This window comes from Candidatus Amarolinea aalborgensis (assembly GCF_900491745.1).
In the GTDB taxonomy this organism is placed as follows: Bacteria; Chloroflexota; Anaerolineae; order SSC4; family Amarolineaceae; genus Amarolinea; species Amarolinea aalborgensis.
Window position 1 is genome coordinate 173015 of record NZ_UETR01000007.1, and the last position, 57671, is coordinate 230685.

The window sequence follows — 57671 nt, forward strand, 5'->3', positions numbered from 1 at the left end:
CTGACCCGATCGACACGAAGCCACTACCGGAGGTAAGACCCGCGAGGAAACCCGTCGGTGCATTCTGGACATTGACGCCGGCCAACGCGGACGAAGTCACACGCAGGCCATAGCCGCCTGCCGAGTTCACAACCACGCCGTCATTGTCAGCCCGGCCAACGTACAGGCCGTCACCCTGGGCGCCGGCGACCTCGAAGCCATTCGCAGCCGTGGAGGCCGTGGCGGATGACGGGGTGCCCGCGGCGCCCACGTAGACGCCGTCTTGACCCGCGGCGTTCACAACCATCCCGTAGTAGCCCGCCGAGCCCACGTAGATGCCGTCAATGCTTGCATTGGGAATGGAAAGTCCGTGGCCCTGGCTGTTGTTGAGCACAAGCGGCGCATAGTCCGGGGAGCCGAAGGCGCCCTGGATCTTGAGCGGGTTGAAATACCCGGTCCAGGTCTGGCCGAGGTGGTTGTGGTTGTTGTCGCTGACATAGGCGCCGTCTTGGTTCCAGTGCCCGGCGGTCAGCTGGACGTCGGCAATGGTGATGTGTCCATCCTGGTTGGCGTCGCAGGCGGGGTCATAAGCGGCGCCGGGCGTGCAGGGGCCGGCCAGGGGCGCGGCGATGGTGCGATGGGGTGCGGCTGCCGTGGCTGCGGCCGTCGTGAGCAGGCCCAACAGCAGGGCCAACGTGAACAGTCTGCGCATGGTCATGAGAATCCTCCGTGGTCCACAGTCGAACAAATGAGGCGCAAATCGGCCAGGAGGGTTGTAGCACAGGATCACGCGCACGTCAACACCCATCTGCCGCTCGCTATTTGGCATTGCGCCGCAAACGGCTTATGATAAGCGGGCGCTGAACGGTCAGGTGGGGCGCGGCGATCTATTCTCAAAGAGGCTGGCTGGCAACTTGGTGATGACACATTCCGAACCCAGGGCGGGTCGTCATGGCATCCTGCGCGATTGGGCCGCAAGGATCGCAGCGATGAGAACAATATGAAAGGCCGTGGCCTGTTGACCTGGGTCATGGCCGTGTGCGTGACGGCGGCGTTTGCCGGCGCGATGGGCGTCATTCTGACCCTGTTCGATCACAACGAGCACATGTACATCACGGCGGGCGTGGAGGCGGCCCACGGCAAGGCCATCTACCATGATTTCGCCTATCTACAAATGCCGTATCTGCCCCTGTGGTATGGCAAGCTTTTTCAGCTGCTGCACCTCCAGGCTTACTATTTGCTCGCTGGTAAGTTGGTCAGTTGCTTCTTCTTGAGCTTGTCGGCGGCCGCTCTCTTCCTGATCGCGCGCCGCGTCGCCGGACAAGTCAGCCTGGCGCTCGGCATCGTCGCCCTGTTTCTGCTCAACATGACCATCGTCGGGCCGGCCGCGGAGGTGTCTAACTACATCGCGCCGCTGGCCCTGTCGCTGCTCAGTTTCTACGCCTTCTTGGCCTCAACCGAACGGCCGCGGGTCAAACCCTTCGGCCCGGCGCTCTCCGGCTTCTGCCTGGCCTTGGCCATCGGCGCTAAGCTGACCTATGCGCCGGTCGCAGCGCCGTTCCTCGTCGCCATCGGCTGGCTGCCGACTGAAAGCGCCACGCGGGTCGCGGCGTCCAGATACCGGCTCACGCGCGGACTCGCGCCGTTCGCGGGTGGTCTCCTGCTCGGCCTGCTGCCGCTGCTGGGTTATCTCTTCGAGTGGGATCGGTTTCTGTTCAACAACGTGGGCTATCACGATCTCAACACACGGTGGCGCCAGTTGACCGGTTTCGCGGGTGCGATGTCGGTCGCGGCCAAGCTGGACTTCGCCCGCCAGGTCTTCGTGCGCACCGACAATCTCATCTTGCTCGTGGGCATTCTGTTGGGATGTGGACTTGCGCTCTGGGCCGGACGCAAGCAGCGGCTAACGGTCCGATCTCTGCCGCCGGGCGCGCGCCTGGCTGTACTCTTCTGCCTGACCGCCGCGCCGACCGCGCTGGCGCCGACGCCCTCGTTTTTCCAATACTTTGCGTTGCCCCTGAGCGGCCTCTTCCTGCTTCTGATCTATGCCTGGGCGCCTGTTGCGCAGAACCTGGCCTGGCGATCAAGTCTGTGGCTGCTGCTGCTGATCCTGGCCTGCGGCGCCGCGAACGGCCCAGGTTTGCAGCGTTCACTGTCGCGCCTGGCCGATCCTCAGACCTGGAGCGGCGTTCAGATTCACCAGGCAGCCCTCAGCGTCCGTCAGAGACTGGAAGCAGCAGGCGCTGATAGGACTGGCAAAGTGGCTACCTTGTCGCCGTTGTACGCCCTCGAAGCCGGCCTGCCGATCTATCCGCAGTTGGCGACCGGGCCGTTCCTGTTTCGCGTAGGCGACCTGCTGAGCGCAGAACAACGCCAGCGCTTCATTGCCAGCTCGCCGCAGACGATCCATGAGCTCCTGAATGCGGAGCCGCCGGCTGCCATCCTGGTCGGTTTCGAGGGAGACCTGGACGCTGCGCTGCGCGACTACGCGACGCAGCGCCAATACGAAAAACAAGCCGGCATGGCGGGCGGCGTCGAACTGTACGTCCGCCCGCCATGAGTTGCGGCTTACGCGCCGCCCAACAAACGCCAGACCTGCGCCACCAGGAAAGTCACGCTGAAGCCCAGAGCCAGCGGCATCAGCGTCGCGATGACCGTCCATTTCAGGCTACCCGACTCCTTGTAGATCGTGTAGATGGTAGTGCTGCATGGATTGTGCATCAGGCTGAACAGCATCAGGTTGACCGCGGTGAGCAGGGTCCAGCCGCCGGCGCGGAAAAGCGCCGCCGTGGACTCCACTGTGTCGGTTTGGAACATGACGCCCGCTCCCCGGCCCGCGCCGGTCATGCCCGTGACCAAGACCGTGAGCATCAGAATGGTAGGCACGACGATCTCATTGGCGGGAATGGCGACGACGTAAGCCAGCAGGATCACGCCGTTGAGGCCCAGGAGTACGCCAAAGGGATTGAACAGGGCCACCAGATGCTCGGCCAGGCTGGGCGCGCCGATGTGAATGTTCGACACCAACCAGATGACCGCGCCGGCCGGCATGGCGAAGATCACTGCGCGCCACAGCACCGCGATCGTACGGTCAATGATGGATGTGTAGAGCGTCTGCAGCACACGCGGCGGGCGATAAGGGGCCAGTTCCAGGCTGAAGGTAGAGACCTGGCCCTTGAGCGCAGTGCGCGAGAGGGCCCAAGAAGCCACAAATGTGATCAGCACACCGAGCGTGGCGACCGCCATCACCGCGAGCGCGGAGATGATGCCGCCGAGATAGGCCGGCACCAGCGCGCCGATGAAGACGGTGGCAATAAGGATTTGCGTGGGCCAGCGCCCGTTGCACAAGGCAAAGTTGTTGGTCAGCATGGCGATCAAACGCTCGCGCGGGCTGTCAATAATGCGCGTCGCGACGATGCCCGCCGCGTTGCAGCCAAAGCCCATCATCATGCTCAAGGCCTGCTTGCCATGCGCGCCCGATTTCTTGAAGACATTATCCAGGTTGAACGCCACGCGCGGCAGATAGCCGAAATCTTCCAGCAGGGTGAAGAGCGGGAAGAAAATCGCCATGGGCGGCAGCATGACGCTGATGACCCAGGCCGTCGCCAGGTACATGCCGTCCAGCAGCAGGCCGCTGATCCACCACGGCACGTGAATGACGTCGGCCACCTGGTGCAGCCAGGGGTAGACGCGGCCGATGAGGAGCGAATCCAGCATCTTGGACGGGATGTTGGCGCCGGTGATCGTGATCCAGAAAACCAGCGCGAAGAGCAAGAACATGATGGGCAGACCCCAGCGGCGGCTGGTCACAAGCCGATCAATCGTCTTGTCCAGGGTCGGCCGCGCCTGGTGATCTGGTCGCGTCACCACGCTGTCGGCCAGGTTGGCGGCCTCAGTGAAGGTGGCCTCCACCACTTTTTCGTGAAAATCACCGCCGATTTGCCAGCGCAGCCGATTGGCATTGGCAATGATATCTTCGGCTGTTAGTTGCATGGTGTTGTTCATGCGGCCTCCAGGCGTAGTTGAATGTTGCCGGTCATGGCCTCGGGCGCAGTGCGGGTCAGATCGCCCAACTCACCGCGGCGCAGGGCCTGAATGATGCGTTCATCGCCATCGAGCAGGCGCCGCGCTACCCAGCGTGCGTTAGGCAGGGCCGGGTAGACGCTGTGAATCTGCGCCACCAGGGCGTCCACTGCGACCTTGAGCTCCACTGGCTCGGTCTCGATGCGATGGGGCTTGCAGACGGTGCGTCCCGTGGCGACCTCGCTCATGGCCTGCAGCAGGTCTTGCAGACCTTCGCCATAGCGGGCCGTGGTGGGCACCACCGGCACGCCGAGCCGGCGCGCCAGGTGGCGGGCATCCACGCTGACGCCATGCCGCCGCGCCTCATCTATCAGGTTGAGGCAGACCACCACGCGATCGGTGATCTCCAGCACCTGCAAGACCAGGTTCAAGTTGCGCTCCAGGCGGCTGGCATCCGCGACCACCAGGGTTACGTCGGGCTGCCCGAAGAGGATGAAGTCGCGCGCGACTTCTTCATCCAGGCTGGTGGCCAGCAGCGAATAGGCGCCCGGCAAATCTACCAGCTTGAAGCGTTGCCCGCCGTATTCGAAGCCGCCCTCGGCGCGCGTGACGGTCTTGCCCGGCCAGTTGCCGGTGTGTTGGCGTAAGCCGGTCAACGCGTTGAAAACGGTGCTCTTACCCACATTGGGATTGCCGGCCAGGGCGACGACGAAATCCCAGTTAGTCATGTCTACGCCCAGTTTAAGCAGATTGGCCGCGTTGTGCACCGGGCAGGTTTCGCAGCTGGCGTGGGCGGCCGGCATCGCCGGAATGGGCGTAGCGCGGTAGTTGCTTGGTTCACTCATGTCATACCTCCGCGGCCGGGCTGATGGCGATCAGCGCGGCTTGTTCTCGACGCAGCGCAATCAGCGCCTCACGAATTCGATACGCCGTGGGATCGCCGCTCAGGCTGCGCAGCTCCGCCCCAATCAAGGTGCCGGGCAAGATACCCAGGTCAAGAAAACGGCGGCGCTCAGCCCCGCGGCAGCGCGCAGAGATGCGCACGACGCGGCCCTTCTCGCCCAGGTTCAGATCGGCCAGGGTCGTTTCAGGCGCGGTTCTCAGCGCGACCTCCAGCGGTCGCACGTTGATATTGGCGGCTACGATGGGCGCCAGGATGTGCTCATTGCCATCGGCCCAGAGCCGCACGCGCTGGGGCGTCATTTCGATGATCTGCGCCTCCATACCGGGGTAGAAGCCTTCGGCTACGAGCTGCGCATACACCACAGCCGGCTCGTCCTCCAAGTGCACGATGCGCACAGACTGCTGCGGCTGCATGGCGGTCAATGGTTGGCTGCTGCTGATCAGCACGTCGCCTTCGGCGCTGGGAATCGGGTCGCCATGCGGGTCGTACGTTGGATTGCCGAGGGTGGCGGCCAGGGTGTTCGCCGCCGCGGGCGTCAGGTGATGTTCCATCTGGTCGGCCAGTTCGTGCCAGGCCAACGCCTGGTAGCCGGTCTCATCAGCCAAATAGCGCTCCCACAAGCGATGGGCGCGCACCATGTGCAGCGCATACTCCAGGCCTGCGGTCGTCAACTGCAGGCCGTCGGGCCGGACTTCAACCAGATTGCGGTTCTGCATGGCGGTCAGCAGATCAGCGGCCCGGTTTTCAGAGATTTGCAAGGCGCCCGCCAGGCTGTGAATCGTGGCCTGCTGCTGGTTAACCGTGCATCCGTGCAGGTGTTTCAACGCATCTTCGATCAAGATGCGCATGGTCGCGCGGCGCGCCTGCCGCCAGCGGCTGATCAAACCGACCTGCGGCCATAACAGCGCGAGAGCTGCCGCCATCAAAACGCAGGCCAGCAACAAGGCTTTGGCTGGTTCGGACATAGGTTCCTCCAGTATTTCTGTCAAGATAAAACTAATTTTAGCTAAGACTAAATCTAGTGTACCAGACATTGCAGCCGTTGTCAAATGATCGTTTCGAATCAGAACGATAAGCGCAGTGGTTTGATAGGCCGCTCGTGTGGTATACTCTGGGCGCGCTGATTTATCCCACAGGCCAACCTGGCATGGGCCAAAGAAAGACCACCCTGGACCGCAACCATGACGATCACCCTGGACGACATTGCACGGCTCGATTGGGAGAGAACAACACTATGACCGTTGAAAATGCTGAAACTGCCCTGCCCCGTGCTATCAAAGAAACGAGCGAATCTTATCGGGCAACCATTGGCATAAGTTCTCGTCGAACTTGCTTATGCCCTCCAAATAACCTAAATTGCTTGACGGCAAAGGAATGGCTCAAGAGTCAAATCGGGGTATGGCAATTTACCTACGAAAGTCGCGATATTCGGGACAAGAACTTACATCCGGCAACGTTTCCAATTTCACTAGCCAAGAAAGTGATTGGCCTATTCACCCATGAAGGCGAATTAGTACTTGACCCATTTGTCGGAAGCGGCACGTCTCTTGTCAGCGCCCAAGATTTGAATCGAAACGCGGTGGGATTCGACCTTCAGGAAAAGTATATTGAACTATGCGTGAAGCGACTGGCAAGCAATAATCTATTTAATCAGGCTCAACAAGTGGCTATTCAAGATGATGCTTTGCATATTCCAAGCTATTTGGAGCCTGCTTCGGTCAGCCTGATATGGACTTCTCCGCCTTATGCCAATTTGCTGAATCGTAAGCGCAAGAATAAATCCAGGCGAGATAGAAACAATGAACAACTTCACAAAATAGAACAGTACTCACAAGACCCAAGAGACCTGGGAACAATGGCTTTGGAGGACTACGCCGAAGCGATGGGCGACATTTTTGAAGGGCTATTGCCTCTTCTTCATCCAAAAGGTCATTGTGTCATCAATGTACCGGACATGTGGTGGGAAAACGAGAGAATTACCATTCATGTATCTCTTATCAATGAATTGCGCCGGCGCGGCTACGAACTTCGCAATACGATCATTTGGGACAGAACAAATATCGTCAACAATATCGGCATTTTTGGGTATCCAAGCAACTATATCACGATGGGCACGACCTTCGAGTATTTGCTTGACTTTTGGAGACCCCCGGAGTCATGAAAACATATACCAAGCAGGACCTCATCAACGCGTTGAAAGAAATAAGGAATCGCGGCTGGGTACCCAACGCCCGCCCCGGAAATGTGGGCGGTGTTGGAAACACATTGGAAGACCTGCTTGGCATCCAAGAAAACAACCTGCCGATACCAAATGCTGCTGAATGGGAATTGAAATGTCAAAGGTCTGCCACGTCCGCGTTGACGACTCTGTTTCACATGGAGCCATCGCCACGGGCGTTGAAGTTCGTCACGAATGTCTTTTTATCGAAATACGGCTGGAAACACGAACTGGCGGGCATAAAGTACCCAGTTGCTGAAATGAGTTTCCGCCAAACAATTCACGGACTCAATACAAGTGACCGGGGTTTCAAGATAGAAGTTGATAAGGTTAATCGGAAAGTTCTTGTTTCATTCAACGCTAGTAAAGTAGCTCCTCGACATGCACAATGGCTAGAGACGGTCAAGAATCGTGTAGGAATCGGCGAACTTAATCCACAGCCGTATTGGGGCTTTGATGATCTATATCACAAAGCAGGCACAAAACTCTTCAATACTTTCTACGTTGAAGCGGACGTGATGAAGAACGGCGACCAGGAATTCTTTCATTACAACCGCATTCTGATTCTACAGGGCCTCAGCGTTGATAAATTTATCGCGGCGCTTGCTCAAGGCTATGTGCTTGTGGATTTTGACGCGCGAACAGGTCATAATCACGGCACGAAGTTCAGGTTGCGTCAGAATGCTCGACCAAGCCTATACTCCGATATTCAGGAAGTTGCATAACCTGAGTGGGAAAGCCAGGCGCGAACGCTACGGGTCTCACCAGCACCTCAACACGTCATGCCAAAGTGACCAGACACCGCCATGATGTCCATGACATCAATCACCCCGTTAGGTTCGGTCACGTCGTAGGTCGGGTCGTATAGAGCCGCATTGCGCCAACGGCTGGCAACCGCCGTGATATCGAGCATGTCTACCGCACCGTCGTGATTGAAGTCATAGCAGACGCCAGGCGTTGCTGTGGGCGTCGGCGTCATCGTCGGGGTGTTGGTAGGCAGCGGGGTTGGTGTTGGGGTGTTGGTGGGAACTGGGGTCGCTGTCGGCGTCGGAGTTGGCGTGGAGACCGGTAGATGATAGCTATCCTGCAGCGTGCCGCCGTTGTTCACCGACAGGAACGCGAAATCCACGGTCGTGTCGGTGGCGACGATGCGCATGGCGCCCCAGTTGGCGTTGTAGCGGAATGCGCTGCCTGCCACGGGCGTCCCAAAGCCGTATCTGGAGGCGCCGCCAAGCCCATTCACGAAATAGACAATCCCATCCCTTACGATACGTTCATACGTGTGATCGTGCCCGTTCAGCACCACGTCGGCTCCCCAGGCGGCAAAGGGCCACTGCATGTACGGAGTTGATCCGTGGGTAGAACCTGACGAGTACGGCGGATGGTGAAAGACGACCACATTCCAGGCTGAGGTTGAAGCGGCCAATTGGGTTTGCAGCCAGGTCGCTTGAACCGACGTGCTGCTGGTTCCGTCTGGTTCCTGGGTGTTGCTGTTGATCACAAAAAGGTGCACCGGCCCCTGCACGAAGTCGTAGTAGCGCTCGTTGTTCGACGTGTTGGTCAAACCCGCGCCCGGCAGCGTGAAGTAGGTCAGATAGGTTGTCGGTGACGGTGTGGCATCGCTGTAGTCGTGGTTTCCCATGGATGGGAAAAAGCGGTTGACGGCGGCCAGGCCGGTCGGGCAGCGAGCGCCCGTGGTGGAGATATCCTTGAGAAAATTGCAGTAGTAAGCGCCCGTGGATTCATCATACTTTCCCGTCCCGGCGCCGCCTGCTGTGCTGTAATAGTCATCTCCCGTCGTTACCACGAAATCAGGATTCCACCCCGAGACCATGGTGGCTACCGCCTGCTCATTGGCATCATCCACACCATAATCGCCGATGACGGCAAACGTCACGGTCGTGTTGACATTCTTCATCGCATTGTGGGCTGCACTGGCTCTCGCCAACGACGCAGGGGGCAGAACGACGCCGGTGATCAGCAGCCAGATGATCGCTGCCGCCATCCGGCGCAGGCGTGGCCGATGGGTTTGAAACAAGTGGGTTGTCACGATTTTACTCCTTCCACGAAAGACTCGTGCGCTCACAGACAAGACGTTGGTCGCCAGTACGCTGCTTACCGCACCGCAGCAAACAGGCATTTGAGATATGCGCCTTCGGCGAAAGCAATCGGGTGATCCAGGGCGTGGCCGCTGCGTGCGAAAATGTGGAGAGGGCGATCTACCTCAGCAGCGGCCTGCTCGACAGCGGCGAAAAAGTCCGCGGCGCTCACCCGGCTCGAACACGAAGCCATGACCAGGGTACCAGCAGGCGCCAATACATCCACGGACAGACGGGTCAAACGCTGATAGGCGCGCACAGCGCCCTCGATTTCACGCTCTTGTTTCGCCAGGGCCGGTGGGTCCACGATCACCAGGTCAAATCGCTGCCTGCGTTCCCGCAGCGCAGCCAGGGCGTCAAACGCGTCAGCCGCCAGCACGGTGTGCGTCGCCGCAGCCACGGCCGGCAGATGCTGGTTCAGCTCGAAGTTGCGCACGGCCGCGGCCAGCGCGGGCGCGCTGATATCCAGGCTCAGGACCTCGGGCGCGCCGCCGGACGCGGCATAGAGCGAAAAACCACCCGTGTAGGCAAAGACGTTCAACGTGCGACGGCCGGCTGCTAATCCAGCCACAGCCGCTCGATTCTCGCGCTGATCGAAGAAGAAGCCGGTCTTCTGGCCGCGCAGCACGTCAGCCTCGAAGCACAGCCCATTTTCGGTAAAACGCACGGCCGGATTGGGCAGGTCGCCGGCCAGGGTCATGGCGTCCTCCAGGCCGTACAGCAGGGCTGGCTGGCGCCGCATCTCGCGGCTGAGGCGCAGAACCACGCCCTGCGCGGTCATCACCTCGGCCAACGCGGCCAACAGCGTGGGCAGATGCGGGATCCAGGCCGCGGTGTAGACCTTCAAGACGAGAATGGCATCGTAGCGATCAATCACAAGCCCCGGCAGCCCGTCGTTCTCGCCGTGCACCAGGCGATAGCCGGTGGTGCCCTGAGTAGGCAAATCGGCGCGGCGGGCTGCGGCCGCAGTCAACTGGGCAGCAAACCAGGCCTGATTGATGGCGGCGGGCGCGCCATGGTGCAGGATGCGCACGCGGATGACCGAGGTAGGATCGTAGAGGCCGATGGCGAGAAAGCGGCGCTGATCGTCGAAAATGACGGCCAGGTCGCCTGGGCGCCCTGGTTCGCGTTGATCGGTTATCGCTTGTTCGAATAGCCAGGGATGCCCCTGGCGCAGGGCGCGCTGCGCCGCTGGCGTGACGCGCAGGGCCAGTCGTCGGCCGGATGGCGGTGGAATGTGCGCCAGTAACTCAGCCGGTGCGATCGTCATGTCCGATGACGCCTCATCGTACGTCTGCGCTTGCCCTGCCTCGATTCGTTGCGCTTGATGATGAGGCATGGCAACCCTATAGTCTGATTCAGAAAAGCATCAATCATCTCGATCTCACCATCGCCGCACGCCAGCAAAATCTTGATCTCTGCATCACGTTTCCACACGTCAGCCGTGCAGGCAATGGCCGTGACGCGGCGTTCGGCGTCTCGGCCCAGCCAGACATCAATGCCCTGCCCATCGCCGGCCGTGGTTCCCGCGAGATAGCCATAATCCAGCGGATAGATCACGTCCGGCCGCCGCGGGTGGGGTGCGCCTCGCGGCCGATCAATCACCAGGGAGTTTTCCTCGACAAGTTTCTCCAGCGCACGCCAGAATTCAGGACTTGGATCGTTCGTCACCGCTTGCCGCCTCGTCAGCGCCGGCCACGCCAATGTAAAATCGTGCTGCCATCGGTGAAACCCAAGGGCAAGAGCGCGCCGGGCCCCAGGATGACCAGGTTATCCAGCGTGACAAACAGAGCCAGCCACCAGGTCAGTCCGGCGGCGGGCCGCAGCAGGATGGTCAGCACCGCGGCCGCCAGCCCCAGGAGGGTGCTGGCAATCGGTCCGCCCATCGCCCGCCGAATGTGCACCCGGCCCGGCAAGGCAGGCTCGGCCGCGGGATAGAGCGATCTTCCGAGCAGTCCCCACAACTGCACGCCGGTCATCGGATAACCGGTGCGTTGGGCAGCGATGGCATGCCCCAGGTGATGCGTCAGAATCGAACCCCAGTGGAGCGCCACCAGCAGCAAGCCTCCCAGCAACAAGGCGCCCCACGGCAGGCGAATCACCCACAGTCCCAGGCCGAAGACAAAGATCCAGAGGAGCACTGAGCCGATGAACGCCGATGAGCGGGCGCTCAACTGCAGCCCGCCGATCGTACCGAGCTTGGTTTCAGTTGCCATGATGCCTCCCGCACCAGTGCAAAGTACAAAGGGGAAAGTGCAAAGTGCAGAGGGTCGGGACATTCTTCTGCTTTGCGCACCTGGCTGATTGTATTCTATCATCGTAGGGGCGGTTTCGGCCAAATGACGATGTAGAGTATAATCCAGGCGCGGCTGCGGCCGAGCAGTGGACACGATGCACGTAATCCAGAATCTGATCGCCTGATCCGTTGGAGATGCCATGACTTTACGATTGATGCGGCGCGGCCTGCCTGTGCTGCTATTGCTGCTGCTGAGCGCCTGCCAGGTGCGCAATCCGGGCGAAAGCGGCCCGCTCACGCCTACCGTGACCCCCAGCGAGCGCGTGATCAGCGTTACCAACACGCCGACGCGGCGCCCGGCCGTCACACCGACGCCCACCCCTCTGCGCCTGCCCAACTATCCTGAACAACCGCTCAACCTGCCGCGTGCCACAGTGCTAAGTGTGATAGACGGCGATACGATTGATGTGCGCGTCGGGGGCCAGGTGGTCAGCGTGCGCCTGTTGGGCATCAACACGCCGGAAGTGCCGGGGCCGTACCGCACGGCGCAGTGTTTCGGCAATGAGGCTTCAGCCAACGCCAAGCGCCTTCTCGCCGGCGCAACTGTCTACCTGCAAGATGATCCGCAGCAAGACGACAAAGATCAATATGGTCGCTGGCTGCGTTACGTCTGGCTAAGCGATGGCCGCCTGTTCAACCTGGAGGCGATTGCGCAGGGGTTTGCGCTGGAGTACACTTATTACAAAGAGCGGCCCTATTCGCTCAATCGCGTTTTCCGTGATGCGCAGCGGCTGGCGCAGGAGCAGCAGCTTGGCCTCTGGTCGCCGCAAACCTGCGATGGCGACATCAAGCGGCCGCCGCTGTCAGCCACGACCGTGGCGCACACGCCTGCTGTGCGGCCGACGCTTGCCGCCACAGCGGTGATGCGTACACCCACCGCGGCGCCAGCAGCGACGCGCAGCGCCAACAGCTCGATCGCCATCACCGGCATGAAATATGCCGGCGGCGATGAAGTGGTTACGCTGACGAATCAGGGGACGGCGCTGCAATCCCTCGACGGCTGGCGTCTGCAGAGCTACGGCGGCAGTCCCTGCCGGCCGGTGTCAACGCAGGTCTTCGTTTTTCCGACCGATTTCACCCTGGAGCCAGGCGCCAGCGTGCGCGTCCACAGCGGCCCGCAGGCGGTGAACAAACCGCCGACTGATCTCGCATGGACGGCCGACACGGTTTGGAGCAACAGCGGCGATCGCGCCGACCTGCTCAGCGCGGACGGACAACTCGTGACCTCGTTGGCCTACGGCGCTTGCCAGTGAGGATCGCTCAGTCGAAGCGGCGCACCGCAGGATGTAAGAGGCCAAGCGCGGTAATCAGCGCCGTGAGCAGGCCGCCGATGATGAAGACGAGGGCTGGCCCGATCCTTTCGGTAGCCCAACCGGTCAGCCCGTAGCCAAGCGGCAGCAGCATGAAGGAGCCGAGCATATCGAAGCTCGCCACGCGGCCCAGCTTGTCGCCCGGCACTGCGGTTTGCAGGATGTTCGTCCAGATCAAGCCAAAGACCTCCAGGGCCGCGCCGTTGGCGACGGCCGCCAGCAAGACGACAGCCAGCGGCACGTTGGCGCCCAGCACGGCCAATCCCAGGCCAGCGACGATGGCGCCGCTGTAAGACACCAAACCACGCCACCGCAAGCGCGGGTAACGCCCCATCCATAGCCCGCCGAGGATATAGCCGATCGGAAACATGGCGTAGAGCAGGCCCAGGGTTTGCACACCGCCGCGCAGGTGATCTTTGACCAGGAAGGGCAGCGCCACAGAAAATGGCCCGGCCAGCGTGATGTTGGTCAAGGAAAACAGCAGGATTGTCACCCAAAGAATGGGACTGCTGACGACCACCGCCAGCCCCTCACGCAGGTCGCGCCCGATCCCACCCAGTCCCTGGGTTGCCGGTAGCGCAGGCGCTGTGGATATGCGCATGAGCGGCAGCACCAACAGCGCCGCGGCAAAAAACGAGAACGCATTGCCGGCAAAGGCCAGCCCGGCGCCGCCCAGGCCGACCAGGGCCGCGCCCAGGGCCGGCCCCACGATGCGGCCAGCCTGGGAACTGAGGCTGGTCAATGAATTGGCGCTGGTCAGCGCGCTGACCGGGGTTAACTCCGGCACGAGCGCCAGGTACGCCGGTTGAAAGAAGGCGTCTGCCAGGCCAAAGAGCAGGCTGGCGCCGTAGATGTGCCAGATTTCCAGGCGCCCGCTCAGCGCCAGCCATGCCACGGCCGCCGCGGCGACGCCTCGGCCCAGGTCGGAGACCAGCAGCAGGCGCACGCGCGGCAGGCGATCCACGGCGACGCCGCCGATGAGGACGAAGAGCAGCATCGGCGCCATCGAGAAGGTCAAGACGGCGCCCATCGCCAGCGCGGAGCCGGTCTTCTCCAATACCCACCACGCCAGCGCCACCTGGTAGAGATGATCGCCGACGCGTGAGATCGTCTGCCCAATCCAGAGGAGGGCAAACGACCGATGCGTCAGGGCACGAAAAAGCGCCATCGGCAGCCTCCATGCAGCAGCTAGTTCAGGGAGGTCGGCTCGGTTAACGCGGCGGCAGCCTGCGGCAGGACATGTCGCAAGAACTGGCCGGTGTAGGAAGCCGGTACGTGCGCGATGTCCTCAGGTCGGCCTTCGGCGATGATGCGGCCGCCGCCATTCCCGCCTTCCGGCCCCATGTCAATCACCCAGTCGGCTGACTTGATGACGTCCAGGTTGTGTTCGATAACCACCAGGGTGTTGCCGCGATCGGCCAGGTCGTGCAGCACGTGCAGCAGCCGCCGCGTGTCCTCGAAGTGCAAACCGGTGGTGGGTTCGTCCAGGATGTAGAGCGTGTCTCCGGTGTCGCGTCGGCTCAGCTCCTTGCTCAGCTTAATGCGCTGCGCCTCGCCGCCGCTCAACGTCGTGGCCGCCTGCCCCAGGCGGATGTAGCCCAGGCCCACGGCTTCCAGGGTCTTGAGCTTGTTGCGAATGGCTGGGATGTTGTTGAAGAACTCGTGCGCTTCTTCCACGGTCATGTCGAGCGTGTCCGCGATAGATTTGCCCTTGTACAGAATCTGCAGCGTGTCGCGATTGTAGCGCTTGCCATGACAGACCTCGCACGGCACCCAGACATCGGGCAGGAACTGCATCTCGATGCGAATCGTGCCATCGCCCTGGCAGGCTTCGCAGCGGCCGCCCTTGACATTGAACGAGAAGCGCCCTGGCCCGTAGCCGCGCAGCTTGGCGTCCGGCAGGCGCGCGAACAGATCACGCAGCGGGCCGAAGAGGCCGGTGTACGTGGCCGGGTTGGAACGCGGGGTGCGCCCGATCGGACTTTGGTCAATATCAATGACTTTGTCCAACTGTTCGATGCCCAGGATCGTCTCGTGCGCGCCCGGTTTGTCTTTGGCCCGGTAAAGCACCTGCGCCAGCCGCTTGTAGAGCACCTCGATCACCAGGCTCGATTTGCCGGAGCCGGAGACGCCGGTCACGCAGATAAACTTGCCCAGGGGGATGCGCACATCCAGGCCTTGCAGGTTATTCTCGGTGGCGTGTTTGATGAGCAGGGTTTTGCCGTTGCCCTCGCGGCGCTTGGCCGGGACCTCAATTTGCTTTTCGCCGCGTAGATAGCGCGCCGTCAACGAATCGGGGCACTCGATGAAGCGGTCGCGCGGCGCGGAACAGACCACCTGCCCGCCGTGCTCACCTGCGCCCGGCCCCAGGTCCACGATCCAATCGGCCGCACGCATGGTCTCTTCATCATGTTCTACCACGAGCACGGTGTTCCCCAGGTCACGCATGGCAATCAGCGTGCGAATCAGGCGCGCGTTGTCGCGTTGATGCAGGCCGATGGAAGGCTCGTCCAGGATGTAGAGCACGCCCATCAACTGTGAACCGATCTGCGTCGCCAGGCGAATGCGCTGCGCTTCGCCGCCGGACAGGGTGGCCGTGGCGCGATTGAGCGACAGGTAGTTCAAGCCTACATCGGCCATGAAGCCGAGCCGGGCGCGAATCTCCTTCAGAATCTGGCGCGCGATCGTCCATTGGCGCTGCGTCAGCGGCGAGGCCGCCGGCACCTCGATCGCTTCGCCGTACTTCGCTACGCGTTGACTTTCTTCCGCGCCGTCGCTGCCATTGGCCGCAACCGTGACGACCGGCGCGGTCTCCCCTTGCAGCAGCCGCACCCATTCCAGGGCCTCGATCACTGAGAACTGCGTCACCACGTCTATGTTCTGATCCACGATCGTCACGGCCAGGGCTTCGGGGCGCAGGCGCTTGCCGCCGCAGGCCGGGCACGGGCGCGACGTCATCAGTTCTTCCATCTCGGATCGGATGTAATCGGAGGTTGATTCGCGGTAGCGCCGCTGCAAGTGCGGGATGACCGCCTCGTAGGTCGTTTCGTAGGTGCGCAGTTGGCCGGCCGTGTTGTGGTAGGTGATGGCAACCGACTCGGCATGCCCGGGCCCAAACAGGATGATCTCGCGCTGGCGGTTGCTCAGCTCCTTCCACGGCACGGTGAACGGAATATGGTGCTTGGCGCAAAGCGCGCGCAGGAGCTGCCGATAGTGATTCTCCTCATCCTTCTGTCCTTGCTTGCCCCAGCCGCTGACGTTCAACGCGCCCTCTGCCAGCGACAGATCAGGATTCGACACGATCATCTCAGGGTCGAACTCCATCTGCACGCCCAGGCCGCTGCACGTCTGGCAGGCGCCGTGGGGGGAGTTGAACGAAAAGGTGCGCGGTTCGATCTCTGACAGGCTGATGCCGCAGTGAACGCAGGCAAAATGCTCGGAGTAGAGCCGATCGGTCGGCGCGGCGTCGCGCCGGCTCACGTCGCTGACGAGCATGGCGCCGCCGCCCAGGCGCAGGGCTGTCTCCACTGAGTCGGTGAGGCGGCCCAGATCGAGCGCGCCCTCGCCATCTTTTGTCACCACCAGGCGATCCACAACGGCTTCGATGGTGTGATTCTTGTAGCGATCGAGCTCGATCTCCTCGTCCACATCGTGCACCTCGCCGTTGACGCGCACGCGCACGAAACCGGCTTTGCGCACGTCCTCGAAGATGCCTTTGTGTTCGCCTTTGCGGTCCTGGATCAACGGCGCCAGGATCAAAATGCGGCTGTCGGCTGGCATCTCCATGATCGAATCTACAATCTGCTGCGCGCTCTGTTGGGCGATTTCGCGGCCGCAATTGGGACAGTGGGGCGTGCCCACGCGGGCAAAGAGCAGGCGCAGATAGTCGTAGATCTCAGTGGTGGTGCCCACGGTGGAACGCGGATTGCGGCTGGCGCCTTTCTGGTCAATCGAGATGGCGGGGCTAAGCCCTTCGATCTGGTCCACGTCGGGCTTTTCCATCAGGCCCAGGAACTGGCGTGCATAGGCCGACAAGGACTCAACGTAGCGGCGTTGACCTTCAGCATAAATCGTGTCGAAGGCCAGGGACGATTTGCCCGACCCGGAGAGGCCTGTGATGACCACCAAGCGGTCACGCGGCAGCTCTACGGTGATGTTCTTCAGGTTATGTTCTCGTGCACCACGAACGATCAATTTGTCATGAGCCATGATCCAGTTCTCCTGGCGTGGCGCGTCACGCGATGTCGAACGACTAAGAAACCGGGTTTCTGTGGTGAAACCCGGTTTCGGCAAAAATAATGTCGGCCAAAACAGGCCGCAGAATCGGTTACTTCTTCTTCGTTTCCTCGGGCACTTCTTCGCCCTTGGCTGCCTTACCCTTGACAACCACTTCCGGCTCAGCGGATGTGGTGGCAGGCGCGGCTTCACCGGTCTCCTCAGAAACGGCGGCGCGCGTGCGGCTGAGCATCACCACAGCCTCGTCGGGATCAATGGCTAACTTCACATTGGCTGGCACCACCAGATCTCTGGCATGGAGGATGTAATGTTCGGGTGTGAGTTGGCTGATGTCAATCGCCAGCGAATCAGGAATGTTGCCAGGCAAACAGGAAACCGTGATGGTCTCCAGGTTGTGCACCAGGATGTAGTCACTGCCCACGCTGGCGGGCAGCGCGCCGAGCAGCTTGACGCGTACATCAATCTCAACCAATTCTGTCATGGAGACCTGGTAGAAGTCCACATGCAGTGGATTGCGCTTGACAGGATGACGCTGCAGTTCCTTGATGAGCACGGCCACCTGGCGGGCGCCAAAATCGAGCGTGGTCAGGTGGGTCAGAGCGCCCTGCTTGACCGCCTTGTCAAGGCTGATCCGCTCAATTTGCACGGATTCGGCTGGGACATTGTGTCCGTACATGACGGCGGGCACCCAGCCCTGCTGGCGCAGTTGATTGGCATGAACAGATGGGTCGCGCGGCTGCGCCACTAATGAAATTTGAGCCACGATTCTACGATCTCCTTTTTACGACGAACGTCTGGTCCGTTTTTTTCTATGATTACTATTCAGCCCAGCTTCTGCACGACCACTTGCGCTGCTGTACAACGCCTGGGATCGCGGCAGCAAGCGCGCAGATCGCCAGCGGATGCTTTCTGTCATCGGCGCAGGCCGACGGCTCGCCGAAGTCTTGGCAATGGCTGCAGCGGTTTCAACCGCCGGTGCGCAAATCAAGGTGCAAACGCAAACAAAGGCGCCTGTGAGCAGGCGCGGGGGCTATTGTACCTGAGGCCGGACGTTTCGTCAAAGTCTCGCTAATGAATGAATAGGTAGGCGCCGTTTAGATCACACCGCGGGCGCGCAGCGCCTGTATGTCATCATCGTGATAGCCCAGCTCATGCAGAACCTCGACCGTGTGCTGACCGAGCGTTGGCGCCGGCAAGCGGTAGCTCAGTTGATCCCCTGAAAAGTGAACCGGGTATGCGAGCGATTTGACTTTGCCCGCGGTGGGATGATCCAATTCGACAATATCGCCGCGCGCCAGGATGTGCGGGTCGTTGAGTGCTTGCGGCACGCTGTAGATTGGCCCGCAGGGAATGCCCGCGGCGTCGAATTCAGCCAGCCACTCCGCAGCATCCCGCGTCAAGAAAATCGGCTCGAGCTGTGCGATCAACGCGGGGCGGTTGACGTTGCGCAGCGGGTTGGTGGCAAACCGCGGGTCAATCATCAGAGACTCCTCAGCGCCGATAATTTTGCACATCTTCTGCCAGAGCCGCTCGCTGCCTACGGCGATGATGAACCAGGTGTCGTGCGCCTTGAACGGCTGATAGGGTGTGATCGTCGCATGTTGATTGCCCAGGCGCGGGGCTTCTTGCCCGGTAGCAAAGTACGCGCCCGCCACATGACTGAGCCAGGTCAACTGCGAGTCGAGCAGAGAGACATCGAGCGCCTGGCCTTTTCCCGTCTGGAAACGGCTGATGATCGCGGCCAGGATTCCCGTGAACGCATAGATGCCGCCGGTCAGGTCAGCGATGGGGACGCCGTAGCGCACCGGCGCGCCCTCTGGCTCGCCCGTAATGGACATAATTCCGCACATCCCCTGCACGATGATATCGTAGCCAGTGCGCTCCGCATAGGGGCCGGTGCGGCCAAAGCCTGTCAGTGACACATGGATGAGCCGTGGGTTGACCTGAAGGCAGCTCTCTGGGTCGAGCCGGCGTTTGGTCAAAGAGTCAAGGCGTGGAAAGTTGTTGAGGAAGATGTCAGCGCCGTACACCAGTTTGCGCAGGATTTCGCTACCTTCTTCAGTGTCGAGTTTGAGCGCCATGCCGCGCTTGTTGCGGTTCGTACTCAGAAAATAGGCGCTCTCATCCCCGACATAGGGCGGCGCCCAACCGCGGGTCATGTCGCCTTTGCCCAATTCCTCGATCTTGATTACTTCCGCGCCCATGTCCCCCAGGTACATGCTGCAGATGGGGCCGGCCAACGCCTGTGTCGCATCAATGACCTTCATGCCGGTCAAGATAGGCTGGTTGCGTGCGTTCGTCACGTCGTTGTGTTCCTTTCGTATGGGAGGTCCGCAGCCTGGCTAATCTGAGGCGCGCCGTAAGCGGCGCTGCTCGTCGCGCGCGCGCCGGCCATCGGACAGCGAGCGCGCGGGGCCGCCGCGCAACACATTGATGATCTCGGCCATGATGCAGACGGCAATTTCTGCCGGCGTGCGTGCGCCGATGTCCAGGCCAATGGGTGCATAGATGCGATCGAACTTCTCTGACGGGATGCCTTGCTCGTGGCTGAGGAGCTGGAACACCGCGTCCACCCTGCGCTGCGATCCAATCATGCCGATGTAGGCCAACGGCGCGTCCAGCACTTCGAGCAGGCAGTCAATGTCGTACTGATGGCCGCGCGTGACCAGGACGATGTAGGAATCCTTGTCCAGGCGGCCGTCAGCCACCATCGCATGCACGGTTTCCCGCAGCGGCGCGGCCAGAACCACATCGGCCTGTGCAAAACGCTGGCGGTTGGCAAACTGCGGCCGGTCGTCCAAGACGGTGACCGTGAATCCGCACAGACTGCCCAGGCTTGCCAGCGGCACCGCGATGTGCCCAGCGCCCACGATCGCCAGGTGCGGCGGCTGGCGCTGCACCTCCACGAAGACACGCAGCGTCGCGCCCATCTCCTGGCTGTAATCCAGGGTGCGGTGCTGCTTGCCGCTCAGCGTCGCGACGGCATCCGCCAGGATGCGCGCGTCAAGCTCGCCCAGGCCCAGATCGCCCAGCGCGGGCTGATCGCGCCAGACCAATGCCCGGCGGCCCTGGCTGGCCTGGAAGGGCCCGGACGCAGAAATGACCGTGACAAGGGCCACGCCGCGTTTGTCATCGAGCGATGAAAGCAGCGCGGAGAGGATGGGATCGGTCATTGGCCCCAACGCTCGACATAGACGTTCATGATGCCGCCGCAGACGCCCAGGCTTTGCATGGAAATGTCTTCGGTCAGGTCCACACGTACGTTCTGCGGCTCCCCTGTCTGGATGACATCCAGCGCTGCGCGGATGACATCCGCTTCACCGCAGCCGCCGCCAATGGTGCCGATGTGTTGGCCGAGGGGATGAATGATCATCTTGGCGCCCACCTCGCGCGGCACCGAACCCCGCACTTCGGTGATCGTGGCAAGGGCCACCGTTTCACCCTGGTCAAGCAAGTCGCTTAGTCTGTGATAAATCGTGTCCATTGCTCTCCCTTGCGCCGACCTCTCGTTGATAATCCATCGGGGTGTCCATATCGCTCAAAATAGTGGGGCTGTCCACCGTCACATGCTCGATCTGGCCCGCCAGCGATTGCCAGAGCGAACGCAGGCTCTCTTGCCAACTCAAGGCCAAGACCGCTGGCCATACTGCGCGCGGCAGGCAGATGGGATGCCCCCGGCGCATCTGGTAGCTGGGAATGATGATACGCTCCGCTGGACCTTGACGCCAGGCCGCCACAACCGCTTCAATGGTGGACGCCTGCATGCGCGGCTGATCGCCTACTGCAATCAGCGCAGCGTCCACCGCCGGCCCCAGGCCACGCAACCCAACCTGGATGGAAGAAATCATGTCGCCGGCCGCGTAATCGGGATTGAAGACGAAGCGCACGGGGTAGGCGCGCAGGGCAGCCGCCAATGCCTCATGCGCATGCCCGGTGACCACCAGCACCTCGTCCACTGACGTAGCAAGCAAGGTCGTCGCCACCTGCTCAATCACCGTGTGCTCACCCCACGGCAGCAGCGGTTTGAACCGTCCCATGCGCGTGGAACGCCCGGCCGCCAGCACTATCCCGGCAATCATGGTTGCCTCGCAGCATTACCCGGGCCCGAGGCTGAAGCCCTCCGGCTTCGACGTACAAGCCCCTTCGGGTCTGCAAACTCGGCCTGGCTCTGGTTTGCAGGGTCTTTTATCTTACATGTGCATGGTCGAACGAACCACAATACCCCAGAATGGTCTTTCATCATGGGCCAATGATAACACAACGCGCACCCTGCTGCCAAGTTCACCCCGCGTCAGCCTGCATGGGCCAGCGCACAGCCACGCGGCCAACTCGTTCCTGATCTCCAATCTCCGGTCTCTGGTCTTCATACTCCGGTCTCTGGTCTTCATACTCCGGTCTCTGGTCTCCAATCTTTGATCTCCGGTTTCCAACCTCCACTCTCCTCCTCGCGGCTTGACAAATTTTCTGCCGCGTGAGATAACACAACCAAGACAGTTCATTCCGTCGCTCGCTGATCGTTAGGTTGTCTTAGGCAGGTGAATATGACAGACTTGCAGCCGATTCGAGTTCTTATTCTGACCGCGGATGCAGGCGCAGGGCATCGCAGCGCCGCGAATGCGCTAGATGGGGCGCTGCACGCCCGTTATGGCGATCGTGTCATTACCGCGATTGTCAATCCGCTGCACGAGCCTCATGCGCCCATTGCTTTCCGCGTGGCTGAGGAAAACTATCTGAACCAGGTGCAAGCCACGCCCACCCTCTACCAGTTACAGCACGAGGCGACCGATTCGCCGCTGTCGGCTGCGCTGTTTGGCCTGTCCGCGCGTCTGCTGCTGGCGCGCACCATGACGCGGCTCCTGGTGCGTTGGCAGCCCGATGTAGTCGTCTCGGTCTACATGCTCTACAGCGAGGCTGTGGCTGCAGCCAGCGCGCGCCTGGGCCGTAAGGTTCCGCACATCACCGTCATCACCGATCTCGGTTCCACCGTGCACTCGGTGTGGTTTTCGCCGCACGATGCATTTTGCGTGGCATCGTCAGAGGTGGTGCGGCGCAAAGCGATTACGTGCGGCATGGACGAAGCGCATGTGGTGGTCGCCGGCATCCCGGTGGATCGGCGCTTTGGCCAACCTGCGGCCCCGGTCAGCGAATTGCGCGCCCAGTTGGGCTGGGAGGCTGATCGGCCCGTCATTCTGTTGATGAGCGGCGGCGCCGGCATCGGTCATGTGGCGGACCTGGCGGCCGCGATTGATGCGGCTGGCCTGCCCGCGCAGTTGGCCGTGGTGGCTGGCCGCAACGAGGAGCTAGAAGCGCACCTGCGCGCCACCCCCTGGCGTAACCCAACGTACATCTACGGCTTCACGCGTGAGGTGCCCACGTTGATGCACGCCTCGAACATCGTCTTGACCAAGGCCGGCGGCCTATCCGTCAGCGAGGCGCTGGCCGCGGGCCTGCCGATCATTCTGCACAGTGCGATTCAGGGCCAGGAAACCGGCAACGTCGAGCACGTGGTGGAGCACGGCGCTGGGGTGTGGGCGCCGACGTCAACCGAGGTTGTGCGCACGCTCAAGCGGTGGTTGGTGCAAGACCCGCAGGAGTGGCGGCGCTACACCGACGCGGCGCGTGCATTGGGTCGTGGTCAGGCGGCTGACGATGTGGCTGGCCTGGCGTATGAAGTGGGCTACCGTGCGCAAAGGGAAACACAGCCGGCCGCGCCGCGCCGCCGGCTGGCTGTTCAAATTCGCCCGCTGCGCGCGTGGGCAAAGCGCTATGCGCGGCGTATCCTACGGCCCTAGCTGCGCCGCCAATTGGCTGAGCGGTGTGCGTGAGCTCATGTCAAGGCTCAACGGCGTCACCGACACCACGTGATCCACCGCGAACGCGTAGATGTCGGAGTCTGGCTCCAGGCGCGACCGATCAATGATGATCTGATAAGGCAGGCGCACCGCGTCTTCGAAACGCAGGCGATCGCTCGGAATCGTCTGGTAATAAGGCAGGCGTGATTGCCGTGTCAGTCGCCACGGTGTCTGCGGCGTTGCGGCTGCGGGAATGTCCATCTTGAGCACATCCACATCGGGCGGGAAGGGCTGCGCCAGCGCCAGGCGCGTCAGCCAGCGCGTAAAGTGCACCGCGACGCGCCAATCCACATCGTAGCCGAGACGGGCATGATACGCGGGATCGGTCTCGAGTGAGATGGCGAGCGCGGGCACGCCCATGTCCGCGGCCTGCAAGGCGGCGCCCACGGTGCCGGAAACCATCACGCTGGTGCCCAGGTTTTCGCCATAGTTGATGCCGGAGATGACCAGGTCAGGGCGCTGCGGGCGACAGACTTCGTGCAGGCCGTAGAGGACCGCTTGCGCGGGTGAACCGGGCACCGAGTAGGCCGGCACATGATCGCCGTTCAGACGCAGTTCTTCGACAAAAATAGCGCCGCTCATACTGCCAGGCAGGCTGCGCCCCATCGCGCTCTGCTGTTCCTTCGGCGCCACCACCACCAGATCAGCCAAATCGTGCACGGCCTCAATGGCTGCCATCAGCCCGGGCGAATGAATTCCATCATCGTTAGTCAGCAAAATCAATGGCCGCGTCAACGTGATGCCTCCGAACCCAGGTTTGCGTCCGCTGACACTTCAAGGAGTTGCTCATGACCTGTGCTCGGTGTTCGGAGCCATATCTCCGCCGTCGGGAATTCTTCTACCTGCCTGATCAGGATCGGGATTCGGCCATAGGCCTCTCGAATCCTCAGATAGAGTAGTCGTCGGTCTGGATCATGATCTGCCACCCGCCGTTCGTGGATAGCAACCCATTCCTTGGGAAACTTCCGCCACAAATCAGGGTGCATTGACTCGTAGGCGCTGATTTCACGATCGAGCTTGGCTCGCTGCTGTTCGCGCAGATAGTGCGTCACGGCATCATTGACGATGTCACTCAGGCTACGACCCTCCTGCCGCGCATCGTCTTCGAGGCTGACCAGAAGCTCTGGTCGTAATCTAATCGCTTCCATATTGGTTCACTTTCACGATCAACGCCTATCCAGCGTTGCACTCAATGGATGCGTTATTTTAGCATGAGGTTAGCCGGCGGGCAAAGGAACGGAACGCGCAGACTTCCGAAGTCTGCAGGACTTCGGAAGTCTGGTTTGACGCGCGAGCCGCTTAGCGGCCGTTCTTGGCGGGGCGCCGCGTGTCAATATCGTCTGGATACATCAGCGCGTCGCGGCCGCGTTCGCCTGTCCGGATGCGCACTACATCATCCACCGGGTAGATGAAGATCAGGCCATCGCCCTCTTTACCGGTGCGGGCGGCGCCGATGATGGTTTCGATCGTCCGCTCCACGTTATGATCGCTCAACACGATGTTGACCTGCACCTTTGGCAGTAAGTCCATGTGGTAGGTGGTGCCGCGCCAGGAGAGTTCGATCCCACCCTGGCGACCGTGTCCGCGCACCTCAATCACGTTCATGCCCATGATGCCGACGGCGCGCAATGCGTCCATCACATCGTTCAATGCTTCCTCACGAATGATCGCTTCGATTTTCTTCGTCATCAGTCTGTCCTTTTCTCTCTGCCTGCATTTGTACCATCATTTGATGAAACAATCGGCGAACGGTGCGACGGCAATTACTTCGCGGCTGCGGCCCCAGGGCGAATGGCCGGCCGCGGGGTGCGGAAGTTGCCGCCAGGCATCACGACATCCACGTTGGTGTAACCGGGCACGCCCATCTCCGGCACGTCCAGGCCGTGCACCTCATGCGCCGGGTCGCTGCGCAGCAGCTTGAGCGCATTCAACACCTTGAAGAAGACGTAGGAGAGGCCGCCCACCACGACGACCACCGAGATTGCCTCCAGGAACTGCGCCGCCAGTTGACTGGAGCCGCCAAACAGGATGCCGCGCACAGGGCCAGCCACGCCGTTCCAGCCGTCAGTCACGGGGTTGCCGTTGGCGAAGATGCCAACCGCCAGCACGCCCCAGAGGCCGTTGGCAAAGTGCACCGGCACCGCGCCCACGGGGTCGTCAATCTGCAGTCGTTCCAGGGCGAAGGTCACAATGCAGACCACGACGCCTGCAATCAAGCCAATGACCACGGCCGAGAGCGAATCCACGAACGCGCAGGGCGCGGTGATGGCGACCAGGCCGGCCAGGATGCCGTTGACCGACAGACCAGGATCTGGTTTCTTGCTCGGCCCCACGAGCCACATGTAGGCCATGGCGGCGACGCCGCCCGCCGCGCCCGCCAGCAGCGTGTTGATGGCCGCGTTGACCGCCAGCACACGCCCGGCGCCCATGAAGGCCAGCGACGAGCCGGGGTTGAAGCCAAACCAACCGAAGAAGAGAATGATGGTGCCGAGGATACCCATCGGAATGTCGTGACCAGGCATGGCGTTGGCGCTGCCGTCTTTGTTGAAGCGGCCGATACGCGGGCCGATGACGATGGCGCCCACCAGAGCCAGCGTGCCGCCGATCATGTGGACAACGCCAGAGCCAGCAAAGTCCACCGCGCCGTTGCCCAACCCGGCAAAGCGCCCCAGGTTCTGCAGCCAACCGCCGCCCCACACCCAACCGCCGACCAGGGGGTAGATGAACATGCTGACCCAGAGGCCCATGAGGACGAAGCCGCTAAACTTCAGGCGTTCGGCCATCGAGCCGGTAGGGATCGTGGCCGCCGTGTCCATGAAGACCATTTGAAAGAGGAAGAAGGAGAGCACGGCTACGTTAGAGCCAACGCCCATCAGCATGAAGCCGCTGCCGCCCAGCAGACCCACCTGGCCGAAGCGCAGGAGCGGCGTGCCCAGCAGACCCGCCAGGTCGCCCAGGGTGGTGGGCGAATGGGCCCAGGCTGCGGCCGCGCCCACGGCCGGGTAGGTGAAGTTGACCGCGCCAAACTGGAAGGCAAAGCCGGTCAGCCAGTAGCCCAGGGCGCCGATGCAGAACACCATCATGTTCATCATCATCGTGTGCGCCACATTCTTGGAACGGGTGAAACCGGTTTCCACGAGGGCAAAGCCGGCCTGCATGAAGAAAACCAGGAAGCCGGCGATGAGCATCCACATCACATTGAGACCTACGCCGGGATCATTCAGCGGGTCAATCCCATCGGCGGCAAAGACGCGGGGCGCCAGCAGGCTGAAAACCGCCAGCGTGGCCACGAGCGCGGACACGCGCACACCAAAACGGAACAGTTTCTCTTTCATCACAAAAAATCCTCCCTGCGAATTGAGTACGTGTTCACGCACAACGCAGGGAGGTTATCACAACCGGCAGCCGACTTTCCACGTTCAGGCTATACAAAAGCCATTTTCGGCCATTTGTGCACTCACAACAGAACTATCCAAACCGCCGCCCCATCCTTTGTGCACTCTGCCCGAAATCTCCGGTCTCCGGTCTCTGATCTCCGGTCTCTGATCTCCGGTCTCCGGTCTCCAACCTCTCCTACAATCCCGGCACGACACGCGCCAATCGTTCCACCGCACGTTCCAGGTCGCTCATCGCCGTGGCGATGCTGAAGCGTACATGCCCTTCGCCCGCAGCGCCAAACTCGATGCCAGGGGTGCATGCAATGTCGGCCTTCTCCAGCAGCGCATCGGCCACCTGCACGCTGTTCAGGGTCGAGTGCGGGAAGCTGGGGAACAGATAGAACGCGCCTTCGATGGGCGCGCAGGCGATGCCTGGAATTTCCGCCAGCGCATCCAGCATGAAGCGCCGGCGCGCGGCATAGGAAGCCACCATCTCCTGGATGCAGTCCTGCGGTCCGTTGAGCGCGGCAATGCCTGCGGCCATGCTAAACGAGGCCGCGGAGGTGACGCTGTGCGTCTGCAATTTCATCGCCAGCTTGACGATCGGCTGCGGCGCGGCCAGCCAGCCCAGGCGCCAACCGGTCATGGCATACGCCTTGCTGAAGCCGTTGATCGTGATTGTGCGCTCGGCCATGCCTGGCTCGGCGGCCAGGGAATAGTGCACCGCGCCATCGAACAAGAGATATTCATAGATCTCATCGCTGATGACGTAGAGATCGGCTGCGTTCGCGACCTTGACGATCGCATCCACCTCGCCGCGTGTCAGCACGCGGCCGGTGGGGTTGCTCGGGCTGTTGACCATGATGGCTTTGGTCTTGGGCGACAGATGCTGGCGCAGAATCTCTTCCGTCACCAGGAAGTTCTGATCGTTGGGCAGGCTGACGTGCACGGGGACCGCGCCATTCAGGCTCACGATCGGGTCGTAGCTGACCCAGGCCGGTTCCAGGATCATGACCTCATCGCCGGGATTGACCAGCGCGGCGATGGCGAGGTAGAGCGCCCATTTGCCGCCGGGGGTGACGATGACCTGGCTGGGGCTGACCTTGACGCCGTTTTCACGTTCCAGCTTCGCGGCGACAGCCTCCAGCAGTTTGGGCTTGCCCTGCGCGGGTGGGTAGTTGGTGTCGCCGGCGTTCATAGCCTTGATCGCGGCGTCAATGATGTGCTGCGGCGTCTTGAAGTCCGGGTCGCCGCCGGCCAGGGCAATGACATCGCGGCCCTGCGCCTTGAGCGCGCGCGCTTTGTCGGAAATGGCGACCGTGGCCGAAGGGGGAATGCCGCGCAGCAGGTGAGACAGGTTATTCATGTGTTTCTCCGTTATTCATAGGCATCGCGCGTAGCTTCTGAGTGATGGGTGATAAGGGAATGGCAATAGGCCTGCTTACCACGGCGGCTATGTTGCCTCGCAAACGGTGGAGCCGCCGCCAGGCACACAGTTCATCACAGAAGCCTATTGTAGACGACGCGTGGTGAACCCGCAAAGCGCCGAGAGCCGCATCAGCGAACACAGAATTCGCCAATTAACTCATTCTTAACAAAATCACCATACGCACTTCACCAACCGCAGCTACATTGGGCGTATCATGAGTTCATGTCCTGCCAGGCCGTCCGGCGCCCCCGCAGCCAGGAACGAAAGGCAGGCATCACTCAGAACATGACGACAATGTACACTGTGGAGGTAAACCGATGCGATCTCAGACGAACCGCAAAGCGATCATCATTTCTGCCTTGCTGACAGCCTTTGTCCTCACCCTGGCTGGCGGCGGGCTGCTGCTGTCCAACCGGCTGGCCGCCGGCAACACTGGCCCGGCGCAGGAGCAGTCTCCTGTGACCACGGGAGCGGCTGCCGATGCCGCGCTCCCACCGGGAGCGGAGGCCGCGGCTCTTGCCGTGCAGCCGGCCGACACCGATACCGTGACCGCCGCCTACGAAGCGCAGCTGCAGGCGGCCAACCAGGCGCTGCAAGAGGCCTACGCGCAGATCAACGCGCTGCAAGCCAGCCAAAATCAGCTCATCTCCGGCGCCGCAGCTCGATTCGAGCACGAGGGAGGGCACGACCATGACTAATTCAACAACACCAACCAAACGGCGATCGCCAGGCGCCAGCCTGACCTGGAAGAGTGGGGTATTGGCCTTCAGCCTGGCCGCGGTCATCGGCGGCAGTGCGCTGATTGCGCGCCTGGATCCGCCAACGCAGGTGGCTCAGGCTGTGCAAGCCCAGCCCACGGCCGCGGTGGTTCAGCCTAGCACACAAACCGGGCAGACACAGCGCAGCCGCACGACGCGACTGTCGCCGCTGCCAACCAAGCCCGTGTTTCTGCAACCGATCACCCGAACCCGGCGATCGTGAGCGTCCCATGTTGAGACAGATTCAGTTTCGGGCGATGAACACCGATGTCGGAATCTGGCTGTGGCACGCGGCTCGCCAGGCTGAGGCGTGGCTGCAGGACGCGGCTCAGCGCTTCGCTGCGATCGAGGCTGAGCTGAGTCGCTTTCGGCCTGACTCTGGCTTGAGCCGCTTGAACGCGGCAGCCGGGGCCGGGCCCCAGCCAGTGTCGCCGCTGCTGTGGACGGTGCTGAGCGCGGCGCTGGATGCGGCGCGCCGCAGTCAGGGCCTGTTCGATCCCACGCTGCTGCGCCCCCTGCAGCGCGCGGGCTATGATCGCAGCTTCGAGCAGCTGCCGCCGAATTTCCCCGGCGTTCCCGCGCTTAACACGCTGGAGTGGGGCTACCAACGGATTGACATGAATCCGGCGGCCATGACGGTGAGCTTGTCCGCAGGCCTGGGCCTTGACCTGGGCGGCATTGGCAAAGGTTGGGCGGTGGATCATGTGGCGCAGGCGTTGGCAGTGCACGGCCCGGTGCTGGTTGACGCCGGCGGCGACATTCGAGTCATCGGCGTTGCGCAGGGCGAACCCTGGCCCATTGCCGTGCAGGATCCGTTCAACGAACAAAACGACCTGCTGACCCTCGCGCTGACCAGCGGCGCCGTGGCTACCAGCAGCATCGGCGGCCGCCGCTGGACGCGCAACGGTCAGGCCATGCACCATCTGCTTGACCCGCGCACTGGTCAGCCGAGCGCCAGCGATCTGCACACCGTGACCGTGCTTGCGCCCACGGCTGCCGCGGCTGACGTGGCAGCCAAGGTCACGCTGATCCTGGGCAGCCAGCGCGGCCGCGGCTACCTGACCAGCCGCGGTCTGCGCGGGCTGCTCTGCCGGCGCGATGGTCAACAACAAACAGTCGGCCGCCTGCCGCTTAGTCACCTGCTGGCCCGGCCAATCGAAATACAGGAGGAGTACGTATCATGAGCGAACCAGTGAAGCGCCAGCCGGCGCCTCCATCTGCGTCATCCCAGTTCGACCGCGCGGCCGCGCCTGCGTCGCGCCAAAAGCCGCCAAATCCTATTCCCGACGACTATGAGACCTTCTGGGGCGCAATCTTTGGAGCGCTGGTTGGCTTGGGCCTGGCGCTTGCCGGCCTGGCCATCGGCCTCGGCGTCACCGGATGGACCGGCGACACCAAGTCTTACTGGTATCTAAGTCGCGCTTCTGGCTTCGTGGCCTACCTCCTGTTGTGGGGTTCGGTGGCATGGGGTTTGCTGCTGAGTTCCAAAATCGGCAAGGGCTGGCTGCGGCCTCCCGCGCTGCTCGATGCGCATCAATTCCTGAGCAACGTCGCGGTCGGTTTCACCCTCTTCCACGGCTTGATCCTGATGGGAGATCATTATCTGAGCTTCCCACTGCAGGCGGTTCTGCTGCCTTTCGCGGGCGACTACAAGCCGGCGCTGGTCGCGGCCGGCCAACTGGGTCTGTGGCTCTCTGTGCTGTTGGTTGGCAGTTTTTACCTGCGCAAGCGACTGGGTCAGGCGCTGTGGCGGACGATACACTACAGCAGTTTCCTTGCGTATTGGGCAGTGCTCCTGCATTCGGTTCTGATCGGCAGCGATTCGAAGCTGCTCGGGGTGCAGATGCTTTACCTGGCGACAGGCAGCGTGGTGTTGTTCCTGACACTCTACCGCATACTGGCCCGCGATGGTCAGCCGCGCAAGGCGTCGGTGCTGGGATAGGAATCCAGGACATGAATGGGCGCTGGGGATCAGGCAAACAGGGGCCAGACCAGGTTGACTGGTCTGGCCCCTCTGGAAGTCGGGGCGATACTGTGTTGGCGCCCCTTCAGGCCGGCAACTCGGGCATGGGATACGCAATGACCTTGTTGATGGCGTCTGCCAAAACGGGATCTACTTCGATGGCAGCCGTCGTGGTCGCATCGGCCGGATAACCTTTTTGCTCCAGCGCGCGCACCGCGGCGACAATTTGGTCCGCGGCAAGCTCCGGGGCAAGGGAACCGGTGTTGATAATCAAGCCAAACTGAGATTCGTCATCCCAGCGCTGGCCGTAAAACATTTGCACGAACTTGCTGTGCACGGTGTCGTCTTCTCGCACCCGCTCTTCCGCCGTTTGCACATCGGGCAGACCCTCGCGGGCCATGATGCGCTGCACGCGGATCGAGAAGGGGGCTTCCAAGCGGACGTTCAACACGTCCGCATAGTCGTGCAGAACCGCGAAGCCGCCCCGGCCCAGAATCACGACGTTGCCGCGCTTGGCCACGGCCCCGATGATCTCGTTCAACATCGAAACCATCAGCAGGTTGTCGTAATTGATGAGGTCCAGGATTCCCGGCGCTGAAGTGTACAGATCGTCGAATTTGGTCAGCCCATACTGCCGGAACACCCCGTCAACCATGCGCTTGTCCACGAAATCGTAGCCGAGACGCTTTGCGACCCGTTGACCGATGTCAAGGCCGCCGCTGCCAAACTCCCTGGAAATTGTTATGACCGCCATGGTTTACGCCTCCTTGTTGTCGCCGAGATCACGCGGCCTCGGATCCCACGGCGTACTTCATGATCGCTTCTTCACTGGCTTCGGCTCGAGACAGCTCCTTCACGATGGTCCCCTGCCGCATGACCATGATGCGATCGCTCATGCCCAGGACTTCGGGCAGCTCGGATGAGATCATGATGACCCCCACGCCCTTCTTGGTCAGATCATCCATGATTTGGTAGATCTCTGATTTACTGCCCACATCAATGCCGCGGGTCGGTTCATCCATGATGAAGATGCGCGTGCCGATGCTGAGCCAACGGGCCAGCACAACTTTCTGCTGATTGCCGCCGCTCATGTTGACCACAATGAAGTTCGGTCCCGGCGTCTTGATACTCAGATCCTGGATCATCTTCTTCACCAGGTTGAGTTCGCGGGGCAGTTGGATCACGCCCCATCGGCACAGCTGCTTCAAGCCCGAGATGGTCGTGTTGAACGCGACGTTCAGTTTGAGGAAGAGGCCTTGGGCCTTGCGGTCCTCGGTCACCAGGGCCACGCCATGCCGGATGGCATCCTGCGGGGAGGATGCCCTATACGGCTGCCCGGAAATGCGCATCTCGCCGGTGTACGGATCGGCGCCAAAGATGGCGCGGGCCAGCTCGGTGCGTCCGGAGCCGGTGATGCCGGCAAAACCGACAATTTCGCCGGCGTGCAATTCGAAGGAAATGTCGTGCACCAGCTTGGTCCGGGAGACGTTTTTGACCTCCAACAAGACTTCGCCGAGGACCGGGGCGCGCTTGGGGTAGACATCCTTCAGGTCGCGCCCGATCATGAGCTTGACCAAATCGTCCATCGTTACTTCAGAGACGTTGCGGGTATCTATATAGCGCCCGTCTTTGAGCACCGTCACCTGGTCTGCCAGCTCAAAAATCTCTTTCAGGCGGTGGGAGATGTAGACGATCCCGATGCCCTGGGCCTGCAGCGAGCGCACCACCTGGAACAGCTTTTCCAGGTCTTTCTCGCCCAACACGGCCGACGGCTCATCCATGATGAGGATGCGCGTCTTGCGATTCAGAGACTTGGCGATCTCGACCAACTGCTGCTCGGCCACCGCCAGGGTCGAAACCACGGTCTCAACGGAGAGCTCGACGCCCAGGGTGTCGAGAATTTCCCGAGAGCGCTTCTTGACCTGCGCCCAATCCACTGAGAGCCCCTTCCTGGGCAGATGGCCCAGAAAGATATTCTCGGCGACGGTCAGATCGCGCGCCAGGTTGAACTCCTGATAGATCGTCGAGATGCCCAAGGCCTGGGCATCCTGCGGCCCGCGGATGTCAACCGGTTTCCCCTCGAAGAAGATCTCGCCCTCGTCCTTGGTGTAAGCGCCGGACAGGATCTTGATCAAGGTTGACTTGCCGGCCCCGTTCTCACCCAGCAGCGCATGAACCTGACCTTCCCGGATGGTGAGACTCACGCCTTCCAACGCTTTGACGCCGGGGAAGGTTTTGCCAATGCCCTTCATTTCCAGCAGGATCTTACCTGGGGATTCACTCATGGCGACCTCCTGTCTGGCTACTTGCCCCGGTGGGAGAGGTAGTCAACGGACACCGCCGCGATCACCAGGATGCCGGTGATGAGAGTTTGGTAGATCGAGGGGATGCCCATCAGTTGCAGACCGTTGCGGAACACGCCCACGATCAGGGCGCCGATCAGGGTGCCCATGATGTGGCCGCGGCCGCCCAGGAGGCTGACGCCGCCGATCACGACGGCGGTGATGCTGTTCAGGTTAGCGTCCGCGCCGGCGTTTGGGTCGCCCACGCCCGTGCGGGACATGAGGAGCAGACCGGCGATGCCGTAGGTGACGGCGGCAATCGTGTAGACGCCTAGCAGCACGCGGTTGGTATTGATGCCGGCCAGGCGGGCCGCTTCGGGGTTATCGCCGACCGCGTAGACGGAGCGGCCCACGGGTGTCGAGCGCAAGATGTACCAGGCAATAATGAACAAAATGATCATCACCACTGAGCCGTAGCTGACCTCCGTGCCGCCCACGTTGAAGGTTCGGCCGAGGAACAACAGGATGTCGGGAAGCGAGGTAACCGTGGACGTCGTGTAGATGCGGACCAGGGCGAAGACGATGTTGTAGGTGCCCAGGGTAACGATGAAGGCGGGCAGCCCGATGCCCGTGACCAGGCCGCCGTTGATCAGGCCGAACACGATACAGACGGCCATGCCGATGAGGATGGCCAGGATCGGGTTGACGCCGGATCGGACCGCGAGGCCGGTGGTGAGGATCGAGGATAGCGCCATGATCATGCCGTTGGAGAGGTCAATGCCGCCGGTCAGGATCACCAGCGTCTGCCCAATGGCGAGGGTGCCGACGACCATCACCTGCTGCATGATTAAGGAGAAGTTGGCGCCCGTTAAGAACTTATCGGACTGGGTAGTAAAGAAGATGGCGGCCAGGATGAGCGCGACAAGAGGCCCCATAATGGGCGACCCCTGCATAACGCTCAAGAAGCCAGACCGCCGCTTGGTAACTTTGCTGACGACTGCACTCATGGTGATCCTCCTCCAAAAGAGCGGCGGCAGGTTTCCCCGCCGCCGCTGATCTAGTTCAGGTTATTTCTCGCCCCAGCAGTTTGCTGCGCCGAACGCGGAGTCCTTGCTGTCAACGCCCGCCTGCGGCTGGTCGGTGATCAGCGTGACACCAGTGTCTGTGTAGCCGGTCGGCTTCTCGCCGGTCTTGGCATACTTGACCAACGCTTCCACGCCCATCGAGGCCATCTTCAGCGGGTACTGCTGCGAAGTGGCGGCAAACTTGCCATCCTTGATTCCCTGGACGCCCGGGTTGCAGCCGCCGTCAACGGAGACGATGGTGATGCTCTTTTCCTTGCCCGCGGCCTTGATGGCCTGGTATGCGCCAGCCGCAGCCGGTTCGTTGATCGTGTAGACTAGGTTGATGTCAGGGTTCTTGCTCAGGCAGTTTTCCATGGCGGTCTGGCCTTCGGCCTGGTCGCCGTGCGTGTCCTGGCTGCAGACTACTTCCTTCGCGGTGATCAGGTCGGACGCGTTCGGGTCGGCCGTGCCCAGGCCCATACCCTGAAGGAAGCCGTTGTGGCGCTGCGCACCGACGGTGATGCCGGGCTGCAGATCGAGGGTGGCGATGACGGGCGTCTTGCCAGCGAAGGCGGCCTTGGCCCACTGGCCGATCAGGAGGCCGGCGTTGAAATTGTTGGTCGCGAACAGAGCGTCAACCGCGCTTTGCGGTTCGGTCGCGGTGTCCAGCGCAATGACAACCACGCCCTTCGCACGCGCCTTCTCGATGGTCGGCACGATGGCCTTCGTGTCACTGGGGGTGATGAGGATGCCCTTGGCCCCGGCGTTGACCATGTTCTCGAGCGCCGTCACCTGGCCTTCATTGTCGCCGTCTTTCGCGCCAGCGCCGGTCATCAACTTCACGCCCAACTCGGTGGCCTTGGCCTGCGCGCCTTCCTTCATCTTGACGAAGAAGGGGTTACTCTCGGTCTTGGTGATCAGGCCGACGATGATCTCGCCAGAGGCGCCTGGCGCCTTGGTGGCGGCCGGTGTGGCTGCGCCGCCGCAGGCGGACAGCAGCATGGCAACAACAACTAACAGGGGAATGATTCTCTTGTACGACATGGTGTTTCTTCTCCTTCAAAGTGTGAGCGTAACGGACGTGACAATCGTTGTGATCTTTGCGGCCTGTTAGATTTAGTTGGGATCACCTCCCCCTGGGTTCCAGGTGTTGCATGCGCTACGATGGTGGACCGGGCTAGTCCTCAGGCGCCGCCAGCTGGCGGTGCGCTGCACGACGCTCTTCTGACTAACTCCACCGGCAACGGCGGCGGGGTTTCCACCGACTCGCCATTGATCATTTGCATGAGCAGGCGAGCGGCGGTTTGACCAAGCTCATAGGTAGGTTGACGCACGACGGTCAGGGGTGGACTGAACAGCGGCGCCCAATCGTGATCGTCGAAACTGAGAAGTGAGATATCGTCAGGGCACCGCAGCCCAGAGGTCCTCAGTGCATACAGCGCGCCCAGCGTCAGTTGGTTCGAAGCGACGAAGACCGCTGAAGGGCGCTGCGGGAGATTTAGAAGCCGCTGCAGCGCCTCATACGCGCTGGGCAGCCCCTGGCGTTGGCTGGTCGGCTTGACCAAAGAGAGTGAACCGCTGCCGCTGGCCACAACGCCATAGAACCGTGGATCGGCCTGCACAACCAGGGCGTGGTCAATGGGGAGGTCGGCCTCGCGTAAGGCTTCTTCCCAGCCTCGGAGCCGTTCGATTTGTGTGCTGATGGTATCAATGCCCATCAAGCAGGCAATGCGGCGATGGCCCAGGCCAATCAGGTAGCTGATGGCTTGACGCGCGCCAGCTTGATTGTTGACTCCGACCAGCGGCGCTGCCAAGCCCGGGCTGCTGCGGTCGAGTTGCACAATCGGAACCCCAGACTCGGCCAAGGCCAGCAGCGATGCACAGCGCACGCCGGTGGGGGTAATGATCAGGCCTTCGATTTGCTGCGTGGCTAGTAAGTGTAAGTTCTCTTCTTCGCGTGCCGGGTCTTCATCGGTATTGCAGAGGATGATATTATACCGAGAACTAAGGGTTTCATCCTCGATGCCGCGCGCGGCCGCGGTAAAAAAAGGATTCCTGATTTCTGAAATGACGAGGCCGATTTTACGAGTCGAATTGGTGGCCAGACCGCGCGCAACGGCGTTCGGTCGGTAGCTCAACGCCTCGATGGCATCCAACACCTTTTGGCGGGTCTTGTCGCTGACGAAGCGTGTCTGATTGATGACGTGGGAAACCGTCGCAATAGACACCCCTGCGTGTTTGGCCACATCCTTGCTGCTAGGTCGAGCCATCGAATTCCCTGTCCCTGAGATGCCGATGTCCAGCGCGTGCTTGATGCGCAATTGCCTGCGTAAGCGCTTGCGTAAACGCTTACGCAAGTATACCACGGCTTTTCTACGTTGTCAAGATGCCCCAGCAGGCAGTTTTTACATCAGCGCTGACGCCCCTAAACGCTGCGCGATCAGGTCTTGGTATTGAGCTGAATGAACTGGATTGGGCGCCATCTCAAGGCTGTATTCGATGGCGGCCACGGCTTGATTCACCTCCTGAACCGCGCCAACGCCGACGGCTGCTGTCAGCGCAGCGCCCCACACCGCGTTTTCGAAGTTGGTGATCTTAAGCGGACAAGCAAAGAAGTCCGCAGCCATCTGCGCCCACACGCGGCTGTCGAGCAGCCCTTTGCCCGCGCCGATCATGAATCCCGCCTTGCTGCCGAGCGTGGGGGGGCGCAGCGCGACCAAATCGAGCAGGACTCCTTCCATGACCGCCCTGGCCTGGCATCCAGGGTCGCGCAGGTCGGTGCGCCCTGAGAATCCTTCCTGGCGCTGCTGGTCAAATCGAGATCTCACCTGATACACCAGCCCATCCGCGCCCACGGCCGTTTGTGCGGCTAACGCATCCATCTGGCGATAGCCAAAATCCTGGCCCTCGTGCGCGCGCAGCGCGTCACGCAGTTGGGCGTAGTTTCGTCCCCCGCCCATGCTGGCCCCGACAAACACGTAAGCCCCATTGAAGTAGCTGCGCGTGTCAACGCCAACCGCCCGCGCATAGCGCGGCGTCACCTTCGAGATTTGGGCGCCGGTGCCGATATTGATCAAGACCGGCGAATCGCCAGAAAGGAGACCGTTTCCGAGCAGCGACATTTGGTTATCGCCGCCGCCGTAGGTGACGGGGACGCCTGGTTGCAGTCCGAGTGACCGCGCGATCGCGTCCGGCAAAGCCCCAGCAATGGCCGTTGTGCTATGTACGCGCGGTAGCAGCGCAGAGGGCAAGCCAAGTTTGGCGATGACGCTTTCGTGCCACTGATTGAGCCGGGTGTTGAAAAGCCCTGTACCGCACGCATTGGTCGGGTCCGTGGCAAAATCGCATGCGCCCAGGAGTTTTCCGCGGATGAAATCGCCCGGCAAAGCCACATGCCGAATGTGGTCAAACAGGGCCGGGTCATTCTCTTTGATATGAAACAGCGTGGCTCCCAGGTAGCCGCTGGGCAGTGTAGCGATCCCCAGGTCTTCAAATTCTGGCCCTGCAAGGAGAGCCATCATCGCTTCGACCGTGGATCGGTGGCCGTATTTCGGCAGCCGCACATCGCCGCGCTTGTCTTGCCAGTTGATGATTGGTTCGATGACCTCGCCCCGGGCGTCGTACAGAACTGTGCCATGCATTTGGCTTGAGAGGCCAACGCCGCGGATGGCTTTGGCGTCAATTCCGGCCACGGCTTTGCGGATGGTAGCTGTGGTCGCCTCCCAAAGCATCGTGGATGGCTGCAGGGCAGCATTGTCATAGCTTTGCATAGCCAGGGCAACCAACCTGAAGCGGCTTAGATCCAGTACCGCGACCTTGACGCCCGACGTACCCATGTCTATGCCTAACGTGTAGTCTGCCATGGTTCTATGCCTTTCTCATTATTTTGATCTGTCTGCGTGCGTCACAGCCGACTGACTCGAAGGTGTTTGTTCTGCCACACCGTAGATTGGGCTGTCAGCTCAATGCGGGCGCCGCCTACAGGTCATCTTCGATAGGCTCGAAGCGGCGCTGAGTCAGCCGGTGCAGCCAGAGGTAGCCGATCACCGCCACGGCCGATACGATTCCGGCTGCATACCAAACCCAGTTGGGATCGTAATTGTCCAAAATCAAGCCAGCGGCGGCCGCGCCCACGGTGGACGGGATGGCGTGCGCCAGGTCATGGAAGGCCATATACCGTCCGCGCAGTTCAGCCGGCGCAAAACGGGCCGCCAGCATGGCGCCGACCGGCATCACGATCATCTCGCCGAAGGTGATGATGAGAATCGCCGCCACGAAGAGCGCGTAGCTGGCCACAAAGCCAAACAGCGTGAACCCCACCAGGTAAAGGAACGTTCCGAACGCCATCATCAGCATGGCCGGACGGCCTTTGATGCGGCGCGTCACCCAGAATTGCAGCAGCACCACGGTCAGCGCGTCCAGGCTGAGCAGCAGCCCATAGCCGCGATCGGGTACGCCATGCACGTCGCGCAGATAGACCGCCAGAGTGTTGTACATTTGCTGGTAGACGAGCAGCATCAGCATAGAGACCACGAGATAAGCAATGAAGAGCTTGTCTCTGGCTACGATGCCATAGCCCGCCAGGGTGGCCAGGATGCTCTCGCTGTTGGCGTCGTCGTTGGCGCTGGGCGCCGGTCGCGTCTCAGGAATCAAGCGGTAGACGATGAACCCGGTGATGGTGCTGGCAACGGCATCGGCCAGGAACAGCAGCAGATAGGATCGCGTCGCCAGCAGGCCGCCGATGGTCGGCCCCACGACCCAGGCCAGGTTGGCTGCCACGCGCAGGACGCCAAAGCCTTCGCTGCGCTGCTCATCCGGCAGCATGTCGGCCACCATCGCCTGATGAGCTGGGCTGGCGATGTTGCCCAGAAAGCCGACCACCACGGCCAGCGCGTAGAAGGCGGACAGATTGTCCTGCAGCCCCATGACCACACTACCTAGCGCGCTAAACAGCAGCCCGAAGAGAATGATGCTGCGCCGGCCCATGCGATCGGTCAAGGCGCCGCCCACCACGCTGCCGACGAGACCAGATACGGCGAAAAGACCGATCAGGATGCCAGCCTCGGTCATACCGACTTGAAAACGCCGCGTGACATAGAGCGTGAAGAAGGGAAAGAGAATCGTACCACCGAGACGGTCAATGATCACAGTGATGATGAGAATGCGGAACTTGAGCGGGAATTCCTGAAACGAACGGATGAGGTTTCTCAACATGAATGGATTATACCATGATATCGGTCATTAAGATGGTTGTTGCGACAAGTTCGGCTCACAGGTTGCTGCGGCGCCGCGCCCGCGCGCGGCGCGCGTCGCGGCATCGCCGTACCAGCGCACGAAGAAATCATGCAACTGCGTCGCATTGGTCACGCCTGCCAGATCCCAATCCACACCGGGCGCGGTGATGAAGAATGGGTAATCCTGCGGCCCCCCTAAACCGCCGTGCGTCGCCACGTGCTCCTCGAATCCCACCACCGAGCCGTCCGCGTACCAGTTACCGAGGAGCACCAGGTCGCCGCTGTGTGGAAAGCGCACCAGGCGGTCAATCTGCAGCAGTTCGGCCCCTGGATCGCCCAGATGCGGCAGCGTGTCTGCTAGTCGAGGGCTATCCAGACGCTGTACGCCGCGCGCGGTGATGCACACTGCGCGGCCCTGCTCGCGCCCCAACACCAGCCCAAAGCCGCGGTGAATGCGCAGCGCGCTCAGCAGATCGGGATAGAGGATGGCAATCTCACTGACGTCCATCTGCGCAGGGGTCACATTAAAGTAAACATGCGCCAGGCTGCCGGCCACGCGCACCACCACGTCGCTGCGCCGGGCCAGGTCATAGTCAATCTGCACCTCTGGATCTTGGGGCAAGCCGCGACGCAGCGCGCGGCGCAGAAGCCGGAGCAAGCGCTGACTGTACGGCGGCGCATGCGCTTCGACAGCCTGCAGCTCGCTGTGCAGTAGTTCATCCTGCATCGAAGCCCAAGGCGCCTGTCCGCCCTGCACATCCACTACAGCCTCGCCCACATGCGTGCGCACGAAGTCGCCGAGCGTTTGCTGAAAAAGTTCCTCGAAGGGCCGGCAGCGGCTCATGCCATGATCCGAGAAAATGAAGAGATCATAGGCGCGCCGGTGTCGGAACTGACGGCGGATCTGGTCAAGTTCATGGACGCACGCATCAATGCTGCGCAGGGCGCGCAGCGCTTCGGCAGACAACACGCCATGATGGTGGGCGCGATCATCGTAGCCGTAGTAGTCCGTGTAGATGGCAGGGACGCCGCGATAGATGTCTAGCGCGACGGCAAAGGTCTGAATCTCACGGAAGAGGACATTGAGCGTCACCGGCGCCAGCGGTGAAAGCAGCGTCGCCAGCGGGGACGTCAGACCGCGCCAGATGCGGCGCAGCCGCGCCGCCGGCGGCCCAGCCTTGTGTCGGCTGCGCAGCCGGGCGCGCAGGGTGCGGGCATATTCGCTCAGCGCCAGCCACAGCGCGCGCAGCGAACGGCGCGGCGTGAGTAAAAAGATCAAGAAGAAGAACGAGCCGCGCAGATTCTGGCTCAGATGCTGACGATTGAGCGAGGACAGGGTCAGGATCGAGGTGCGCGCATGGCCGTCGAAGAGGTTGAAGTAGCTGGAGCCGCCAGTCAAGATGCCGTAACGCCCGGCGCTGAGCCGATCTTGCAGGCGCTGCAAATGCGCCGGCACTTTGCAGACAACGGTATGTCCGCTCTCTTTTTCGAACCAGCGGAAGGACGGAATGTCCCAGTTATTGCCAAACAGCAATCCCGCCTGCACCGCGGGTGTGCTGCTGGGCAGGCCGCAGCGCCAGCGCTGCAGACGAAAGCCCTCACGCGTGATTAACCGGTTGAGGTGCGGCATCGCGCCACGTGCGAGCGCATCCAGCAAATAGCGATGCGCAAGCCCGTCAATCTGGATGATGAGGAAACCTCGGCGCCCATCACCGGGCATGACGCCGCCGCCCAGGCGTGAAGCGAGCGCCCCGTATTTGCGGCTGTAGTACCACGTAGCGAGCGAGGTCAGCCAATCAATCAGGCGTTGCACGAGCCAAGCCACTTGCATGATGACATTATGGGCGGAAACGCTCATTTGAGCAAAATCAGCTCCTCTCTGGCGATTGGGCCAGGCAAGGTGACTAGAAAGTGAACAAGTTTTGGCCTTGCGCTTGAGGGTGCAAGCAAGCTATACTGCATTTAACGTGCCTGATACGTGAGATAGGGAGGAACGGATGGTAGACCCTGCATATGAAAAGGATCATTCAATGCCTGAAATCGTGACCCGATTGCTGGACGCCTGGAACAGTCATGACATTGAGCAGACGGTGGGCTTGTATGGCCCCGATCATGTCGTGATTGATATTGCGGAGGCGAGGACCTTACATGGGGTGGAAGGCATTCGCCAATCGCTGAGTCGCTATTTTCAGGCGTTTCCCGATTTGAGCTTCCGGGCCGATGAGGTCCTGGTGGATGGCACGCGTGTAACCCTGGTCTGGACTGCCCACGGTACACATGGCGGCGCCATCATGCACATCCCGCCGACAGGGCGCCGCGTCACCGTGCGCGGCGTCACGCTGTTGACGATTGACGGCGATTCGGTGCGCCGCAGCGAATCGTTGTGGGATGTGGCCGGCCTGCTGCGGGCCATCGGATTACTGCCTGAGTTGAACCAGGACGCCTAGGTCGCAGCCCGCACGGCCTGAGATTTGCCGGAGGATGAGATTGATGACCCGTATGACTGAAGCCGCGCCAGCCTCAGCTGCCAGGCGCCTGCGTTTCAATCCAGAGCGTGTGGCCTACTTCGAGGCCGCCGGCTGGCGTGCGTACTATGACCGTCAGTGGCTGAAGCTGCTGCGCCTGATTGTGGCCTTGTGCCAGGAGCAATTTCGGATTCCGTTTCCCACGTCGCTGCTGGCAGCCTATTTTGTGACCAGAGCCTCTGTGGCTTGGGCGCCGGTAAACCATGACATAGGAGTCGTACAGGCTTTCTACGAGAAATTCTATCGCCTGGCGCGACGCTACTCTGGCCTGGATTTCGACCCGGCGCAGGCTGCGGCCCTCGAAACGCAGTACAATGAGGTGCATCGGCGGCTGGTTGGGCAGCCAGACAAGCGCGAGTTCATCGAGACGATGGTTCAATTGCACAGTGTGCTGTTTGGCATCACGCCCGGGCAGGCGCGTGCGTCGGCCGAGCTGCGCGTACGGGCAAACAACACGGTAGATCTGATCACCGGCCGCCTGTCCACCGACGTCGAGGGCGACTGGGCCAAGCTGGAAGAATACCTGCGCCAATGCTATCGCTCTATCGCGCAGGCGATGTAAAAAAGCACGTTTGCCAAAACGATTTGCCAATGGTAGAATAGCCTAACTCCCCCCGCTGGAGCCTACGAACTGGTCATGGTTCGTAAGTATGAATCATTGCAGGAAGTGCATGGACGCCATTCGCCTGCCGGGCCTGGTGGACGTGCATGTCCATCTGCGCGAACCCGGCTACGAACACAAAGAGACGCTACGCACCGGGACGCAGGCTGCCCTGGCCGGGGGCATTACCACCGTTCTTGAGATGCCCAATACGTCGCCGCCCACGGCGACGCTCGATCTTCTGCGCAACAAGACCCAACGCGCGGCCACCTCGGTGGTTTGCGACGTTGGGTTTTTTCTAGGCGCAACGCGCGATACCGATCCACTCGCCACGGCGGCCGCTGCCCCCCACGCTTGCGGCCTCAAAATTTACGTGAGTGAAACATTCGGCTCTCTGCGCCTGGACGATCTGGCCCAGTTGATGGCCTTTTTTCGAGCCTGGCCCGGCCCTGGGCCGATTGCGGTTCATGCGGAAGGGCTGACGTTGGCGACTTGCCTGGCGCTGGCCCAACTCTACGGCCAACGTCTGCACGTCTGTCATGTCAGCCGGCGCAGTGAGATCGAGCTGATTCGTCGCGCCAAGCAGCACGGCGCTGCGGTCACGTGCGAAGTCACGCCGCATCACCTATGGCTGTGCGAGGACGACCTGCCGCGCCTGGCTACCCGAGGCCAGATGAAGCCTCCCCTGGCCTCGGCGGCCGATCGGGCTGCGCTCTGGGCGCACCTGGATGTGATTGACTGCTTCGCGACGGACCACGCGCCGCATTCCCTGGCCGAAAAGAACAGCCCACAGTCGCCGCCTGGCGTTCCTGGGCTGGAGACAATGCTTCCCTTGCTGCTCACCGCCGTGTACGAGGGGCGCCTGACCCTGGACGACATCATCGCCCGGCTGCACACCAATCCCACGCGCATTTTTCACCTGCCCATCAGCGCCTCCACTTGGGTTGACGTGGATCCCCATGCCGTCTACGACGTGCCCGATCGTGGTTTTCAAACCTTGTGCGACTGGAGTCCGTTCAGTGGCTTCACGGTGCATGGCGCCGTGCGCCAGGTTGCCCTCCGCAACCAGATCGTTTTCGCAGACGGCGCGGTGCGCGCCGCGCCAGGCTGTGGCCGCGTCCTGGCGAACTTATAATCTGTCCGTGAGTTGAGAGGTTCAATCGTGCCGCACTCATCCAATGGCTGGTTCGGCCAGCATGTGTTGTCAGTCAACCAGTTCAACCGCTCCAAGCTAGAGCACATCTTCGAAGTAGCGCACAGTATGCGCTCCATGGTCGAGCGTTTTGGCACCGCCGATATGCTGCACGGCCATGTCTTGGCCAACCTGTTCTACGAGCCAAGCACCCGCACCTCGTCATCCTTCAACGCCGCGATGGTGCGCCTGGGCGGCCGCGTCCTCAGCATCAACGAGGTGGTTTATTCCTCTGTCAGCAAAGGCGAGTCGTTGCCTGACACCGTGCGCACCCTGGAATGTTATGCGGATGTCATCGTTCTGCGTCACCCGGAGGTCGGCGCCGCCGCCACCGCTGCGCGCTACGCCCATGTCCCGATCATCAATGCCGGCGACGGCGTCGGCGAACACCCCACCCAGGCGCTGCTCGATCTCTTTACGATTCAAGAAGAATTGGGCCGCGTGGATGGATTGAAGGTGGCGATGGTCGGCGATCTGAAGTACGGCCGCACTGTCCATTCATTGACGCGCCTGCTGACGCAGTATCATGTGGAGTTGGTATTCGTATCGCCAGACATGCTCAAGCTGCCGCCTGAAATCGTTGCCGAAGTGCACAGCGCCGGCCTCGCCTACCGTGAAACGGACGATATTCATAACATCATTGGCGATGCTGATGTGCTCTACGTCACGCGTGTGCAGAAGGAACGTTTCAGCGACCTGGCGCTCTACGACGTGGTCAAGGAACATTATGTCGTGGATCCGACCTTGATGGCGCGGGCCAAAGAGGAGATGATCGTGATGCACCCCCTCCCGCGTGTCGGCGAGATTGCCTATGCCGTGGATGATGATCCGCGCGCAGCCTATTTCCGCCAGATGCGCAACGGCATGTACATCCGCATGGCGCTGCTGGCCGCCGTTCTGGGTAAAGCGTAGGTAACTATTCAGGCGGCGCGCCGTGGCAAGGCAGCGATTGAAATCGCGCCTGATGGGCGTTCCGCCAGGCGTCCACCTGAGTGGACGCGGCGCCGGTCGGCTCCGGCCGACCTGGCGGCGGCACGCCCTTGCGGCCCGAATTCATTCGGCGGCTGCAGTCGGCGCAGGATGCCTGAATAGTTACAAGCGTAGTGCAAATTGCTCCTTGACCAATGACCCCGTCGTAATCGTGTGCGCAGAAAGGACACCATGATGCCCAACCGACAGAAGACCATCGGTATTTTGACCGGTGGTGGCGATGTTCCAGGCCTGAATCCCGCGCTCAAAACCCTCGTCTACCGCGCGGCCGATGACAACTGCAGCGTGGTCGGTGTACGCCGCGGCTGGGGAGGCCTGTTGCATTACAATCCCAGTGAGCCATCCAGCCGGGAGAACCACATCGTCCCGCTCGATCGTCAAGCCGTGCGCACGGTGGATCGCACCGGCGGCACCTTCCTCCACACCAGCCGCACCAACCCGGCCCGGGTGAGCAACGGCGATGTGCCCGCCTTCTTGCGCGATGCCAATTATGATCCGGCCGCTGATGCCAAGTATGACTTCACGCCGCACGTCTTGTCCAACCTGGAAAAGCTGGGCATTGACGCCCTGATTCCGATTGGCGGCGACGACACCTTGAGCTATGCCGAGCGGCTGCACCGCGAAGGTTTTCCGGTTGTCGCCATTCCCAAAACGATGGACAACGATGTCTACGGCACCGACTACTGCATTGGCTTTTCGACCGCAGTCACGCGCAGCGTCAACTTCATTCACAACCTGCGCACCAGCGCCGGTTCGCACGAGCGTATTGCTGTGGTCGAACTGTTTGGCCGCAACTCCGGTGAGACATCCCTGATTTCTGCCTATTTGGCCGGCGTGGATCGCACGTTGATTTCCGAGGTGCCGTTTGAGGTCCACAAACTAGCGCAGATGGTGACGGCGGACAAGGCGTCCAATCCGAGCAACTACGCCATGGTCACCATCTCCGAGGGCGCCTCGATGCTCGGCGGCGAGGTGATTGAATACGGACAGGAAGACGCTTACGGTCATCGCAAGCTGGGCGGCATCGGCGAGAAGACGGCCGAGGCCTTGCAGGCGCTGACCGGCTCGCATATGATCTATCAGCCGCTCTCGTACCTCATGCGCTCTGGCGCACCCGATTCGCTCGACCTGATGGTCGCCTTCAACTACGCCAATATGGCTATGGACCTGGTGGCCGAAGGCATGTCTGGGCGCATGGTGGCCTTGCAGGGCGGCACTTACACCCACATCCCCATCAGCACCATCATGCAGGGCAAGAAGCGCGTGGACGTGGATGAACTGTATGACATCAGCGAATATCGTCCCAAGGTGCGCCACGTCTTGGGTAAGCCAATGTTCCTATACTAGGCTAGGCCCTTCAGTTTGGTCGCGCGTGTGCGGGTTGTTGGGCAAATTGCCGCGATCGGTGTATCATCAGGTCAATCAACGGTTCATGTGGATTGCTGAGCCATTGTGCAGGTATGACGAAGGCGCCTGCACCGACGCTGCGCAGTTACATTTTTGATCAGGATGATTGCCGATGAATGATTCGCACACGCGCGCCCCTCGTAATCGAACGCTTCACCTTTCAAGCGCGGATGTATCGCGCTTGCTACCGCGTTTACGCCGCATGAGCAACCCAGTCAATCTGCACGAGTGCCTGGACACAACCATCCTCGGCGATGCCATGCAGGTCTTGCCGTGTCTGCCGGCCAGTTCTGTTGATTTGCTGATCCTTGACCCGCCCTATAATCTCACCAAATCATTCAACGGAACTATCTTCAATCGTCTGCCAGCCGCTGATTATGAAGCCTGGATGCGTGATTGGATGCGGCTTTGTCTTAGACTCCTCCGGCCAAGGGCGACAGTCTATTTGTGCTGCGAATGGCAGACGTCTGGAATAGTTCAGAGCGTGCTTGAGGAACACCTGACCGTGCGCAACCGCATTACCTGGGAGCGCGAAAAAGGGCGCGGCGCTCAACATAACTGGAAGAACTGCTCGGAGGACATCTGGTTCTGTACAGTGTCTCAGGATTACTGGTTTGACGTTGAGGCGGTCAAAATCAAACGCCGGGTCCTGGCGCCATATCGAGCCGCAAACGGCGATCCGAAAGATTGGCGCCAGGAGCCGGATGGAGAGTACCGCATCACGCATCCATCCAATCTTTGGACTGACATTTCTGTTCCATTTTGGTCAATGCCAGAAAACACAGAACATCCAACCCAAAAACCCGAGAAACTTATCGCCAAGCTGATGCTCGCTAGTTCAAAACAAGGTGATCTCGTTCTCGACCCATTTGCCGGATCTGGCACCACTGCCGTCGTGGCCAAGAAACTCGGCCGCCACTACATTGGCATTGAAAAAGAGGAGCACTATTGCCTGCTGGCAGAGCGCCGCTTGGAGTTAGCTGAGAACGATAGAAGTATCCAGGGCTACGTGGATGGGTGTTTTTGGGAAAGAAACACCCTCAGTCAACAAGCCAGGGAGCGCGAAAACGCCCTCTTAAATTCGTTCCAGGGCCAGGCAAGCCTTTTTGGAGCAAACAATGAAAAGTAGGCTCTTTCACACCGAGGAGTATCTTGCTGTTCAAGCGCGCGTCGTTGACCTCATCAATCAAAGCCCCGATTTCCTATCCGAGAATACAGCACAAAGCCCACGCGCCGCCGGTGATGCGATTGAAAACATCGTCGCTGCATCCTTCGATACATTGCTCGGCCCCTTGTGTGCTGAGTACTCCGCTAGTTTTGCTCGACGGGCCATGGCCGATCTTGCCTTCAAGGACACGGATGGTCTCTACTACATCGTTGATGTCAAGACCCATCGCGCAGGCACTCACTTCAGCATGCCGAACCTGACCTCGGTCGAACGGTTGACACGTTTCTACGAGGATGACACCAATTTCTTCACATTGTTATTGGTGAGTTATGCCGTGCGTGGACTCAAGTCCGAGGTCTCCGATGTTAAGTTCGTGCCAATCGAGTTTCTGGGCTGGGATTGCCTGACTATCGGCGCGCTCGGTTGGGGTCAGATTCAGATTGCGAACTCGAACTTCGTTTCGATCATCACGGGCTACTCCCGACGACAATGGATGCTGGAACTGTGCGATGTCATGCTAGAGTTTTACCCCAAGGAGATCGCCAAGATTGGGGAGCGAATCGGTCGCTTTGAACGGATACGGGCATTTTGGCAAGCGAAGAAGGAAGCATGATCTGGCATGGCAATTAATTTCTTTAGCAAACTCACGGCCGCGGCCCGCAAGAACGATTCTCTGCTCTGCGTCGGCCTTGACCCCACGCCCGAAGCGACGCCGGCCGCGTTTCGCCAGGCGGCGAACCCGATCCTGGCCTGGAATCAAGCCATCATCAAGGCCACGGCTGACCTGGTGTGCGCCTACAAACCCAACATCGCCTTCTATGAGGCGTTGGATGATGGCCTGGCGACCCTCAAGGCGACGCTGCGCCTGATCCCGCCGGAGATTCCGGTCATTTTGGATGCCAAGCGCGGCGACATCGGCTCCACGGCCAGCGCCTACGCGCACACCATCTTCGACCTATTGGCGGTGGATGCGGTCACGCTCAGTCCCTATCTGGGCGCCGACAGCGTGGCGCCGTTTGCTGAGTACGCAGACCGCGGGCTGTTCATCCTCTGCCACACCTCCAATCCGGGCGCGGCCGCCATCCAGGAACTGCCGACCGGAAGCGGCGCGCCGCTCTATCTGCAGGTGGCGCAGCAGGCGCTGACCTGGTCAAAACACGAGAATATCGGGCTGGTCGTGGGCGCTACGTTTCCGGAGGCGTTGACGGCCGTGCGGCAGGTCGCGCCGCACGCGTGGTTCCTGGCGCCCGGCGTCGGCGCGCAGGGCGGCGACCTGGCCGCGGCCGTGCAGGCCGCCATCCGCCCCGATGAACTGGGAGCCATCATCGCCGTCAGTCGCGCGGTGGCCGGCGCGTCTGACCCGCGCCAGGCGGCCGATGCGCTGCGTGCGGCCATCAACGCGGCTCGCACGGCCATGCCCACGGTCGCGGCCCATCCCGCTGCTCCTGCTGCGGAAGTTGCCCGTCAATCCCTCCTGACCAAGCTCTATCAGCTTGGCGCCATCCGTTTTGGGCAGTTCACCCTGGCCAGCGGCCTGCCTTCGCCGCTCTACATTGATCTGCGTCTGCTGGTCAGCGACCCCTCGCTCCTGCGGCAGGCCGCGGCTGCCTACGCCGCGGCGCTGGCCGGCGTGCCCTATGATCGCCTGGCGGGCGTGCCGTACGCGGCGCTGCCGATCGGCGCGGCGCTGAGCTTGCATGTGGGCAAGCCGCTGCTCTACCCGCGCAAAGAGGTCAAGGCTTATGGTCTGGGCAAAGCCATCGAGGGCGCGTGGCAGCCGGGTGAGCGGGTCGTCGTGGTGGAGGACTTGGTGACCAGCGGCGGCAGCACCCTGAAGACGGTTGAACTGCTGCGCGCGGCCGGCCTGGTGGTGGAAGATGTGGTGGTGTTGATTGATCGTGAGCAAGGCGGCCGCGCCAACCTGGCGGCCGCAGGCCTGAAGCTGCACGCCGTGTTCACCCTGGGCCAGGTGCTGGACAACCTGCACCATGCAGGTCTGCTGGACGCTGCGACCGTGGCCGAGGTGCAGGCCTATCTCGCGCACCAGGCGCCCGAATGAACCGGCCCCTTTGCAGCTTACAGGCGTTGTGTGATCGCCGTCTATGCCTGCAGACCCCGCCGAAGCGACAAGAGTGAGTTTGACGCATGGATGCTCCTGACCTGACCACCGATTTTTGCGGGGTGAGACTGCCCAATCCAATGGTGCTGGCTTCTGGCATCCTGGGCACCAGCGCGGCCTTGATGGCGCGTGTGGCCGCGGGCGGCGCAGGCGCGGTGACAGCCAAATCGTGCAGCCTGGCCCCGCGGGCCGGTCACCCCAATCCCACTGTGCTTGACTGGGGCGCTGGCTTCATCAACGCCGTGGGCCTGGCCAATCCGGGCCTGGAAGAGGAAATTGTGATTCTGCAGGCGACGCGGCAGCGCCTGCAGGAGGCCGGCCAGGGCGTCAAACTGGTGGCTTCCATCTTCGGCACGGCTGTGGAGGATTATGCGGTGTTAGCCGAGCGCATCAACGAGGCGCAGCCTGACCTGCTGGAGGTCAACATTTCGTGCCCCAACGTGCACGACGAACTGGCGCGACCATTTGCCGCCAGCTGCCCGGCCGCGGCCGCCGTCACACGGGCGGTCAAACGCGCGACCGCCATTCCCATTATCGTCAAGCTCTCGCCCAACGTGGCGGATATCGCGGAGATTGCGCACGCCGTGGAGGACGCCGGCGCCGACGCCATTGCGGCGATCAACACCGTCGCGGGCATGGCGATTGACATCCGCGCGCGTCGGCCCATCCTGGCGAACCGCGAGGGCGGCCTGAGCGGCCCGGCCATCAAGCCGGTGGCGGTGCGCTGCATCTACCAGTGCTACCAGGCGGTCAAGATTCCGATCCTGGGCATTGGCGGCGTCAGCAGCGGCGAGGATGCGGCCGAGCTGCTGATGGCCGGCGCGACGCTGGTCGGCGTGGGATCAGCCGTACACAGCCGCGGTGTGGCGGCCTTGGGTCAGGTGCGCGACGAGTTGGTGCAGTTCATGGCTGCCGAGGGCTTTGGCCGCGTGGCTGACCTGGTCGGCCTGGCGCACAGGACCTAGGCGCATGATTCACCACGCCGCTCGCATCACCGAGATCGTTGAGGAAAACTATCGCGTCAAGACCTTCACGCTTGACCTGGCCCTGCCGACTGCGCGACCGGGCCAATTCGCCATGGTCTGGCTGCCCAGTGTGAACGAACGTCCGCTGAGTCTGCTCGATGGCAGCCCGCTGCGCTTTACGGTCGCGCGCGTGGGCGACTTCACCACCGCCCTGCACAACCTGCGCGTGGGCGAGCGGCTGTGGGTGCGCGGGCCGCTGGGCAACGGCTTCACGGTGCGCGGCCGTCACCTGCTCCTGGCCGGCGGCGGTTACGGCGTGGCGCCCATGCACTACGTGGCCCGCGCAGCGCTGACCGCCGGTGCGCAGGTGAGCGTGGTCATCGGGGCGCGCACGGCCGTTGATTTGCTGTTCCTGGATCGTTTTGCCGCGTTGGGTGTCCCGGTCGTCACGACCACGGACGATGGCTCGGCCGGTCTGGCCGGCCTTGTCACCGCCGGGGTTGAGCATCTGCTGGCTGCCACGGCGACGCCGATAGATCAACTCTACGGCTGCGGGCCAGGTCCTATGCTGGCGGCTCTCGAGCGCCTGGCGGCTCAGCGCCACCTGCCCAGTCAGCTCAGCTGGGAAAACAAGATGCGCTGCGGCATCGGCATCTGCGGCACGTGCGAGAAAGAGGGCTGGCTCGTGTGCAGCGAGGGGCCGGTGCGCGTCGCCGCTTAAAGACTGGCGGCTGCGCGGCGCACCGCCGCGGCTGCTTCATCCACCTGCGCATCGGTCATCTCCGGGTAGAGGGGCAGCGAGAGGATTTCCTGCGCGACCTGCTCGGTCACGGGCAGCGCGCCTGGGGCCGCCAGGCGCCGGTAGGCCGGCTGCAAATGAACGGGCGCCGGGTAGTGAATCAGCGCGCCGACGCCCGACGCTTTGAGCGCCTCCTGCAACTCATCGCGGCGGGGATGACGGATCACGTAGAGATGATAGACATGGCTGGCGCCCGGCCGCCGGTGGGGCGTGAGGATGCCGCTGCCCACCAGCAGGCGATCATAGCGGGCCGCCAGCGCCTGGCGCCGTTCGTTCCAGGCCTGCACGTGCGGCAATTTCACGCGCAGCAGCGCGGCCTGCAGTTCGTCCAGGCGGCTGTTCAGCCCATGCTCCTGGCTGATGTAGCGCGCGCCGGCGCGCCAGCCGTACTCGCGCACGCTGCGCACACGGCCGGCCAGCGACTCCTGCGCGCTGACTACCATGCCGCCGTCCCCGGCCGCGCCCAGGTTCTTCGTGGGATAGAAGCTGAAACAGGCCAGGTCGCCCCACGTCCCGACCGGACGGTTTTGATAGCGGGCGCCGGCCGCTTGGGCGCAGTCTTCGATCACCTGCAGGTTGTGCTGCCGCGCAAAGGCCAGAATAGGCGCCAGATCGGCCGCTTGACCGTAAAGGTGCACGGGAATGATGGCTTTGGTGGCTGGCGTCAGCGCCGCGGCCAGCCGGGCTGGGTCCAGCGTATACGTGTCGGCTTTGATGTCTACAAGCACCGGGCGTGCGCCGCAGGCCACGATAGCCGCCACGGTGGCGACGGCCGTGTGCGCCACGGTGATGACCTCATCGCCTGGCCCGCAGCCGCAGGCGAGCAGCGCCAGGTGCAGGGCATCCGTGCCGGAGTTGACGCCGACCGCGAGGCTTGGGCCGGGCAGTCCCAGCCAGGCCGCGAACTCGGCCTCGAACGCGGCTACCTCTGGCCCCAGAATGTACCAGCCCGAACGCAGCACTCGTAGGGCCGCGGCCTCCACATCAGCCGCCAGGGCCGCGTGCTGCGCCTTCAGGTCGTTGAACGGAATTCCCATGCTTGTCACCTCTACCAGTAATGGCTTCCGTGCTGTTCGTAGTAGTCCACCATCCGGCGCAGTCCCTCACGCAGCGGAACCGTCGGCCGCCAGCCTAACGCCGCCTCGATCTTGCTGTAACTGGAAAAGACATCGCCAATGTCAATTTTCTGCCGCTCCGCCGGCCACGGCGCCAGGCGCACCTGGCCGCGTCCGGTGATCTCGACCAGCATCTGCGCCAGGTCGCCCAAGGCCACCGGCTCCAGGCCGCCCAGGTTGAAAACCTGCCCCGCGGCCGCCGGGTTGGCGCCGGCGAGCAGAAAAGCATTCACCACATCATCCACATAGGTCAGATCGCGGCGCTGACGGCCGTCGCCGTAGACTTGAATCTCGCGCCCTTCCAACGCCAGGCGCACAAACCAGGCGACGAAACCTTGCCGATTGTGGCGCAGCAGCTGGCGCGGGCCGTAGGTGTTGGTCAGGCGCAACGAGCTGGCAGCCAGGCCGTAGACCTGGTGATAGATGATGTGATACCACTCGCCCGCCAGTTTGTTGACCCCATTGACATCCGTGGGGTGCTGCAAATGTCGTTCGTCCAGCGGCAGATAATCGGGCTTGCCGTACTGCTGGCGCGTGCCCGCGTAGACGATCTTGATCGCCGGGTTGTGCAGGCGGCAGGCTTCCAAAATACTCAACTGGCTGCGCGTGTTGATCTCTAAGTCGGTGAACGGGTCGCTCATCGAGTCGAGATGGCTGACCTGACCGGCCAGGTTGAAGAGAAAATCATGCCCCGGTACGAGCGCGTTCATAGCGTGGGCATCGCGCACATCGGCCAGGTTGACATGCACGCGTTGGCGCACCGGTTCGATATTGAACCAATTGCCGCCGTAGGCTGGAATAAGCGAATCCACCAACGTGACCGCAGCGCCCAGGTCCACCAGGCGCAGGGCCAGGTTGGAACCGATGAAGCCCAGACCGCCGGTGACGAGGACGCGCGCGCCAGCGTAGGCCTGCGTGAAATCAAGGGGAGCGGAGTGGGCCAACTGGCCGTGATCTGTCATGCTAACCTCACTTCGAGCGGCGGACGGTCATTGTTCCCACCGCCGCCTCGTCGCCGCCGCTGGCAAGCGGCAGGCGTTCGCCGGTTACAGGGTTGTAGATGCCGAGCACGAGTCTGTACTGACCCGGCGCCAGGGCCGCGGGCAGCTCCAGGTTGCGGCGGTCTGCGCCCGGCTGTCCGGGCGCCCAGGCGCTGAAAGGCCGCGGGCCGAACCACACCGGTTGGCCGTCGGCCTGCGCCGCGTTGTGGCCGGTCGCGTCGCGCAGATGCACGAACGCGCTGACATCCGCCGCGTCTGGCGCGGCCAGCTGCCAGGTCAGCGTCAACGGCAGGGTGATGGTGACGCCCTGCGCGGTGAATGTGGACGGCAGGCCGGCGATGCGCTGCAGATCGCCCCAGGCCGCGCCGGCGACCGTTTTCCAGGCAGCAATGGGGGGCGTCTGCGCGGCTGTCGGCTGGTCGTCAGCCAGGGGAGCCAGGCTGCGTCCCCGGCGGCGCACGGCCGCCAGGCGCGCCCAGGTCTCCTGTTCGAACGACGTGTCGGCGCCCTGCACGCGCCAGCGCCGCGCCACATCGCTCCATGCATCGCCCTGGAAAACGCCGACAGCCGGCGCCCAGGCGTCAGGCAGGTACCAGGGCAGGGTCTCGACCAGGATCACTTCGCCTGGCTGCCAACGAGATGGTGGATACCAGAGCGTCGCCACGGCCGGACGCTGGGCAGGGTCATCGGCCAGGCTGCCGTCTGGCGCGACGGCAAACGGCCACACGTGCAGATCGAGCGGCAGCGGGGCCTGCGCCTGCCAGACACTGCGCCAGCGCGTCAGCCCCCACTTGCCGTCGTCCACCAGGTCGTAGCCCTGCATGGTCAGGCGGTCGCCGAAGGTGAGCGGCGCGGCGCGTCCCGGCGGCGCGATCAGCAAGCCGCTGCGCGCGGCGCGGGCAAAATCAAAGAACGCGTCGGGCAGGGCGCACTGCGCAAAAGCCGCGGCGTCAGCGCCGCGCGCGCAGGCCGAACCGCGACCAGTCCTTTGCAGAAGGACATAGCCGTCCGCGGCGTCAAGCACCTGCCAGCCCTTCTCCACCAGGTTCAGCACGGCCGCTTGAATCTCGGCCGGGTGGCGGTCGGTGGCCCCGGTCACGTCTACCAGCGCCCAGGTCGCCTCGCCAATGATGGGAAACTTGAACAGCTTCTCGCGATGGCTGAAGTGCGGATAGAGGGCCGTCGTCACGCTGCCGGGCGCCGCCGCAGGAACCTGCGCGGCAAAGCGGCTGAGCAGGCGCGCGTGCGGCGTCACCTCCGGCCAGCGGAACTCGCGGCCGAGCGGCGTGTAGCCCGCCGCGAGTTGACAAGCGAATGCCCAGACCAACAGCCAGACCAGGGCTGCGCGCGCGGTCCAGGCGCGGACGGCCAGCAGGCGGCGCACGCCAATCACGGCAGCCAGCGCCACGTAGGGGATGAGCGGCGCCGAATAATGGAATTCGCCGCTGAACTGAGCCGGGTACGCGCTGAACAGGTTGGCGAGCAGGAGGGGCGCGCTGAGCAGCAGAATCTCCGGCGCCAGCAGGCTGAGGAAGCCAAACGGCGCCAGCAGTCCGGCCAGGTAAGCCAGGCGCGGGGCCTCGGTGGCGATGCGCCAGACCAGGGCTGGCTGCGTGAAGAAACTCTTGACGATGGCGAGCGGTGAATCGCCGAGCGCGCCGTAGCGTGCAAAGTAGACCGATTGCTGCACGCCGTAGACCTGCGCCGCGTAGTGCGGAATGATGACAAAGGTCGCCAGGTAGAACCAGCCCAGGCTGAGGAGCATCACCAGCAGGCCGGCCGTCGCCGCGGAGAGGCGGGGCAGGCGGAAGTGCGCAGCGAGCGCGTTTGGCGCCTGATCGTCTTGAGTGCGCCGCGCCAGCCAGACCTGGCTGAGGACAAACAGCCCCAGCATGAAGGCCAGCAGCGCAGCTTCTTCTTTGACGCTTAGCAGCAGCAGGCAGGCCACGACGAACCCCCACCAGTGCCGGCGCTGCTGGCACCAGAAGGCCAGCAGAATGGGCGTCGCGGCAAAGGGGATGGCGTGAAACTCCGCCAGGTTGGCGGCCTGCAGCGCGGGAAAGAGCAGGTACGCCAGGGCGAGCACGAACGGCAGCCAGGCCGCCAGCCCGCCGGTTGATGGCCGCAGGAGGGCGCGGGCGAGGGCAAAGAGGATCAGGGCGCCGCTGCCTAGCGCGACCGTTTGCAGAATCAACAGGGCGCGCACGTCATTCCACACATAGAACACGAGCGAAATGGGCAGGAAGATCGGTTCCACATGGTCGGTCAGGCGCGTGCTGACATAATCGTCTTTGATTTCCTGCACGAAACGTCCCTGGCTCGTGTTCCAGATCGCCAGGTCCATCTGTCCCAGGTCGGCCATGTGGGTGCCCAGCGCCTCATGCGGCCGGATGGAGAGGACCGAGAAGCCGACCACATAGAACAGGAACGCCAGGAGCACGGCTATGCGCGCAGGATCGCTCGCCAGGCGCCGGCGTGCGGCCGCCAGCGGCGCCGCCGATGGACGGGAGCTCATGTCAGGCGATAACCGCCTGGCCTGCGCCCATCGCCAGCCTGCGGCCGCCAACGCGCCGCCGATCTCACCGATGACCATCCACAAGCGTGCGACGATGGCGATGATGGCGGGCAGGGGCGCACGGAACACGACCTGCAGCAGAAGAATAAGGACGCCTTCGCGCACACCCAGACCGCTGGGTGTGAGCAAGCTCAGGTAGCCGAGGACATAGGCCGCCGCATAACCGGCGATTAGCCAGGGCGTCTGCGTCCACGCGACTGGGGCCAGTCCACGCACCAGCGCGCTGAAGCCGAGGCCAAAGCCAAGCCAGACGAGGCCGTAGGCGAGCAGCAGGCGCGCCAGGTCGGACACGGTCAGCGTAATGCGCAGCGGCGGCCGTTTGAGCCAGGTCAGCACGCGGTTCAAGGTCGCTTCCAGCACGCGGGGATGGAGGAAGATCAAACCGAGCGGCGCCAGCCAGAGCGCCAGGCGTAGGCGGTCGAACCAGGCGCCATGGCCGGCCAGGCCAAAGTAGACGGCAGCCAGGAGCAGCCCGGCCAGGGTGGAAATGGCCTGGTGCAGGGCGATGCTGGTGAAGGTGACGGCGCGCGGGATGCCGTGTTGGGCCGCCATTTCGCTCATGCCCAGGAACTGCCAGACGTTGCCGGGAATATAGCGGATGATGTTGGACAGAAACCAGATGCGAGCCGCCTCGCCGTAGCGCAACGATCCACCGAGTCGCCCCAGGATGAAGCGCCACTGGTTGAGTTCCAGCAGCCAGGTGAGCCACAGCAAGGCGAGAGCCAGCAGCAGCCAGCCAATTTGGATCTGCCACGGATACGCCTGCAGCTGCCGCCACTGGGTGGCAATCAGCGCGCCTAGAAACACGAGAGCCAGCACAAAGACGCCCGCTTGCAGCCAGGGGCGCAGGCGCGTCATCAGTCTGCGCGGCCCTGGTTGGGGCGGGGACGGAAAGAAACCAGGTTCCGCGGCTGGAACCTGGTTTCCGGTGGCTGAAGTTGGCGGCTGACTCATGACGGCCAGTATAACACCGCGCTGACGCCGTCACCAAATTGAACGGGGAATGGTTTTCGACTACTGACCTGGCGTTTGGCGCATGGGCATGGTGACGAACGTGACGCCCAGGTATGGTTTGGCCGCATCGTCTGGATGCTGACCCAGCGTGACGGTGACCGTTTGGTCTTCGGCGCCGCGGCGCAAGGTGAGCTTGGCCTGGTCGCCTGGTTTGTAGGCCGCAATGGCGTCGCCCAAGGTGAAGTCCTGGCTGAGCGGCTTCCCATCCACGGCGGTGATCAGATCGCCCATCTGGATGCCGGCGGTGGCGGCCGGGCCGCCAGCCGTCACAGCGTGAATCAGCGCGCCGTTCATGCCCATCACGCCAGGGCTCATCGGCATCTGATCATCTGGCATTCCAGGCATGTTGGGCATGCCGGGCATGTTGGGCATGCCGGGCATCATCGGAATCTGCTGATTGGGCTGCTGCGGCGCGGCGAGCGCTGGCGAGCGCAAATCAGCGCCCCTTTGCTGCCTTTGTGCAATCATGTAGCCGGCCGCGCCGCCGATGGCGACCGACACAGCGGCCACCAGGCAGAGTGCGATCACGGCTACGACCGCGATCAGCACGATCCTGTTACGCGAACTACTATTTTCGTTCATGTTAATCTCCTCTTGAAGCATCTCCCGCGGCTGTGGCGGGAACCGGAATCATCGTGTGGGCGTCATGGCTGCTGTTTGTCTATCCGCAGGCCAGCCAGCCTGCACATGGCCGGATTTGCCGAATGGCCCACCGTCCACTATACTCAACGCCCATGACACATGTCAGCGATTGGTTTCGCTCTCTCAATTTGCACGGCGGCCGCTTAATCCAGGCCGTCTCTGGCCCACAGCGCCGCCTGGTCGTCGCCCTGCTTAGCCTGGCCCTGCTCCTGCTCGGCGCGTTGACCCCCGCGGCCCAGGCGGATCCGCACGGCTGCACCGGCGCGGACGTCAACGCCAACTGCAATTTCAACAACTTCTACTCGTCGCCGTACGGCTCCGTGCCTGATGGCTGGACGCCCTTCGTGCTTAGCGGTTCGCCCGCGTTCGTGGAGGCGGTGGACACCTACTTCGGTCCGCCCTCCTTGCAGATCTGGTCCGACGGCGGCACGTTCCAGGCCGGTATCTTCCAACAAGTGCGCAATCTTACGCCTGGCGCCACCTACCTGGCGTCGGTGGGGTGGGCGGCGGCCAATGAGCCGAACGCCTTTGGCC

Annotated in this window: 50 protein-coding genes and 1 pseudogene (2 of these 51 running past the window's edge); 20 read left to right on the forward strand and 31 right to left on the reverse strand. The window is 62.2% G+C overall.

Going from position 1 to position 57671, the window contains the following annotated elements:
• Positions 1 to 697, reverse strand: partial view of a hypothetical protein gene (locus tag ACPQ6D_RS11770; RefSeq protein WP_423224515.1) — the 5' portion only. Its footprint begins 653 nt before the window's first position; only the first 697 of its 1350 coding nucleotides appear in the window; it begins with the start codon at positions 695 to 697; its stop codon lies beyond the left edge, outside the window.
• A gap of 282 nt (positions 698 to 979) precedes the next feature.
• Between ACPQ6D_RS11770 and ACPQ6D_RS11775 the strand changes: the two genes are divergently transcribed.
• Positions 980 to 2539, forward strand: coding sequence for a hypothetical protein (locus tag ACPQ6D_RS11775; RefSeq protein WP_423224516.1), 1560 nt, complete (start codon positions 980 to 982; stop codon positions 2537 to 2539).
• A gap of 8 nt (positions 2540 to 2547) precedes the next feature.
• Here ACPQ6D_RS11775 and feoB read toward each other — a convergent pair.
• Both feoB and ACPQ6D_RS11790 read right to left on the reverse strand, forming a co-directional pair.
• Positions 2548 to 4805: pseudogene (gene feoB / locus ACPQ6D_RS23785) on the reverse strand (ferrous iron transport protein B).
• Positions 4806 to 4848: 43 nt separating this feature from the next.
• Positions 4849 to 5871 carry a metal-dependent transcriptional regulator gene (locus tag ACPQ6D_RS11790; protein WP_423224519.1) on the reverse strand — a complete coding sequence of 341 codons (1023 nt, stop codon included), beginning with the start codon at positions 5869 to 5871 and terminating at the stop codon, positions 4849 to 4851.
• 269 nt (positions 5872 to 6140) lie between these two features.
• Between ACPQ6D_RS11790 and ACPQ6D_RS11795 the strand changes: the two genes are divergently transcribed.
• Entirely contained in the window at positions 6141 to 7067 is a 927-nt protein-coding gene (locus tag ACPQ6D_RS11795) for a DNA methyltransferase (RefSeq protein ID WP_423224520.1), read from the forward strand.
• Positions 7064 to 7849 carry an MvaI/BcnI family restriction endonuclease gene (locus ACPQ6D_RS11800; protein ID WP_423224521.1) on the forward strand — a complete coding sequence of 262 codons (786 nt, stop codon included), beginning with the start codon at positions 7064 to 7066 and terminating at the stop codon, positions 7847 to 7849. The genes ACPQ6D_RS11795 and ACPQ6D_RS11800 overlap by 4 nt, the downstream gene beginning before the upstream one ends.
• 47 nt (positions 7850 to 7896) lie before the next feature.
• Here ACPQ6D_RS11800 and ACPQ6D_RS11805 read toward each other — a convergent pair whose 3' ends face one another.
• The 4 genes from ACPQ6D_RS11805 to ACPQ6D_RS11820 all read right to left on the reverse strand — a co-directional run bounded on the left by ACPQ6D_RS11805 (position 7897) and on the right by ACPQ6D_RS11820 (position 11439).
• A complete protein-coding gene (locus tag ACPQ6D_RS11805) occupies positions 7897 to 9174 on the reverse strand; it encodes a metallophosphoesterase (protein ID WP_423224522.1) in 1278 nt (425 codons plus the stop codon).
• Positions 9175 to 9239: 65 nt separating this feature from the next.
• Positions 9240 to 10493: a class I SAM-dependent rRNA methyltransferase gene (locus tag ACPQ6D_RS11810; RefSeq protein WP_423224523.1), complete on the reverse strand. Its 1254-nt coding sequence runs from the start codon at positions 10491 to 10493 to the stop codon at positions 9240 to 9242.
• Positions 10490 to 10894 carry an inorganic pyrophosphatase gene (locus tag ACPQ6D_RS11815; RefSeq protein ID WP_423224524.1) on the reverse strand — a complete coding sequence of 135 codons (405 nt, stop codon included), beginning with the start codon at positions 10892 to 10894 and terminating at the stop codon, positions 10490 to 10492. The genes ACPQ6D_RS11810 and ACPQ6D_RS11815 overlap by 4 nt, the downstream gene beginning before the upstream one ends.
• 14 nt (positions 10895 to 10908) lie before the next feature.
• Entirely contained in the window at positions 10909 to 11439 is a 531-nt protein-coding gene (locus ACPQ6D_RS11820) for a zinc metalloprotease (protein WP_423224525.1), read from the reverse strand.
• A gap of 220 nt (positions 11440 to 11659) precedes the next feature.
• On the opposite strand from ACPQ6D_RS11820, the gene ACPQ6D_RS11825 reads away from it, so the two are divergent.
• Positions 11660 to 12772: a thermonuclease family protein gene (locus ACPQ6D_RS11825; RefSeq protein ID WP_423224526.1), complete on the forward strand. Its 1113-nt coding sequence runs from the start codon at positions 11660 to 11662 to the stop codon at positions 12770 to 12772.
• Between the two features lie 7 nt (positions 12773 to 12779).
• Here the strand turns inward: ACPQ6D_RS11825 and ACPQ6D_RS11830 are convergent, their stop codons facing one another.
• The 7 genes from ACPQ6D_RS11830 to ACPQ6D_RS11860 form a co-directional block, all read right to left on the reverse strand.
• Positions 12780 to 13997: an MFS transporter gene (locus ACPQ6D_RS11830; protein ID WP_423224527.1), complete on the reverse strand. Its 1218-nt coding sequence runs from the start codon at positions 13995 to 13997 to the stop codon at positions 12780 to 12782.
• 20 nt (positions 13998 to 14017) lie between these two features.
• On the reverse strand, positions 14018 to 17038 hold the full coding sequence (gene uvrA / locus ACPQ6D_RS11835; protein WP_423224528.1) for an excinuclease ABC subunit UvrA: 3021 nt from the start codon (positions 17036 to 17038) through the stop codon (positions 14018 to 14020).
• 118 nt (positions 17039 to 17156) lie between these two features.
• Positions 17157 to 17828, reverse strand: coding sequence for a 50S ribosomal protein L25 (locus ACPQ6D_RS11840; protein ID WP_423224529.1), 672 nt, complete (start codon positions 17826 to 17828; stop codon positions 17157 to 17159).
• Between the two features lie 331 nt (positions 17829 to 18159).
• Positions 18160 to 19368: a CaiB/BaiF CoA transferase family protein gene (locus ACPQ6D_RS11845; protein WP_423224530.1), complete on the reverse strand. Its 1209-nt coding sequence runs from the start codon at positions 19366 to 19368 to the stop codon at positions 18160 to 18162.
• 39 nt (positions 19369 to 19407) lie between these two features.
• Positions 19408 to 20238, reverse strand: a complete 831-nt coding sequence (locus ACPQ6D_RS11850) for an XdhC family protein (RefSeq protein WP_423224531.1) — start codon at positions 20236 to 20238, stop codon at positions 19408 to 19410.
• Positions 20235 to 20549, reverse strand: coding sequence for an XdhC family protein (locus ACPQ6D_RS11855; protein ID WP_423224532.1), 315 nt, complete (start codon positions 20547 to 20549; stop codon positions 20235 to 20237). Before ACPQ6D_RS11855 ends, ACPQ6D_RS11850 begins: the two co-directional genes overlap by 4 nt.
• On the reverse strand, positions 20512 to 21144 hold the full coding sequence (locus tag ACPQ6D_RS11860) for a nucleotidyltransferase family protein (RefSeq protein ID WP_423224533.1): 633 nt from the start codon (positions 21142 to 21144) through the stop codon (positions 20512 to 20514). The genes ACPQ6D_RS11855 and ACPQ6D_RS11860 overlap by 38 nt, the downstream gene beginning before the upstream one ends.
• 462 nt (positions 21145 to 21606) lie before the next feature.
• Between ACPQ6D_RS11860 and ACPQ6D_RS11865 the strand changes: the two genes are divergently transcribed.
• Complete coding sequence (locus tag ACPQ6D_RS11865) at positions 21607 to 22857, forward strand: MGDG synthase family glycosyltransferase (protein ID WP_423224534.1); 1251 nt, start codon at positions 21607 to 21609, stop codon at positions 22855 to 22857.
• Here ACPQ6D_RS11865 and surE read toward each other — a convergent pair.
• The 5 genes from surE to ACPQ6D_RS11890 form a co-directional block, all read right to left on the reverse strand.
• Entirely contained in the window at positions 22846 to 23652 is an 807-nt protein-coding gene (surE, locus tag ACPQ6D_RS11870) for a 5'/3'-nucleotidase SurE (RefSeq protein ID WP_423224535.1), read from the reverse strand. The two genes, ACPQ6D_RS11865 and surE, sit on opposite strands and share 12 nt — an antisense overlap.
• Positions 23649 to 24065, reverse strand: coding sequence for a hypothetical protein (locus tag ACPQ6D_RS11875; protein WP_423224536.1), 417 nt, complete (start codon positions 24063 to 24065; stop codon positions 23649 to 23651). Before ACPQ6D_RS11875 ends, surE begins: the two co-directional genes overlap by 4 nt.
• Before the next feature lie 151 nt (positions 24066 to 24216).
• Positions 24217 to 24606, reverse strand: coding sequence for a P-II family nitrogen regulator (locus ACPQ6D_RS11880; protein ID WP_423224537.1), 390 nt, complete (start codon positions 24604 to 24606; stop codon positions 24217 to 24219).
• Between the two features lie 74 nt (positions 24607 to 24680).
• A complete protein-coding gene (locus tag ACPQ6D_RS11885) occupies positions 24681 to 26252 on the reverse strand; it encodes an ammonium transporter (RefSeq protein WP_423224538.1) in 1572 nt (523 codons plus the stop codon).
• Between the two features lie 238 nt (positions 26253 to 26490).
• On the reverse strand, positions 26491 to 27660 hold the full coding sequence (locus tag ACPQ6D_RS11890) for a pyridoxal phosphate-dependent aminotransferase (protein ID WP_423224539.1): 1170 nt from the start codon (positions 27658 to 27660) through the stop codon (positions 26491 to 26493).
• A gap of 380 nt (positions 27661 to 28040) precedes the next feature.
• Between ACPQ6D_RS11890 and ACPQ6D_RS11895 the strand changes: the two genes are divergently transcribed.
• The 4 genes from ACPQ6D_RS11895 to ACPQ6D_RS11910 are packed head-to-tail and all read left to right on the forward strand — an operon-like array spanning position 28041 to position 30423.
• On the forward strand, positions 28041 to 28421 hold the full coding sequence (locus ACPQ6D_RS11895) for a hypothetical protein (RefSeq protein ID WP_423224540.1): 381 nt from the start codon (positions 28041 to 28043) through the stop codon (positions 28419 to 28421).
• A complete protein-coding gene (locus ACPQ6D_RS11900) occupies positions 28414 to 28704 on the forward strand; it encodes a hypothetical protein (RefSeq protein WP_423224541.1) in 291 nt (96 codons plus the stop codon). Before ACPQ6D_RS11895 ends, ACPQ6D_RS11900 begins: the two co-directional genes overlap by 8 nt.
• A 7-nt stretch (positions 28705 to 28711) precedes the next feature.
• Positions 28712 to 29665 (forward strand): FAD:protein FMN transferase, encoded by a 954-nt coding sequence (locus tag ACPQ6D_RS11905; RefSeq protein ID WP_423224542.1) that lies wholly within the window; start codon positions 28712 to 28714, stop codon positions 29663 to 29665.
• Positions 29662 to 30423, forward strand: a complete 762-nt coding sequence (locus tag ACPQ6D_RS11910) for a hypothetical protein (protein ID WP_423224543.1) — start codon at positions 29662 to 29664, stop codon at positions 30421 to 30423. The genes ACPQ6D_RS11905 and ACPQ6D_RS11910 overlap by 4 nt, the downstream gene beginning before the upstream one ends.
• A gap of 106 nt (positions 30424 to 30529) precedes the next feature.
• Here the strand turns inward: ACPQ6D_RS11910 and ACPQ6D_RS11915 are convergent, their stop codons facing one another.
• The 8 genes from ACPQ6D_RS11915 to ACPQ6D_RS11950 form a co-directional block, all read right to left on the reverse strand.
• Positions 30530 to 31198 carry a cytidylate kinase-like family protein gene (locus tag ACPQ6D_RS11915; protein ID WP_423224544.1) on the reverse strand — a complete coding sequence of 223 codons (669 nt, stop codon included), beginning with the start codon at positions 31196 to 31198 and terminating at the stop codon, positions 30530 to 30532.
• Positions 31199 to 31226: 28 nt separating this feature from the next.
• Positions 31227 to 32729 (reverse strand): sugar ABC transporter ATP-binding protein, encoded by a 1503-nt coding sequence (locus ACPQ6D_RS11920; RefSeq protein WP_423224545.1) that lies wholly within the window; start codon positions 32727 to 32729, stop codon positions 31227 to 31229.
• Positions 32730 to 32746: 17 nt separating this feature from the next.
• The gene (locus ACPQ6D_RS11925; RefSeq protein WP_423224586.1) at positions 32747 to 33679 is read right to left on the reverse strand and encodes an ABC transporter permease; all 933 of its coding nucleotides are present in this window, start codon (positions 33677 to 33679) and stop codon (positions 32747 to 32749) included.
• A 114-nt stretch (positions 33680 to 33793) separates the two neighbouring features.
• A complete protein-coding gene (locus ACPQ6D_RS11930; protein ID WP_423224546.1) occupies positions 33794 to 34834 on the reverse strand; it encodes a sugar ABC transporter substrate-binding protein in 1041 nt (346 codons plus the stop codon).
• A gap of 140 nt (positions 34835 to 34974) precedes the next feature.
• The gene (locus ACPQ6D_RS11935; protein ID WP_423224547.1) at positions 34975 to 36060 is read right to left on the reverse strand and encodes a LacI family DNA-binding transcriptional regulator; all 1086 of its coding nucleotides are present in this window, start codon (positions 36058 to 36060) and stop codon (positions 34975 to 34977) included.
• Between the two features lie 135 nt (positions 36061 to 36195).
• On the reverse strand, positions 36196 to 37653 hold the full coding sequence (locus ACPQ6D_RS11940; RefSeq protein ID WP_423224548.1) for a xylulokinase: 1458 nt from the start codon (positions 37651 to 37653) through the stop codon (positions 36196 to 36198).
• A gap of 115 nt (positions 37654 to 37768) precedes the next feature.
• Positions 37769 to 39004 (reverse strand): MDR family MFS transporter, encoded by a 1236-nt coding sequence (locus tag ACPQ6D_RS11945; RefSeq protein ID WP_423224549.1) that lies wholly within the window; start codon positions 39002 to 39004, stop codon positions 37769 to 37771.
• Between the two features lie 27 nt (positions 39005 to 39031).
• Positions 39032 to 40882, reverse strand: coding sequence for an alkaline phosphatase family protein (locus ACPQ6D_RS11950; protein ID WP_423224550.1), 1851 nt, complete (start codon positions 40880 to 40882; stop codon positions 39032 to 39034).
• Between the two features lie 172 nt (positions 40883 to 41054).
• Here ACPQ6D_RS11950 and ACPQ6D_RS11955 point away from each other — a divergent pair, with 172 nt between their 5' ends.
• The 10 genes from ACPQ6D_RS11955 (at position 41055) to ACPQ6D_RS12000 (ending at position 50712) form a co-directional block, all read left to right on the forward strand.
• Positions 41055 to 41471, forward strand: a complete 417-nt coding sequence (locus ACPQ6D_RS11955; protein ID WP_423224551.1) for an ester cyclase — start codon at positions 41055 to 41057, stop codon at positions 41469 to 41471.
• Positions 41472 to 41514: 43 nt separating this feature from the next.
• A complete protein-coding gene (locus tag ACPQ6D_RS11960) occupies positions 41515 to 42111 on the forward strand; it encodes a hypothetical protein (protein WP_423224552.1) in 597 nt (198 codons plus the stop codon).
• Between the two features lie 109 nt (positions 42112 to 42220).
• Positions 42221 to 43285, forward strand: a complete 1065-nt coding sequence (locus tag ACPQ6D_RS11965) for an amidohydrolase family protein (RefSeq protein ID WP_423224553.1) — start codon at positions 42221 to 42223, stop codon at positions 43283 to 43285.
• A 27-nt stretch (positions 43286 to 43312) separates the two neighbouring features.
• Entirely contained in the window at positions 43313 to 44254 is a 942-nt protein-coding gene (pyrB, locus tag ACPQ6D_RS11970; RefSeq protein ID WP_423224554.1) for an aspartate carbamoyltransferase, read from the forward strand.
• 252 nt (positions 44255 to 44506) lie between these two features.
• Positions 44507 to 45679 (forward strand): 6-phosphofructokinase, encoded by a 1173-nt coding sequence (locus tag ACPQ6D_RS11975; RefSeq protein WP_423224587.1) that lies wholly within the window; start codon positions 44507 to 44509, stop codon positions 45677 to 45679.
• A gap of 172 nt (positions 45680 to 45851) precedes the next feature.
• A complete protein-coding gene (locus tag ACPQ6D_RS11980; protein ID WP_423224555.1) occupies positions 45852 to 46868 on the forward strand; it encodes a DNA-methyltransferase in 1017 nt (338 codons plus the stop codon).
• Positions 46858 to 47520 carry a hypothetical protein gene (locus ACPQ6D_RS11985; protein WP_423224556.1) on the forward strand — a complete coding sequence of 221 codons (663 nt, stop codon included), beginning with the start codon at positions 46858 to 46860 and terminating at the stop codon, positions 47518 to 47520. Before ACPQ6D_RS11980 ends, ACPQ6D_RS11985 begins: the two co-directional genes overlap by 11 nt.
• 6 nt (positions 47521 to 47526) lie before the next feature.
• Positions 47527 to 48966 (forward strand): orotidine-5'-phosphate decarboxylase, encoded by a 1440-nt coding sequence (gene pyrF / locus ACPQ6D_RS11990; protein WP_423224557.1) that lies wholly within the window; start codon positions 47527 to 47529, stop codon positions 48964 to 48966.
• Positions 48967 to 49052: 86 nt separating this feature from the next.
• Positions 49053 to 49991 (forward strand): dihydroorotate dehydrogenase, encoded by a 939-nt coding sequence (locus tag ACPQ6D_RS11995; RefSeq protein ID WP_423224558.1) that lies wholly within the window; start codon positions 49053 to 49055, stop codon positions 49989 to 49991.
• A 4-nt stretch (positions 49992 to 49995) separates the two neighbouring features.
• Positions 49996 to 50712, forward strand: a complete 717-nt coding sequence (locus ACPQ6D_RS12000) for a dihydroorotate dehydrogenase electron transfer subunit (RefSeq protein ID WP_423224559.1) — start codon at positions 49996 to 49998, stop codon at positions 50710 to 50712.
• On the opposite strand, the gene ACPQ6D_RS12005 is transcribed toward ACPQ6D_RS12000, so the two are convergent.
• The 4 genes from ACPQ6D_RS12005 to ACPQ6D_RS12020 form a co-directional block, all read right to left on the reverse strand.
• Positions 50709 to 51827, reverse strand: a complete 1119-nt coding sequence (locus ACPQ6D_RS12005) for a DegT/DnrJ/EryC1/StrS family aminotransferase (protein WP_423224560.1) — start codon at positions 51825 to 51827, stop codon at positions 50709 to 50711. The genes ACPQ6D_RS12000 and ACPQ6D_RS12005 overlap by 4 nt on opposite strands.
• A gap of 11 nt (positions 51828 to 51838) precedes the next feature.
• Entirely contained in the window at positions 51839 to 52867 is a 1029-nt protein-coding gene (locus ACPQ6D_RS12010) for an NAD-dependent epimerase/dehydratase family protein (protein WP_423224561.1), read from the reverse strand.
• A 7-nt stretch (positions 52868 to 52874) separates the two neighbouring features.
• Complete coding sequence (locus ACPQ6D_RS12015; RefSeq protein WP_423224562.1) at positions 52875 to 56339, reverse strand: DUF2079 domain-containing protein; 3465 nt, start codon at positions 56337 to 56339, stop codon at positions 52875 to 52877.
• A 156-nt stretch (positions 56340 to 56495) separates the two neighbouring features.
• On the reverse strand, positions 56496 to 57077 hold the full coding sequence (locus ACPQ6D_RS12020) for a PDZ domain-containing protein (RefSeq protein ID WP_423224563.1): 582 nt from the start codon (positions 57075 to 57077) through the stop codon (positions 56496 to 56498).
• A 122-nt stretch (positions 57078 to 57199) separates the two neighbouring features.
• On the opposite strand from ACPQ6D_RS12020, the gene ACPQ6D_RS12025 reads away from it, so the two are divergent.
• On the forward strand, positions 57200 to 57671 hold the start of the coding sequence (locus ACPQ6D_RS12025) for a hypothetical protein (protein WP_423224564.1). It continues 629 nt past the right edge of the window; only the first 472 of its 1101 coding nucleotides appear in the window; it begins with the start codon at positions 57200 to 57202; the stop codon falls past the right edge of the window.

Coding starts and splice junctions, on each gene's coding strand:
- ACPQ6D_RS11795 (WP_423224520.1), top strand. CDS start 6,141: ATGACCGTTGAAAATGCTGAAACTGCCCTGCCCCGTGCTATCAAAGAA.
- ACPQ6D_RS11910 (WP_423224543.1), top strand. CDS start 29,662: ATGAGCGAACCAGTGAAGCGCCAGCCGGCGCCTCCATCTGCGTCATCC.
- ACPQ6D_RS11850 (WP_423224531.1), bottom strand. CDS start 20,238: ATGACCGATCCCATCCTCTCCGCGCTGCTTTCATCGCTCGATGACAAA.
- ACPQ6D_RS11830 (WP_423224527.1), bottom strand. CDS start 13,997: ATGGCGCTTTTTCGTGCCCTGACGCATCGGTCGTTTGCCCTCCTCTGG.
- ACPQ6D_RS11810 (WP_423224523.1), bottom strand. CDS start 10,493: ATGACGATCGCACCGGCTGAGTTACTGGCGCACATTCCACCGCCATCC.
- ACPQ6D_RS12010 (WP_423224561.1), bottom strand. CDS start 52,867: ATGACAGATCACGGCCAGTTGGCCCACTCCGCTCCCCTTGATTTCACG.
- ACPQ6D_RS11980 (WP_423224555.1), top strand. CDS start 45,852: ATGAATGATTCGCACACGCGCGCCCCTCGTAATCGAACGCTTCACCTT.
- ACPQ6D_RS12015 (WP_423224562.1), bottom strand. CDS start 56,339: ATGACGCGCCTGCGCCCCTGGCTGCAAGCGGGCGTCTTTGTGCTGGCT.
- ACPQ6D_RS11900 (WP_423224541.1), top strand. CDS start 28,414: ATGACTAATTCAACAACACCAACCAAACGGCGATCGCCAGGCGCCAGC.
- ACPQ6D_RS11885 (WP_423224538.1), bottom strand. CDS start 26,252: ATGAAAGAGAAACTGTTCCGTTTTGGTGTGCGCGTGTCCGCGCTCGTG.
- ACPQ6D_RS11975 (WP_423224587.1), top strand. CDS start 44,507: ATGCCCAACCGACAGAAGACCATCGGTATTTTGACCGGTGGTGGCGAT.
- ACPQ6D_RS11825 (WP_423224526.1), top strand. CDS start 11,660: ATGACTTTACGATTGATGCGGCGCGGCCTGCCTGTGCTGCTATTGCTG.
- ACPQ6D_RS12005 (WP_423224560.1), bottom strand. CDS start 51,827: ATGGGAATTCCGTTCAACGACCTGAAGGCGCAGCACGCGGCCCTGGCG.
- ACPQ6D_RS11895 (WP_423224540.1), top strand. CDS start 28,041: ATGCGATCTCAGACGAACCGCAAAGCGATCATCATTTCTGCCTTGCTG.
- ACPQ6D_RS11820 (WP_423224525.1), bottom strand. CDS start 11,439: ATGGCAACTGAAACCAAGCTCGGTACGATCGGCGGGCTGCAGTTGAGC.
- ACPQ6D_RS11935 (WP_423224547.1), bottom strand. CDS start 36,060: ATGGCTCGACCTAGCAGCAAGGATGTGGCCAAACACGCAGGGGTGTCT.
- ACPQ6D_RS11855 (WP_423224532.1), bottom strand. CDS start 20,549: ATGGACACGATTTATCACAGACTAAGCGACTTGCTTGACCAGGGTGAA.
- ACPQ6D_RS11950 (WP_423224550.1), bottom strand. CDS start 40,882: ATGAGCGTTTCCGCCCATAATGTCATCATGCAAGTGGCTTGGCTCGTG.
- ACPQ6D_RS11920 (WP_423224545.1), bottom strand. CDS start 32,729: ATGAGTGAATCCCCAGGTAAGATCCTGCTGGAAATGAAGGGCATTGGC.
- uvrA (WP_423224528.1), bottom strand. CDS start 17,038: ATGGCTCATGACAAATTGATCGTTCGTGGTGCACGAGAACATAACCTG.
- ACPQ6D_RS11880 (WP_423224537.1), bottom strand. CDS start 24,606: ATGACGAAGAAAATCGAAGCGATCATTCGTGAGGAAGCATTGAACGAT.
- ACPQ6D_RS12020 (WP_423224563.1), bottom strand. CDS start 57,077: ATGAACGAAAATAGTAGTTCGCGTAACAGGATCGTGCTGATCGCGGTC.
- ACPQ6D_RS11955 (WP_423224551.1), top strand. CDS start 41,055: ATGCCTGAAATCGTGACCCGATTGCTGGACGCCTGGAACAGTCATGAC.
- ACPQ6D_RS11865 (WP_423224534.1), top strand. CDS start 21,607: ATGACAGACTTGCAGCCGATTCGAGTTCTTATTCTGACCGCGGATGCA.
- ACPQ6D_RS11995 (WP_423224558.1), top strand. CDS start 49,053: ATGGATGCTCCTGACCTGACCACCGATTTTTGCGGGGTGAGACTGCCC.
- ACPQ6D_RS11945 (WP_423224549.1), bottom strand. CDS start 39,004: ATGTTGAGAAACCTCATCCGTTCGTTTCAGGAATTCCCGCTCAAGTTC.
- ACPQ6D_RS11800 (WP_423224521.1), top strand. CDS start 7,064: ATGAAAACATATACCAAGCAGGACCTCATCAACGCGTTGAAAGAAATA.
- ACPQ6D_RS11965 (WP_423224553.1), top strand. CDS start 42,221: ATGGACGCCATTCGCCTGCCGGGCCTGGTGGACGTGCATGTCCATCTG.
- ACPQ6D_RS11930 (WP_423224546.1), bottom strand. CDS start 34,834: ATGTCGTACAAGAGAATCATTCCCCTGTTAGTTGTTGTTGCCATGCTG.
- ACPQ6D_RS11775 (WP_423224516.1), top strand. CDS start 980: ATGAAAGGCCGTGGCCTGTTGACCTGGGTCATGGCCGTGTGCGTGACG.
- ACPQ6D_RS11960 (WP_423224552.1), top strand. CDS start 41,515: ATGACCCGTATGACTGAAGCCGCGCCAGCCTCAGCTGCCAGGCGCCTG.
- ACPQ6D_RS11905 (WP_423224542.1), top strand. CDS start 28,712: ATGTTGAGACAGATTCAGTTTCGGGCGATGAACACCGATGTCGGAATC.
- ACPQ6D_RS11940 (WP_423224548.1), bottom strand. CDS start 37,653: ATGGCAGACTACACGTTAGGCATAGACATGGGTACGTCGGGCGTCAAG.
- pyrF (WP_423224557.1), top strand. CDS start 47,527: ATGGCAATTAATTTCTTTAGCAAACTCACGGCCGCGGCCCGCAAGAAC.
- ACPQ6D_RS11915 (WP_423224544.1), bottom strand. CDS start 31,198: ATGGCGGTCATAACAATTTCCAGGGAGTTTGGCAGCGGCGGCCTTGAC.
- ACPQ6D_RS11860 (WP_423224533.1), bottom strand. CDS start 21,144: ATGATTGCCGGGATAGTGCTGGCGGCCGGGCGTTCCACGCGCATGGGA.
- ACPQ6D_RS12000 (WP_423224559.1), top strand. CDS start 49,996: ATGATTCACCACGCCGCTCGCATCACCGAGATCGTTGAGGAAAACTAT.
- ACPQ6D_RS11875 (WP_423224536.1), bottom strand. CDS start 24,065: ATGGAAGCGATTAGATTACGACCAGAGCTTCTGGTCAGCCTCGAAGAC.
- ACPQ6D_RS11925 (WP_423224586.1), bottom strand. CDS start 33,679: ATGCAGGGGTCGCCCATTATGGGGCCTCTTGTCGCGCTCATCCTGGCC.
- ACPQ6D_RS11890 (WP_423224539.1), bottom strand. CDS start 27,660: ATGAATAACCTGTCTCACCTGCTGCGCGGCATTCCCCCTTCGGCCACG.
- ACPQ6D_RS11790 (WP_423224519.1), bottom strand. CDS start 5,871: ATGTCCGAACCAGCCAAAGCCTTGTTGCTGGCCTGCGTTTTGATGGCG.
- ACPQ6D_RS11985 (WP_423224556.1), top strand. CDS start 46,858: ATGAAAAGTAGGCTCTTTCACACCGAGGAGTATCTTGCTGTTCAAGCG.